Raw genomic sequence first — 57,671 nt, 5'->3', positions numbered from 1 at the left:
CGACGAATGCGCCACCAGGAGCGGCCGCCGCTCCCGCGACGCCCAAACGGGTGATGTTCATCGTGCTCGACCAGCTGCGCCCGGAGTTCATCGACGCCTTCGACATGCAGAACGTCAAGGCCCTCATGGCTGGTGGAGCAACCTTCGACAACGCCTACCTGGGCCACATGGCCTCGGAGACCGTGGTCAGTCACAACGTGATGACCAGCGGCATGCTGCCCAAGCACATGGGCTGGGCCGACGAGTGGTTCCGAGACACCGACGGCGTATTGGGCACCCCCGACACCATGTATGTCAGCGGCTCGATGAGCCAGCCGCAATTCGACTCGCTCGTGGCCGACAAGGGCTACCCGAAGCTCGCCGACTACCTGCACGCGAAGTACCCCGGCAAGATCGTCGCCTCGTTCGGCCAGAAGAACTACGCGATGTATGCGATGAGCACGGGTGCCGACATCCGCGTGACCTTCGGAGGCCGAAGCTTCGACTGTGACGGCGACGCAGTGGCCGACAACACCTGGCGTGGGCCCGTCGGCGTCAACGTGCCGACGTACATCACGGAGGCCACGGTGGCCCCGACCTGTCCGGCCGACAGCCATTTCTATGTCGACGCGGACTCCAACCTCAACTACGGCACCCTCACCACCTCGCCGGCGTGGAACTACCCGCTGCAGGGCAACCGCGACATCAGCGGACCCGATGCCGACCACCCCGGTGGAGACGTGTGGACGACCGATGCGGCCCTGGCTGTCATGGACCACGAGGACTGGAGCGGCCTGCTGCTGACCATGGGCGGCATCGACAAGTCCGGTCACATGTGGGGCGGCCTCAACGACGTTGCGCCCTACCCCGCAGGGGCAGAGGACCCGACCAGCCACATGGCCAACGCAGCTCACGTCGCCGATGAGCAGGTGGGGCGCATCGTCGACAAACTCGAGGCCGACGGGCTGCTGGACGAGACGCTCGTGGTGCTCACCACCGACCACGCGCAGCTCACCGGCGACAACTTCTACGGTGTCGACGGCGTCAATCGCGGCAACCTCAACTGGTACTACGGCGCCGACGCCGACGAGACCTACCTGTCGCCGTCGCCTGAGATCCAGAAGCTCATCCTCGGGTTGGGTGGCACCGGATTCACGCCGGCCACCGACGGCAACATGCGGGTGAGCATGCAGGACTCGGCCATCCGTACCTGGCTCGACGACACCTCCACGAAGGCCAAGCGACAGGCGGCTGACGTGATGTCGACCCTGGGTGGCGTACGAGCGTCGTACATCCGCAACGCCGGACGCTACGTACTGCGTTGGCAGGCGCCTCGTTCTCAATGGTCGGACTCCGAGTGGGCGTGGTACCGCAAACACGCTCAGGAGATCGTCAACACCGAAGCCGCACCCTACGGCCCCGACGTCATCGGGCTGCTCGCCGACAACACCAGTTATGGCGCCAAGGGCGACCACGGTGGGGCCCAGGAGTCGGTGCAGCGGATTCCGATCGTGTTCTACGGCGCCGGCGTCAAGGCCGGATCGAGACCGTCCGGAGCCATCCGCTCGGTCGACATCCTGCCCACCATCCTGCGCGATCTCCGGATCCCGAAGACGCACTGGATGGACGGCAAGAGCTACTACCTGCCCTGAGCGGCAAGATGGGGGCCATGTCAGATGACGTCACCCGACCTGGCCCCCGTCACCGTCTCTCGATGACCCTCCTCATGACCCCGGACATGGCGAACTTCTCCGGGGACGTGCACGGCGGCAGCATCCTGCGGCTGCTGGACCACGTGGCCTTCACGTGTGCCAGCAGGTACGCCGCGCAGTACGTCGTCACCCTGTCGGTCGACCGAGTGACCTTCCTGGAACCGGTCCACATCGGGGAGCTCGTCACCTTCGACGCCTCGGTCAACTACACCGGTCGCACCAGCATGGAGGTCGGCATCCGGGTCACCACCGAGGACATCCGCCAGCAGCACGTCAGGCACACCAACTCGAGCTACTTCACGATGGTGGCACTCGACGACGACCGCAAGCCCGTCGCGGTCACGCCCCTGGTGCCCGAGACCGAGGACGAGTTGCGTCGCTGGCGCAAGGCGGAGCGGCGCCGTCAGATCCGCAAGCAGGAAACGGCCGCCGGGCACTAGGTTGCGTGCATGACCTTCGAGGTGCACCAGGTCCCAGCAGCAGGCGCAGAAGACGTGGTCGTCGGTGCCGACGGTGCTGTCTACACCGGCACCGAGGACGGCTCCATCTTCCGGATCCGCCACGACGGGCAGCGCATCGACCGGGTCGCCCACACAGGCGGCCGCCCCCTGGGGATCGAGGTGCTCCCCGACGGGCGCCTGCTCGTCTGCGACGCCAAGCGGGGCCTGCTGAAGGTCGATCCCGCCACGGGCGGCCTCGAGAGCACCGTCGACCGGGTCGCGGGCCGGCCGATGATGTTCTGCAACAACGCAGCGGTCCAGGCGGACGGGACCATCTGGTTCTCCGACTCCTCCACGCTCTACTCGGTGGATCAGTGGAAGTGCGACTTCGTCGAGGACACCCGGACCGGGCGCCTCCTGAAGCTCACCGACGACGGCCAGCTCAGTGTCGCCCTCGACGGCCTCGCCTTCGCCAACGGGGTCGCGCTCGCCACGGACGACAGCTTCGTCGCGGTCGCCGAGACCGGCGCCAGGACCGTCGTACGCCTGTGGCTCTCCGGCCCACAGTCCGGCACCCGGGACTACCTGGTGGCTGACCTGCCGGGCTACCCCGACAACATCGCCCGGGGGAGCGACGGACTCATCTGGGTGACGATCGCCAGTCCACGCGATCGCGTCGTCGAGCGCCTCCAGCGCGCACCTCTGCCGCTGCGGCGCGCCGTCACCCGGATCCCCGACCGGCTGCAACCCAGGCCGAAGCGCACCATCCGCGTCCAGGCCTACGACACCGCCGGTCGGCTGGTCCACGACGTCGACATCCAGGACGACAGGTTCCACATGGTCACCGGGGTCAGGGAGCACGACGGCGAGGTCTGGATGGGGAGCCTGCACGAGCCCGCGGTCGCCGTCTTCACGCTGTGACCCGGCGTTAGACTCGGGCCCATGGGACACCTGGAGTCGATCAGCGCGCCTCGAGACCTCCAGGGTCTGACCTCCGAGCAGCTGACCGAGCTGGCTGCGGAGATCCGCGACTTCCTGATCGAGGCCTGCTCCCGCGGCGGTGGTCACCTCGGGCCGAACCTGGGTGTGGTCGAGCTGACCATGGCCATCCACCGGGTGTTCGACAGTCCGACCGACCGCATCGTGTTCGACACCGGCCACCAGGCCTACGTGCACAAACTGCTCACCGGCCGTGCCGACGGCTTCGCGAAGCTGCGGCAGGAGGGTGGCGTCAGCGGCTACCCCAGTCGCGGCGAGTCCGAGCACGACATCGTGGAGAACTCCCACGCCTCCACCGCGCTGAGCTACGCCGACGGCCTGGCGAAGGCCTACGCGATCCGTGGGGAGAAGCGCCACGTGGTCGCGGTCATCGGCGACGGCGCGCTCACCGGTGGCATGGCCTGGGAGGCGCTCAACAACATCGCGATCGCCAACGACAGCCGCCTGGTCATCGTGGTCAACGACAACGGACGCTCCTACACCCCCACGATCGGGGGCCTCTCCCTGGCCCTGACCAACCTGCGCACCAACCCGCGCTACGAGGCCGTCCTGGAGCAGGTCAAGAAGCGCCTCAACGCGGTCAAGGGCATCGGGCCGGTCGCCTACGACGCTCTGCACGCGATGAAGAAGGGCATGAAGGACGCACTCGCCCCGCAGGGGCTCTTCGAGGACCTCGGGCTGAAGTACGTCGGACCGGTCGACGGCCACGACCGGGTGGAGCTGGAGAAAGTGCTGGCGCAGGCCAAACGGTTCAACGGGCCGGTCATCGTGCACGCCATCACGCACAAGGGCTTCGGCTATGACGCCGCTGAGCGGCACGAGGCCGACCAGTTCCACTCCCCGGGCCCCTTCGACGTCGGGACCGGCAAGGAGACCCCGAAGCCGAGGATCTGGACCGACGTGTTCGCCGAGGAGATCGTGCACCTGGGCGAGCAGCGCAGCGACCTCGTGGCGATCACCGCGGCGATGATGCACCCGGTGGGCCTGGACACGTTCGCCGCCCGGTTCCCCGAGCGCACCTTCGACGTCGGCATCGCCGAGCAGCATGCCGCCACATCGGCGGCAGGGCTGGCGATGGGCGGTCTGCACCCGGTGGTGGCGCTCTACGCGACGTTCCTCAACCGAGCCTTCGACCAGGTGTTGATGGATGTCGCCCTGCACAAGTGCGGGGTCACCTTCGTCCTGGACCGGTCCGGGGTCACCGGCGACGACGGTGCCAGCCACAACGGCATGTGGGACCTCTCGATCCTGCAGGTCGTGCCCGGCCTGCGGTTGGCTGCCCCGCGCGACGCGACGCGGTTGCGTGAGCTGCTGGCCGAGGCGATCGCCGTCGACGATGCGCCCACCGTCGTACGTTTCCCGAAGGGGCCGCCCCCTGATGACCTGCCGGCGATCGCCCGGGCCGGGGGAGCCGATGTGCTGGTGCGCACCGGCCGCAAGGACGTGCTGGTCGTGGCGGTCGGGGCCATGGCCACCACCGCCGTCGACGTTGCCGAGCGGTTGGAGGCCCAGGGCATCGGAGTGACGGTCGTGGACCCGCGCTGGGTCAAGCCGGTCGACCCGGCCATCGTCGAGCTGGCCCGCCAGCACCGCCTGGTGGTGTCGCTGGAGGACAACGGTGAGATCGGTGGCTGCGGCGCGGTCCTGCTGCAGACGCTCAACCGGGCCGGGGTGGGCACGCCTTTCCGGCTGCACGGCATCCCGCAGGAGTTCCTGGACCACGCCAAGCGTGCGGTGATCCTGGAGCGGGTCGGGCTGGGCGCCCAGTCGCTGGCTCGCGGAATCGTGGAGGACGTCACCGCACTGGACGAGGGACGCGAGCTGCACACGCCTGCCGGGGTGTCGCTCGACGTGGACTAGTCCAGGGCGTAGGTTCCCGGGACATGAGCGTGTTCCGCACCAAGTCAGTCGAACAGTCCATCGGTGACACCGAGGACCCGGAGTTCAAACTCAAGAAGCGACTCACCGTGCTCGACCTCACGGTCTTCGGCATCGGGGTCGTCATCGGGGCCGGCATCTTCACCCTCACCGGTCGTGCCGCCCAGGCCTACGCCGGACCCGGGGTGGTGTTCTCGTTCATCATCGCCGCGATCTGCTGTGCGCTGGCGGCCCTGTGCTACGCCGAGTTCGCCTCCACAGTCCCGGTGTCGGGGTCGGCGTACACCTTCTCCTACGCGACTCTCGGCGAGATGGTGGCCTGGATCATCGGCTGGGACCTGATCCTCGAGCTGATGCTGGGTGCCAGCGTGGTGGCCCAGGGGTGGAGCACCTACTTCGTGACGTTCCTCGACGAGATCGGGATCACCTGGCCCGAGAGCCTCGGACCCTCGCCGGACGCGAGCTTCGGGCACTTCAACCTCGCGGCCCTGCTCCTGGTCCTCATCCTGACGGCGCTCGTCGCCTACGGCATCAAGGAGAGCCTGCGGGTCAACCTGGTGCTGGTCGGGGTGAAGCTCTTCGTGGTCCTCTTCGTGATCGTGATGGGCATCCAGTTCATCAACACCGACAACTACGACCCCTTCATCCCACCGTCCACGGGCCCGGCGGCCGGAGCAGAGGGGTGGATCCATGCCCCGCTGGTGCAGGTCCTGTTCGGCCTCGAGCCGCAGGTCTACGGCATCCTCGGCATCGTCTCGGCAGCCTCGGTGGTCTTCTTCGCCTACATCGGCTTCGACGTGGTCGCGACCACCGCGGAGGAGGCCAACAACCCGCAGCGCGACCTGCCGCGCGGCATCATCTTCTCGCTGGCGATCTGCACGGTGCTCTACGTCGCCGTCGCCCTGGTGATCACCGGGATGGTCAACTACAAGGACATCGATGCCGAGGCGGCGCTGGCGACCGCGTTCAGCGACCGTGGCCACGATGGCTACGCCACCTTGATCTCGGCCGGTGCGGTCGCCGGTCTGACCACGGTGGTGATGACGCTGATGATCGGCGCCATCCGGGTGCTGTTCGCGATGAGTCGTGACGGCCTGCTGCCTTCGGGCTACGCCCACGTGAACCCCAAGACCGGCACGCCGTTGAAGATCACGCTCACGATTGGGGCCATCGTCGCCGTTGTCGCCTCGTTCACGCCGATCGGCAAGCTGGAGGAGATGGTCAACATCGGGACGCTCTCGGCGTTCGCGCTGGTCTCGATCGCGATCCCGATCCTGCGCAAACGGCGCCCGGACCTCAAGCGCTCGTTCAAGGTGCCGCTGTCCCCGGCGCTGCCGATCCTCTCGGCGCTGATCTGCCTCTACCTGATGCTGAACCTGAGCGTCGAGACCTGGCTTCGGTTCCTGGTCTGGATGGCCCTCGGGTTCGTCATCTACTTCACCTACGGCTACCGCAACTCCCGCGTCGGTCGTGGCCAGGGCGTGCCTGCGCAGGACTACTCTGCGCCGTGACTGGCGGGTGGGTTCATCAAGGTATGCAGGTGAACTGCCACTTTCCTCGGTGAACTCAGCATGGGAAGTGGTGCTTCGTCCAGGGGAGCTGAGGAGGATGGGACGGGCCGGGCGCACTGGCGATCATCAGGTCGGCGTACCCGCCGTTCAGCGGAATGGTGCGCCGCGGCCGAGCGCGAGCACGTCTGCGTCACAGCCACCACAACTTCCCACGACCAACCATCACTTCCCGGCGTGAATTCGCCAAGGGAAGTGTCGGTTCACCTGCATACCTTGATGAACCGACCATCCGCGACCGTCAGCCGCGGATCACGTGCACGCGGGTGCCGACATGGGCGAAGCGCCAGACCTTCGCTGAGAAGGCCTTCGGGGTCCGGATGCAGCCGTGGGAGGTGCGCAGATCGGTGCCGACGAGCCAATCGGCATGTATCTGACGACCGCTGGACATGTAGCGCGGTATGCGGTGGAAGCCGATCCCGCAGGAGGCGAACCGGACGAAGTTGTCGAGCCACAGCCCGTGGCCGTCGGTGTTGCGTTTGATCCGAGCCGCGCGTCCGCAGTAGGAGCCCACGGTCCCCACGCGCGGGCGCAGCACCGAGGTGTTGTCGACCATGCCCGACTGCGCGACGGCGCGTCCGCCGGCTCCCACCAGCCACACCCAGTTCTGTCGCTGGCTGATCACGACACGGCGGCCCTTGCCGCTGCGCGGTGGGATCGGTCGGTCGGTGCACGTGGGCGCGTCCTCGGCGTACAACCGCACCTTGGCGATCTGGATCAGTCGACCTGTCTGCCGCAGGCCCAGCCGGGACTGGAACCGGATCACCGCCGAGCGGGTGTGCTCGCCGACCTTGCCATCGGCCGGACCGGCATCGCAGGAGAGCTGGTTGAGCCGCCGCTGTGCCTTCTCCACCCACGGCTTGCCGGGTGCCGACGCAGCGTGTGCCGGGTCGGGCATCACCAGGGCCAGGACGAGCAGGCAGATCACCGGGACGAGCCGTTTCGACATCGCTGAATCCTTTCCTCGTCTCCATGGTCTCCTCGACGCGTCCGTCAAGGGAATGGTCGCCTCCCCTAGGGTGTTCTTGGAACCCGGCAGGGCTTCAGCGACTGAGGAGTGAGCGTGGCAGACGGTTCGAGATTCGTGCACATCGTGGATGACGTGCCCGAGCTCAGTGGGCAGAAGCCCGTCCTGGTGCTGGTGTTGCACGGATTCCTGGACGCCGGCAACGCCGCGGGGATCGCTGCGGACCACCTCGAGGAGCTCGGCAACGGCGGCAAGGTGGTCGCTACCTTCGACGTCGACGAGTTCTACGACTACCGCGCCCGGCGCCCTGCGATGTCGTTCATGCGTGACCACTACGAGCAGTACGACGCCCCGCGGATGACGGTGCGGCTGATGCGCGATCAGCAGATGTTGCCCTACCTGTTCCTGCGCGGCCCCGAACCTGACTCACGGTGGGAGGGCTTTGCGGCCGCTGTCCGCCAGGTCGTCGAGCGCTTCGATGTCAGCTCGGTGCTCTCGCTCGCTGCGGTGCCGATGGCGGTGCCGCACACCCGCGCCATCGCGATCACCCCGCACGCCACGGACCCTGCCCTGATCCAGGGCGAGAGCCGCTGGCAGGGCGAGCTGCGGATTCCCTCGAGCGCCCATGCCCTGCTGGAGCTGCGGCTGGGGGAGTGGGGTCACTCGGCGCTCGGGTTCGTCGCGCACGTGCCGCACTACCTGTCGCAGATGGGCTACCCGCGCGCTGCTATCGCCCTCCTGGAGCAGACCGAGGCTGCCACGGGCCTCTCGCTGGACGCCGGTGCCCTGGCCGAGTCCGCAGAGCAGACCGACCAGGAGATCGCCGGTTACCTGGCCAACAATGACGAGATCAGCCAGGTCGTCGAGGGGCTCGAGCAGCAGTACGACTCCTTCCAGCTGGCCGAGGACTCCGGGATGTCGTTGCTGGCCGATGACTCCCCGTTGCCCACCGGCGAGGAGATCGGAGCCCAGTTCGAGCGCTTCCTGGCCGGCCTGGACGCCCCTGACAACACCGACGAGACCTGAGGAGTCGTCCGTGCCAGCCACCGCCGACGAGATCGCCGAGCTGCTCGACCTCGAGGACATCGACCTCAACCTGTTTCGCGGACTGCAACCCGACAGCTCCCTGCAGCGCGTCTTCGGGGGGCAGGTGGCCGCGCAGGCCCTGATCGCCGCCTCGCGGTCGACGCCGAGCGCCTATCAGATCCATTCCCTGCACAGCTACTTCCTGCGCCCCGGCGACCCGGCCGTGCCCATCGTCTACGACGTCGAGTCGTTGCGGGAGGGGCGATCGTTCGCGACCCGACGGGTCGTTGCCCGTCAGCACGGGCGCGGGATCTACTACATGACCGCTGACTTCCAGAAGCCCGAAGACGGCTACGACCACCAGGCGCGGATGCCCGACGTTCCCTCCCCGGAGGAGTCGTTGTCCTTGGCCGAGCTGTTCTCGAACCACTCGGTGCGCGATCCTGACGCCTGGCAACGTGAGTGGGCCGCCCTCGACGTTCGCTACGCCGGCAACGGTGATGCCCCGGACGGCGGGCCGTCCGCACAGACCAGGCTGTGGATCCGCATCGGCGGGCGGATGTCGGACGACCCGATCGTGCAGAACGCCGCGTTCACCTACGCCAGCGACCTGACGCTGTTGGGGTCGGCCCTTGCACCTCACGGCCTGCACATCGGTTCACCCAAGGTCCAGCCGGCCTCCCTGGACCACACGATCTGGTTCCACCGACCGTTCCGCGCTGACGAGTGGTGGCTCTACGACCAGTACTCACCCTCGGCCTCCGGCGGGCGGGGCCTGGCCCTGGCCAGCGTCTTCACCCAGGACGGCCGGCTGGTCGCCTCGGTCGCCCAGGAGGGTCTGATCCGCGTCGTTCGCGACGCCTGAGTCAGGCCGGAAGGTCGAAGACGAGCAGGGTGCTGGAGGCGGTGGCCACGACGGCGCCGGTGGAGTCCCGGACGACGCCCTCGGTGAACCCGACACGGGAGCCCGTCTTGACCACCGTCCCGACAGCGGTCAGCAGGCCGCTGCTGGCGCGCACCGCCTTGAGGTAGCTGACCTTGATCTCGATGGAGGTGTAGCCGCGCCCGGCGGGCAGGGCGCTGTGGAGGGCGCAGCCGGCCACCGTGTCAAGCAGCGTGCACACCAAGCCGCCGTGGACCGCCCCGATGGGGTTGTACGCCGACTCGTCCGGCAGGCACGTGAACTCGACGTGGCCCTCGGTGACGCTGGTCATGGTCATCTCCATGAGCCCAGCGATCGGCGGGGGTGGCAGCTCTCCCTCGAGCATGGCGGTGAGGTAGTCCAGGCCCGACAGCGACAGGCCGGCTCGGGTGGAGGGTCCAGGGTCGTGCCAGGTGACGACCTTTGAGCGCTCCTCGCCCCAGTGGCTGGCGAAGGTGGAGGTCTGGCTGGTGGTCATCGAGGCTCCTCGGCTCGTGATGGTGTGACGCGTCGGTGTCTGTCGCGGTCCGGATCGTCGGCCGCGACTGCGTACTGCTTGCCCCAGGTGAGCAGGCTCGACAGGACGGGCAGCAGCGCCAGGCCCGCCTCGGTGAGGTGGTAGTCGTAGCGGGTGGGGGAGTCCTGGTAGGCCACGCGCCGCACCACGCCCTCCTCGAGCAGGCTGCGCAGTCGTGCCGCGACCCGGTCGCGGGGCGCTCCCGTCCCCGCGACGATGTCGGTGAAGCGCGTCGAGCCGAGGGAGATCTCCCGGACGATCAGCAGGGACCAGCGGTCGCCGACGACCTCGAGTGAGGCGGCGATCGGGCAGGGGCGCCCGGGGAGCTCTGCGAGTGCGCGCATCTCCACCTCCGTGCTAGTTTGAAAGTCAAACTCACTGTAGCACTCGTCGCCCACCGATCCGGGAGAGAGCACCCATGGACACCACCCGCACGGCCCGGCCGCTGTTGCTCATCAGCCTGGGTACGGCGCTGGTGCTGATCACCTACGTCACCCCGATGGCCACCGTGCCGGCCACTGCGGCCGACCTGGGTGCGGGCGCAGCGGCCCGGGCGTGGATCCTGAGCTCCATGAGCGTCGGCCTGGCGGCCCTGCTCCTGGCCTCCGGCGTCCTGGGCGACAGCCTCGGGCGGCGCCGGGTCTACGTCGCCGGTCTCGCGCTGATGGGTGTCGGCGCCCTCGGTTGCGCGTTGGCACCCGGCTCCCTCGTCTTCGTCCTGGCCCGCGTGGTGGAGGGTGGGGGAGGCGCCGCCGTACTCGCGTGCGGCTTGGCGATCCTCGCCGACGTGTTTCCGGTCGGGCCGCCGCGAGGTCACGCCACCGCGATCTGGGGAGCCAGTGTCGCCCTCGGCATCTCGGTCGGCTGTGTGCTGGCGGCGGCCCTCGACGTGGGTTCGGGCTGGCGTGAGACCTACGCCTGCGTGGCGGTGGCCGCCTTCGTTCTGGTCCCCGCCACGCTGCACTGGGTGATGGACCCCCAGGACGCCGCGCCGACCTCGCCACGCCGTGTGGACCTGCCCGGTCTGGTCCTGCTCAGCCTGGCGCTGACCCTGCTCGTGACCGCCCTGACGGAGGGACGCTCGGGGCTGAGCGCACTGACCGTGCAACTGGTCGTGGTGGCGCTGCTCTCGCTCGCCGGGTTCGCGTGGGTCGAGAGCAAGGTCGAGGACCCCCTGGTGGACCTGGCCCTGCTGCGTGAGCCCCGCTTCGTCGGCGCGACGGTCGGGGCGCTGGTCCTGGGAGCCGGCATGATCGGCACGACCTCGTTCGTGCCCACGTTGGTCCAAGCCGGCCTCGGCGGCACGTTGTGGACCGGGAGCCTGCTGGTCTTGGCGTGGTCGATGACGAGCGTCGTGGCTTCCGTCGCCCTGCGCCGGTCACCGTGGCCGCTGGTCGGCACGTCGCCGCTGGCAGGTCTGTTCGTCGTGGTCGCCCTCGGGCTGGCCCTGGCGCTGGGCGTCTCCGCGGACTCCAGCACGTGGCGCCTCGTGCCGGCGCTGGTCGTCAGCGGTCTGGCGACCGGCGTCCTCAACGCGCTGCTCGGCCGCGAGGCGGTCGCCAGCGTCCCGGGTGACCGGGCGGCCATGGGCAGTGGCGCCAACCAGACCGCGCGCTACCTCGGCGCCGCCTGCGGGATCACGCTCTTCACGGTGATCGCCACGCGCGCCGGCGGCGGGGAGGACAGCGTCAGCCTGGTGGCCGGCTGGAACACCGCTGTCGCCGTGAGCGCAGCCGTCACGTTGGTCGGCGCACTGGTGCTCGCGATCGTCGCCCGCGCAGAGGTCAGTCGACGTACGTCGCGCGCCCGAGAAGGTGCGGGGCTCCCGAGCTCACGCTCGTGAGCGAGAAGGCGAGCCCGTGGTCGGACTCCTGCACTCCGATCGACACGGTTCCCGGCAGGAAGATCGGCTTGCGGAAACCGACCTCCACCCGCACGCCCGCGGGAAGGCGGTTCTCCACTGCGGCCACGCAGCGGGCCAGGCTCCACATCCCGTGGGCGATCTGACGCCGGAAGCCCAGCGCCCTCGCGGTCAGCGGGTAGAGGTGGATCGGGTTGTGGTCACCGGAGACTGCTGCATATCGACGGCCCAGATCGGCCGGAAGCCGCCACGGGATGCCGCCGGCCGGCACGGTCTCGAACACTGGTTCCGCTCCGACCTCGGGGTGCCCGGAGCCCAGGCGCAGGTAGGTCGACGTGCTCTCCCAGACCGTGTCGCCGGACGCCGTGACGGTGACGTCCACATCGAACAGGCGGCCCTTCGGGTGCTCACGCAGCCGAACCGCCGACGCGGAGACCCCGACCCCCTCGCCGATCGCCACCCGACGATGCTGGGTGATGGAGTTGCCCAGGTGCACCGTGCCGATGGCTGGGAAGGGGAACGCGCGGTCGGTCATGATCTCGAGGTGCAGGGGGAAGGCCAGCACGTGCAGGAACGTCAGAGGTGCGGTGTCGCGCTCCGGGAAGCCGCAGACGTCCGCGTACGACGCCACCTCGGACCGGACCACGGTGGCCTGTCGACGCCGGATCGTGTCGGGCAGTGTGCCGTCGCCGGTCTTGCGTACGCCGGGCAGCCGGTTGACGACCGGCACGGAGGGCAGGGCGGCGCGCACCAGGTCGAGCACGTCAGGCGCCCAGCATCATCTGGCCACAGACCCGGACCACGTTGCCGTTGACCGCGGTGGAGCGTGGATCGGCGTACCAGGCGATCGTCTCGGCGACGTCGACCGGGAGGCCGCCCTGGGACATCGAGTTGAGCCGGCGGCCGATCTCGCGGGTGGCGAACGGGACGGCGGCGGTCATCTTGGTCTCGATGAAGCCCGGGGCGACGGCGTTGACCGTGATGCCGTCGGTGAGCTCGCCGGCCAGCGAGTCCACCAGGCCGATCACGCCAGCCTTGGAGGCCGCGTAGTTGGTCTGGCCCAGGTTGCCCGCGATGCCGGCGATCGAGGCGACCCCGATGATGCGGCCGTTGGGTCGGATCGCACCGCCGTCCAGGAGGGCACGGGTGATGAGCTCGGGTGCGGTCAGGTTCACCGCGATCACCGAGCTCCAGCGCTCCGCGGACATGTTAGCCAGCTTGCGGTCCCGGGTGATGCCAGCGTTGTGCACGACGACATCGACCCCTGCGTGGGTCCGGGTCACGTGTTGGGCGATGCGCTGGGGGGCATCGGAGCGGGTGATGTCGAGCGTGAGGTAGTCGCCGTCCAGCTCCTTCATCAGGGTCTGCAGTTCGCTGGCGGCCTGGGGCACATCGACCCCCACCACGGTCGCTCCGTCGCGGTGCAGAACACGGGCGATCTGCTCGCCGATGCCGCGACTGGCGCCCGTGACCAGGGCGACCCTGCCGGCCAGAGGGTGCTGCTTGTCGGTGGCCTTCCCGGCCTTCTGGCTGCCCGTGACGCCGATCCGGACGACCTGTCCCGACACGTAGGCCGACTTCGGGGACAGTAGGAACGCCAAGGTCGAGTCCAGAGCGGCCTCGGCGCCGGGGGCCACGTACACGAGCTGGACCGTGCCGCCGTGCCCGATCTCCTTGCCGAGCGAGCGCGTGAAACCTTCGAGGGCGCGTTGGGCCACCCGTTCCCGTCCGCTGAGCAGCTCGGGTGCGGTGCCGATCACCACCACTCGGGCACACGACGTCAGCCTGCGCAGCAGCGGCGTGATGAACCCGGTGAGGGTGACGAGCTGCTCCGAGGTGGCGATGCCGGTCGCGTCGAAGACCAGCCCACGCAAGCGCTCGCCCTCGGCTGGCGCGCGCGTCGAGGCGATGGCCAGGCGCTTGAGGGCTGCCGGGAGGCTGCGGTCGAGTCGGCCGGAGCCGCCGACGACGACGGTGCCGTCCACGAGCGGTGAACCAGGGGCCCACCGCTGGAGAACCGGCGGATCGGGGAGGCCGAGATTCTTCGCCAGCAACTGGCCGACGCCCGTGTGGATGAAGGACTGGTAGCGGTCGCTCATGGTCGTGGGGCTCCCTGTGACAGAGTTAGTTACTGGATGGTAATAATGATACGAGTTCTGGCACCGTCCCGCCGAACACCCCCAGGAGAACCCATGCCGGTCACCCCTCGTCGTGTCGCCGTCCTCGGCGGCAACCGCATCCCGTTCGCCCGCTCGAACACGGTCTACGCGACCGCCTCCAACCAGGAGATGCTCACCGCTGCCCTCGACGGACTCGTGGATCGCCACGGCCTGGCCGGGGAGCGACTGGGTGAGTTCGCGGCCGGTGCGGTCATCAAGCACTCCCGGGACTTCAACCTGGCCCGCGAGACCGTGCTCGGCTCCCGACTGTCGCCAGAGACACCCGCCTACGACCTGCAACAGGCGTGCGGCACCGGCCTCCAGGCGGCGATCCAGGTGGCCAACAAGATCGCGCTGGGCCAGATCGAGGTCGGCGTCGCCGGTGGCTCCGACACCACCTCCGATGCCCCGATCGCGGTCAACGAGAACCTGCGCAAGATCCTGCTGGAGCTCAACCGCGCCAAGGACCTCAGGGGCCGGCTCGCGGCCCTCGCCAGGGTCCGCCCCGGCGACATCGTGCCCTCGACCCCGCAGAACGGGGAACCACGCACGGGGCTCTCCATGGGGGAGCACGCGGCGCTGACCGCGCTGGAGTGGGACATCTCGCGCGCGGCGCAGGACGAGCTGGCGGCGGCTTCGCACCACAAGCTCGCTGCTGCCTACGACGGCGGATTCCTCGAAGACATGCTGACGCCGTTCCGTGGCCAGCAGCGCGACCAGAACCTGCGACCGGACTCGACGGTGGAGAAGCTCGCCACGCTCCGGCCCGTCTTCGGCAAGGGTGCCGCGGCCACCATGACCGCGGGCAACTCGACGCCCTTGACCGATGGCGCCTCCACGGTGCTGTTGGCCTCCGAGGAATGGGCCGCAGCCCACGACCTCGACGTACTGGCCTTCCTGACCTGGCACGAGAGTGCCGCCGTCGACTACGTGACCGGCCACGAGGGCCTGTTGATGGCTCCCGCCTACGCCATGGCACGGATGCTGCAACGCTCCGGCCACGACTTCGCCGACTTCGACTTCTACGAGATCCACGAGGCCTTCGCCTCCCAGGTCCTCGCCACGCTCAAGGCGTGGGAGGACCCGGTGTTCTGCAAGGAGCGACTCGGGCTCGACGCGCCCCTGGGCCCGGTGGATCCGGCGAAGCTCAACGTCAACGGGTCGTCCCTGGCCGCCGGGCACCCCTTCGCCGCCACCGGAGCGCGCATCGTGCACGTGCTGGCCAAGCTGCTGGCCGAGAAGGGCTCCGGGAAGGGCGTCATCTCGATCTGCGCCGCCGGGGGTCAGGGTGTGACCGCGATCCTCGAGCGCCCCTGATCAGAGCCAGCTGGCGAGGCGGCGCACCGAGTCGATCGTGTCCGCCTCGTCCGCGGTCTTGTCGTCGCGGTAGCGGATCACGCGTGCGAACCGCAGGGCGAGACCACCCGGATAGCGGGTGGAGCGCTGGACGCCGTCGAAGGCGATCTCCACGACCTGCTCGGGTCGCACTCGCACGACCCAGTCGTCGCGCTCGGTCATGAGCTCGGTGAATCGCTCCGTCTGCCAGCGCAGGATCTCGTCGGTCATGCCCTTGAAGGTCTTGCCGAGCATCACGAACCCACCCTCGGGATCACGTGCACCCAGGTGGATGTTGGACAGCCAACCGCGTCGTCGTCCGCTGCCCTCCTCGACGGCCAGCACGACGAGGTCCAGCGTGTGCACGGGCTTCACCTTGACCCACGCCGCTCCACGTCGCCCGGCGTCGTACGGCGCATCGAGGCTCTTGACCACGACGCCTTCGTGTCCGGCTGCGAGCGCCTCGTCCAAGGCCAGGCGCGCCTCGTCCGCGGTGGTCACGACTCGGCGGGGAACCAGGTGCTCGGGCGGTACGAGGGCCGTCAACCGGGCCAGACGCTCGGTTCCGGACAGGGCGAGCAGGTCCTGGCCGTCGACGTACAGCAGGTCGAAGAAGTACGGCGTGATGGCCACGTCGCTCGCCCCGGTGGTCGCCGTGCGTGACGCCGTCTCCTGGAACGGCCGGGGGCGGCCGTCGACCCCGATGGCCAGGGCCTCGCCGTCGAGCACCGCGGTCTCCACGGGCAACGAGGCGACGACCGCCACGACTTCGGGCAACCGGGCCGTGATGTCCTCCAGTGTCCGGGTCGCCAGGAGGACCCGGTCTCCCATCTTGTGCGCCTGGATCCTGATGCCGTCGAGCTTGGCATCGATCGCCGCGGGGGTCCCGCTCCGGGCGAGAGCCGCATCGAGGTCGGGTTCGCTGGAGGCCAGCATCGGCTGCACCGGGCGCCCCACCTCGAGGTGGTACGCCGCGAGGGCCTCGACGCCGCCGGCGACGGCCGCGGCGCTGATGGCGACCGTTGACCCCGCCAGCATCGCGGCTCGGCGAACGGCGGCGACCGGGACGCCCGTCGAGGATGCCAGTCCCTCCTGCACCAGGGCGTCGAGGGCGCCTTGGCGGACCTCTCCGGTGACGACTCCGCGCAGCCAGGACTGCTCCGGCGCCGTGGCGCGGGCGAAGAGCTCGCGGGTGGCACCGGTTCGGGTGGCCTGAGACCCTGCGCCGCTCAGCGCGGCGATCTGGCCGAAGGCGGCGTCCACCTCCAGCACGGTCAGGGTCGCCTGCTCGGCGGGCGCAGGCAGGTCGGCGAGCGAACGCCAGCCGAGACCCGTGCGCCGCTGGCGCAGCGAACCCGACAGGAACGAGGTGACCACTTCGATCTCGCCCGCGTCCGCCTCGTCGAGCACGGCCGCCAGCATCTCCACCTTGGCTTTGCGCGAGCGCGTGCTCGCCAGTCGGAGCGACGCGTCGACGATCGTGCTGATCAGCATGCCCCCATTCATACCGGGCTGTCGGTCGGCCCGGATAGCGTGGCGCAATGCAGGAACAGGTCCGGGTCTGGCGCCCCGACTGGCCGTGCCCGGCCGCGCGGATCCTCTCGGTCGTGCGGCGCGGCGGCGGCGACCCGACCTATCAGGTCATCGGCGATAGCCACTGGCGTGGGCTGCGCACCCCGGAGGGCCTCGCGACCCTGATGGTGCTGCCTCGCAGCGCCGACGGCGAGATCGTCGCGACCGCCTGGGGCGACGGAGCCACGTGGGCGCTGGACCGGGTGCCCGCCATGCTGGGCGTCTTCGACGACGTTGGCGACTTCCGGCCTCGTCATCCGGTCGTGGAAGCGGCGCTGCAGGCCCATCCGCACTGGCGCATCGGGCGCACCGGACTGGTGATGGACTCCCTCGTGCCCGCGGTGATCGAGCAGAAGGTCACCGGCAAGGAGGCCTTCCTCGGGTTCCGGCGGCTGGTCCAGCGCTTCGGTGACGTCGCGCCGGGGGCGGGGGCCGACAAGGGGCTCCTCGTCCAGCCCGGCGCCGACCGGCTGCGGTCGATCCCGTCGTGGGAGTGGCTCAAGCTGCACATCGACCCGGCCCGATCCCGCACCATCGTCGAGGCTGCCCGGGTGGCGCCGGCGCTGGAACGCACGGTCGACCTCGACATGGAGCAGGCCGATCGGCGGCTGCGCTCGGTGCCGGGGATCGGTGTGTGGACCAGCGCCGAGATCCGAGTGCGAGCGTTCGGCGACCCCGACGCGGTGAGCTTCGGCGACTACCACGTCGCGAAGGACATCGGCTGGGCCCTCACCGGCAAGCCGGTCGACGACGATCAGCTGGCGACCCTGCTCGAACCGTGGCGGCCACAGCGCTACCGGGTGCAGGCCCTCCTGGCCCTGCAGGGTCTGCATCGCCCGCGGCGGGGTCCGCGGATGACGCTGCCTACCCACTTTCCGCGCAGTTAACTCCTGTTACTGGGGTGGGCTACTGGGGTTGACGTGACTCAGGGCCGGTGTTTCTCTCGTGTGGCTGGTTTCACACACTTTGTCCGGGGGCTCACGTGAAGTCGTATTCGTCCGTCGTCGCTTCGGGAGCGCTCCTGCTGGCCGGTCTCGCCTTCGCCGTCCCCGCCCAGGCGGCGGCTCCGGGCGATGGCCAGGTCGTGGTGATCCAGGCGGTCCCAGGGTCGTCGGTCGATGTGATGGTGGACGGGGAGACCAGGGAGGAGTCCGTCGAGGTGGGGGCCGTGCTCGGGCCCTATGAGCTCAGCGCCGGTGAGCACGAGATCACCTTCCGTGGCTCCGGTGACATGGACGTCACCACCAGTGTGGAGGTAAAGGCTGGATCCAGCAGCGACATCGTCCTGCACCGTCCAGCGGAGCTCAACGGTCCGGCGGTGGTCAACACCTATGCCACCCCGCGTGGACCGATCGGCCCGGACAAGGCGCGCGTGCTGATCGCCCACACGGCAACGGTCGCGCCGGCCGACGTCCAGGTCGACGGGCAGACCGTGTTCACCAACATCGCCAACGGCGAGTACGCCGAGGCCGACGTGCCCTCCGGCTCGCACAGGGTCGAGCTGCTGCCGACCGGTCAGACCTCGGACCCCATCCTCGGTCCGTTGGACGTCGAACTCGCACCTCGCACGGTCACGATGGTCTACGCGGTGGGCAGCCCGACCAACAACTCGATGAACGTCATCGTGCACACCGCCGCCTTGAGCAGCGACGGCACCGTGGTGCCCGACACGATCGACACCGGCTCCGCCGGCCTGGCCGCCGACATCAACGTCACGACGTTCGGCGCCCCGTCGACCGGTGGCCACGGAGCACAGGCGGGTTCGCCGTGGTGGAGCGCCGCTCTCGCGAGCGCCCTGCTGGGTGTGGCCGTCATCGCCATCTGGGCCAGGCACGAGGGGCGACGGGGCCAGAGACGTGCAGGACGCAGCCCGGGCACGCAGTGACATGGGCGCTCCTCAGGCGCACCGCCGAACCCGCACGCACTCGTTGACCCGACTCACAGCCAACGTTGCCGGCGCAGCCCTGCTCGTGGCGATCGTCGGGGCCGTCGTCTGGAAAGCCACGGACGGTGGCGACTCAGGAGCCAGCACGCCGGCGCAGTCGCCGCCACCGAGCCCGGGCCGAACGGTTCCGGCGCAGCCAGCCACCCGGGCGGAGTCCGTGGTCGTCCCCCAACGACCGACCTCAGCGGTGCTGCCGAGCGGCACAGTGGTGCCGGTCACCGCCGTCTCCACGACTGCCTCGGGACGCCTCGACGTGCCTGACGACATCGAGACGGCGGGCTGGTGGCGCGGCGGTTCCCGGATCGGTGACCCCTTCGGCTCCACCCTGATTGCTGCCCACGTCGACTCCACCACCCAGGGGCTGGGTCCCTATGCCGAACTGCTGACCGTCAGCACCGGGGAGCGGATCACCGTGGCGACACGGTCGCTGACCCAGGACTTCCGGGTCCGGTCCCTCACCCTGCTCCCGCAGGGAACGCTGGCCGACCAGGACTGGGTCTTCGCGGCGAGCGGACCGCGACGACTCATTCTCGTCACCTGTGCGCCGCCGTACGATGCTGCTGCGGGCGGCTATCAGAATCTCGCGATCGTGAAGGCCCTGCCCGTCTCCGCGCCGACGAGGAAGGCGAGCTGATGGAGGATCAGGACGAGGGGTCGCGCCACGGGACCGGTGCTCCTGCTCAGCAGAACGGGTCTCGCCCCCATGTCCCGATGCCCCGGGCCGGCGACGACCCGGACCGCTCGAGCGACCAGGCAACCAAGAAGTCCGGTGAGCTCCCCACGACCTCCTGGTTCGACGAGCTCCAGACCGGTTTCGCCGAGCTGGAGTCCGAGATCGCCGAACTGGAGTCCGGAGTGGCCGACCTCGAGTCGGGCTTCGCGCGCATCGCGCCGGCCGCCGTACGCCCGTCCCGGATGCCGGAACCGGAGCCCGAGTGGACGTTGCCGGCCTTCGACCCCTTCCCGGACGCTCCCGTGCGGCGACCTGCTGAGCGCTCTGAGGCGGGCCTGCCCGGCGGCTTCCTGAGGTGGTTGCTGGTGCTGCTGGTGGTGCTGGCGCTCATCCTGGGTGGCTGGGCCATGCTGCGCGCTCGGGACGACGCCCCGGCGCAGCCGGCAGAGACCCCCAAGGCGGCGACGCCGCAGGCCCCGGTGACCCTTCCTACGAACGGTTCCTTCGTGCAGAGCACGGTGCTTGCTGACGGCGACATCATGGTCCAGCACTGGATCCGCACCCCTGGCGTCTCCAAACTCACCCTGAGCGTCCCCGACGTCGGCGCGAACTCGGCGCTCAAGGCCACGAAGGTCGTGATCGTGGCCGACGACCGACGACTCTTCGGACGCTCGACGATCGACGCGGCGTCGCGCACCCACTACATCGACGGTGCCACCTCCATCTACGTGAGCTACCTGCTCGAGGGCGCGGTCGAACGCAACGGCACCACGCCGGGCCGGGCTCTGGCCAGGGTCACCAGCCTGGACGTCGAGTACGACGCCACGGGTGGCGTGAGCACGCACCGGATCGAGGGTGCCGACGTGCTCACCCTGGCCTGCTACCCGACCTCGAGCGCGGGCGCCGACGTGCGACCGTGCGGGGACGCCGACGACGGTCCGTGGGAGGTCAGTCTGTCCGGCCCCCAGCGCAACGACCGGGTGATGGCCCAGTTCGACCAGCAGTAGCGCTCAGAGCAGAGGACGCAGTGGACCGAGCACGGCCTCGGTGAAGCGTCGGTAGACGTCTCGGCTCTCCCACTCGTCGATCGTCATCTCCCGACTGTGCTCCAGATCGGTGAGGAAGATCCTCTCCATCTGGGCGGCCAGGGCGGGATCGATGATCTCGACGTTGATCTCGTAGTTGCCGGTGAGGCTCAGGCGGTCGATGTTGGCGGTGCCGATCGTGGACCAGTTGCCATCGATGGTGGCGGTCTTGGCATGCACCATGGCATCGCCGAAGCGGAAGATCCGGATCTTCGCGTCGAGCAGCTGTGAGTAGTAGCCCCGCGAGATCCAGTCCGCCACGATGTGGTTCGACTTGCCCGGCACCAGGATCCGGACGTCCACGCCACGACGCGCTGCGGCGCGCAGTGCATCGACGAAGTCCTGGTCGGGCAGGAAGTAGGCGTGGGTGAGCCAGATGTTGTGCTGGGCCCGGCTGATGGCCTCGAGGTACATCGAGCGGATCGGGAACATCCACAGCCGGGGCAGGTTGCGGTGCAGCCGGATCTTCGGCTCCCAGGTGTTCGCCGTGTCGAGCAGCAGCGGGCGCTCGCTGCGGCCGAGCCGCTTGCGGCGGTTGAGGTTCCAGAAGTCGGCGAAGGCGCGCTTCAGGTCCCACACCCCGGCTCCGGTGATCCGGCAGTGGGTGTCGCGCCACTCGGTCGCGAACGGCGTACCGATGTTGTAGCCGCCCACGAACCCGACCTCGTCGTCGACCACGAGGATCTTGCGGTGGTCACGTCCGTAGCGGCTCAGGTCGAAAAACCTCCAGCCGGCGGCGTACACGGGGTAGCGGAGCACCCGCATCGAGGGGGGGAACTGCTTGAACCGCGGGCTCACCACCAGGTTCGCGAACGCGTCGTAGATGACGTAGACGTCCACCCCTCGACCGGCAGCGTCGATCAGGGCCTGCTTGAACTGCTCCCCGACCTCGTCGCCCTTCCAGATGTAGGTCTCGAAGAGGATCTGCTTCTTCGCACCGCGGATCGCGGCCAGCATGTCGGCATAGAGGTCCTTGCCGAACGTGTAGGGGGTGAGCTCACCGGTGCCGACCGGCACAGCCAGGGGAGGGGTGGTCGGGAACGGCTTCGGTTTGCGCCCGCGGCGACGGTAGGAGTCCACCAGCGACAGGCCGATGGCGAGGGCGAACTGGACCCCCAGCACGGTGAGCAGCGTCCGACGCAGGATGACGAGCATCCGGTCGCTGGTCGAACGCCGCGAGATCACCGCCCCAATGTAACCAGCGGCTGCGCGGAGCCGGAGAGGCCCTCACTGCTGGCGGTAGACCAGCCCCTTACGGGTGTCGTTGCCCAGGGTGAGGACGTCGCCGCTGACGGTCGCGGTGAAGGTGCCGTCGAGGACTCCGAGGACCTGGGCCTCCTGTCGGGCCGCCGGTCCCGTGGAGCCGATCAGGGTCATGCCGAGATCGGTGATGGTGATCGACTCGCCGTCCTGCGTCCAGGAGCCGTTGAACGTGTTCACCCCCGTGGACCCGGTCACCGTCCCGTCGTCTGCGAAGGTCAGGGTCGCCGGGTCACCGGTGACCGATGAGGCTGAGGCGTTGTTCCCGTTGCCCTCGGTCAGGCTCTCCAGCAGCCAGTCGGTGCCGATCAGTTCGGCATCGACGACCGGGGCGGTGCTGAGGAAGGTGAGGGTGGACTCCGGTCCGGTGACGGTCAGGGTGTTGCCGTCCACCTCCGCGCTCGTCGCCGCCTGGAGCGCGGCCAGGTAGTCCTGCTCGAGCTGCATCACCGACGCCGGGCTGCAGGCCATCTCGGTTCCGCCCAGGGGCCCGAAGGTGACCTGGGTGCCGGAGGTCGTGAGCGAGCCCATGTAGCGATTGCAGGCCGAACTGCCCGAGACGCGGTCTCCGTCGATGGTCAGGGTGACCGGGTTGCCGTCGTCCAGGGTCAGGCCGGTGGCCGCGTTGAGGGTCCAGTCACCGTCGAGGCTCTGTGCGACCGGATCCTGGGCAGCGTCCGGGCTGTCGTCGTCGCCGCTGCAGGCGGTGGCGACCAGCAGGACCAGGGTCGCCAGTACGGCGTAGGGCGCGATCCGCGCTCGCATGCTCAGTCCACTCATGTGACCTCCTCGGGTGATGACAGTGTGACGCAGCCGGCGGCCGGGTGGTTCCGTTTCAGCGCTGGGAACGGGTTGTCGGAGGTCGCGTCTACGCTGGAGGGCATGAGACCTGTGACCGACCTCGAGCGCCGGGTGGCGCCGTTCAAGGTGGTGTCGGACTACCAGCCCTCGGGCGACCAACCGGCCGCGATCGAGGAGATCACGACGCGGGTGAACGACGGCGTCAAGGACGTCGTTCTGCTCGGCGCGACGGGCACCGGCAAGACGGCCACCGTGGCCTGGGTGGCCGAGCAGGTGCAGCGACCACTGCTGGTGCTGCAGCCCAACAAGACGCTGGCTGCACAGTTCGCCAACGAGTTGCGCAGCCTGTTCCCGGACAATGCGGTCGAATACTTCGTCAGTTACTACGACTACTACCAGCCCGAGGCCTACGTCCCCCAGACCGACACCTACATCGAGAAGGACTCCTCGATCAATGAGGAGGTCGAGCGCCTGCGGCACTCGGCCACCAACTCGCTGCTCACCCGGCGTGACGTCATCGTGGTCTCGACGGTGTCGTGCATCTACGGCCTCGGCACCCCCCAGGAGTACGTCGACCGCATGGTCCGGCTCAAGGTGGGTGAGGAGCACGACCGCGACTCGATCCTGCGTCGGCTGGTGGAGATCCAATACACCCGCAACGACATGTCGTTCACCCGCGGCACGTTCCGGGTGCGTGGCGACACCCTGGAGGTCTTCCCGGTCTACGAGGAGCACGCGCTGCGCATAGAGTTCTTCGGCGACGAGATCGAGCGGTTGATGACCCTGCATCCGGTCACCGGTGAGGTGGTCACCGAGGACCAGGAGCTCCACGTGTTCCCCGCCACCCACTACGTCGCCGGTCCCGAGCGGATGGAGCGCGCCATCAAGGGCATCGAGCTCGAGCTCGAGGACCAGTTGGCCACCTTCGAACGCCAAGGCAAGCTGCTGGAGGCCCAGCGACTGCGCATGCGGACCACCTACGACGTGGAGATGATGCGTCAGGTGGGTTCCTGCTCGGGCATCGAGAACTACTCGATGCACATGGACGGGCGCACCCATGGCTCCGCCCCCAACTGTCTGCTCGACTACTTCCCCGAGGACTTCCTGGTCGTTGTGGACGAGTCGCACGTGGCGGTGCCGCAGATCGGCGGGATGTACGAGGGGGACATGTCCCGCAAGCGCAACCTCGTCGACCACGGCTTCCGGCTGCCCAGCGCGATGGACAACCGCCCGCTGCGCTGGGAGGAGTTCCTCGAACGCATCGGGCAGACCATCTACCTGTCCGCGACGCCGGGCAACTACGAGCTCGACAAGGTCGGGGGCGACGTGGTCGAGCAGATCATCCGGCCCACCGGACTGGTCGACCCCGAGGTCATCGTCAAGCAGACCAAGGGCCAGATCGACGACCTGATCCACGAGATCCGGCTGCGCACCGAGCGCAACGAGCGAGTCCTGGTGACCACGCTGACGAAGAAGATGTCGGAGGATCTCACCGACTACCTGCTCGACGCCGGGATCCGCACCCAATACCTGCACTCCGAGGTCGACACGTTGCGACGCATCGAGTTGCTCCGCGAGCTGAGGCTGGGTGAGTTCGACGTGCTCGTCGGGATCAACCTGTTGCGTGAGGGCCTGGACCTGCCCGAGGTGTCGCTGGTGGCGATCCTCGACGCCGACAAGGAGGGCTTCCTGCGCTCGGACAAGTCGCTCATCCAGACGATCGGTCGGGCCGCGCGCAACGTGTCAGGTCAGGTCTTCATGTACGCCGACAAGATCACCCCGTCGATGGAGCGCGCGATCGAGGAGACCAACCGACGACGCGAGAAGCAGGTGGCCTACAACGTCGCCCACGGTGTGGATCCCCAGCCGCTGCGCAAGAAGATCGCCGACATCACCGAGATGCTGGCCCGGGAGGACGCATCCACCGAGGAGTTGCTCAAGTCGTGGCAGAAGGGCGACGCGAAGTCCAAGAAGGCACCGGTGCCCGGCCTGTCCCGCATGGACACCGGCCGCCACGCCGCCGAGATTGCGGGCATGCCATCGGCCGACCTGGCTGACCTGGTGCAGCAGTTGACCGACCAGATGCACAATGCCGCCGCCGAGCTGCAGTTCGAGCTTGCGGGACGACTGCGCGACGAGATCTCGGAGCTCAAGAAGGAGCTGCGCCAGATGGTCGAGGCAGGCGCGCGGTAGGAGGGAGATGCGAGTGGATGTCGCCGAGATGCAGGAGCACTGCCTGGGCAAGCCGGGCGCCTGGGCCGACAACCCCTGGGATCACGATCACCCGGTGATCAAGGTCCATACGAAGATCTTCGCCTTCCTCGGCGCCGGGGGAGTGGGGGTCAAGGCAGGCGCGGACCGCGATGTCGCGGACGAGTGGCTGGCGCGCTACCCCGAGGATGCGGCCGTGATGGCCTACATCGGACGGTCGGGCTGGAACGACCTGGCCTTCGGCGGCGCGATCCCCGACGACGAACTGTGTGACGCCGTCGACGAGTCCTATCGGCTGGTCGTCTCGAAGCTGCCGAAGAAGCACCGACCCCTGGGATGGGAGACATGAGCGCACGCCACCTCCAGATCACCTTCGACTGTGCCGACCCCGCCGGACTGGCCGGCTTCTGGGCCGTGGCCCTGGGCTACGAGCTCGAGGCGCCTCCGCCCGGCTTCGCAACCTGGGACGAGGCGTTGGCCGCTTGGGGGGTGCCGCCCGAGCTTCACAACTCGCGTTCAGCGCTCGTGGACCCGGACGGTGCCGGGCCTCGGGTCTTCTTCCAACAGGTCCCCGAAGGCAAGACGGCCAAGAACCGGGTCCACCTCGACCTGCGCGCGGCCCCCGGACTCGAAGGCCCCCAGCGGATGGACGCGCTGGAGAAGGCGGCCGAGGAACTCCTCGCCCTCGGCGCGAGCCGGGTCCGTCGTGTCGAACCGGGTCAGGAGATGAGCGCCGGATTCCTGGTCATGGCCGACCCGGAAGGCAACGAGTTCTGCCTGGACTGAGTGGTTGACCCCGCTAGTGTGCAGACATGTCAGCAGAGGTGGAGACCGACCTGCTCATCATCGGCGCCGGGCCCACGGGTCTCTACGCCGCCTACTACGCCGGTTTCCGGGGCCTCAGCGTTGCGGTGGTCGACTCGTTGCCGGAGCTGGGCGGCCAGATCACGGCCATGTACCCGGAGAAGCAGATCCTCGACGTGGCCGGCTTCCCGAGCATCAAGGGCCGTGACCTCGTCGAAGGACTCGTCGCCCAGGCCGCGTCCGCCGACCCGACGTACCTGCTCGGGCGCACCGCGGCCACGTTGACCGAGCTCGACGACGCGGTTCTCGTCGGTCTGGACGACGACACGGTCGTCCGCGCGGGTGCCGTGCTGATCACCGCAGGCATCGGCAAGTTCACCCCACGCGCACTGCCCGCCGGCGACGAGTTCCTCGGCCGAGGACTGGAGTACTTCGTCCCCAGCTTCGCGCCCTACGCCGGCAAGGACGTCGTGATCGTCGGTGGCGGTGACAGCGCCTTCGACTGGGCGCTGCACCTCGAGCCGGTGGCCAGGTCCGTGGCCCTCGTGCACCGACGCGACGCCTTCCGGGCCCACGAGCGAACCGTCACGGCAGTGCGCGACTCCGGAGTCGAGGTCGTCACGAAGGCCCAGGTCTCGGCCCTGAGGGGAGACGGCCTGCTCGCCGAGGTGGACATCACCGTCGACGGGGTCACCACCACTCGCCCGGCCCAGGCCGTTGTCGCCGCACTGGGCTTCATCGCCGACCTGGGCGCCATGCAGCACTGGGGGCTGGAGATCGACAAGCGCCACGTCATCGTCGACTCCGGCATGCACACCAACCTGGCGCGGGTGCTGGCTGCCGGTGACATCACCGAGTATCCCGGCAAGGTGCGCCTCATCGCTGTCGGCTTCGGTGAGGCGGCCACTGCCATCAACAACGCCGCGGTCATCATCGACCCGACGGCACACGTGTTCCCCGGACACTCCAGCGAGGGCACCTAGTCCGGGGTCCCGCCACCCCCCTGCACGCGTGGCGAGGGGCCATCTGAGCCCTGTTCAGCGGCGTGAGACAGGATGTACCCGGTAGTAACCCCAGGGTCGGCAACGCAACGAGAGGTGAGGCGCATGCGCGTGGCACTGCTGTCGTACCGCAGCAAGCCGCACTGCGGTGGTCAGGGTGTCTACATCCGCCACCTGAGTCGTGAGCTCGTGGCCCTCGGGCACCAGGTCGAGGTGTTCTCCGGTCAGCCCTACCCCGATCTCGACCCCGGTGTGCTCCTGACGAAGGTCCCCAGCCTTGATCTCTACCGCGAGCCGGACCCCTTCCGGACGCCGAGACCGAGCGAGTTTCGCGACCTGATCGACGTCGAGGAGGTGCTGACCATGTGGACCGCGGGTTTCCCGGAGCCCAAGACGTTCAGCAAGCGGGTCGCCCGGCTGCTCGCCACCCGGGTGGGGGACTTCGACGTCGCCCACGACAACCAGGTCCTCGGCTACGGGATGCTCGACATCGAAGCGTCCGGCCTGCCGGTGCTGACCACGATCCATCACCCCATCACGTTCGACCGACGCCTGGATCTGGCCGATGCCACGTCCTGGCGACGCAAGCTGACGTTGCGCCGTTGGTACGGCTTCCTGCGCATGCAGGCCAAGGTCGCGCGCCGGGTCAGCCGGGTCCTGACGCCATCGGAGTCCTCGGCGCGCGACATCGTCACCGACTTCGGCGTCGACCCGTCGATCGTCAGCGTGGTTCCGCTCGGAGTGGACGACGTCTTCCAGCCGCCGACCGTGCCCAGGACCCCGGGCCGTATCGTTGCCACGGCCAGCGCGGACGCGCCGATCAAGGGTGTCGCGACCCTGCTCGAGGCCTTCGCCAAGCTGCGCACCGAGCGTGACGTCGAGCTCGTCATCGTCAGCAAGCCGTCGCCTGGCGGACGCACCGAGACGCTGATCGACCAGCTGGGCATCAAGGACGCGGTCTCATTCGTGCACGGCATCAGCGACGCGGAACTCGTCGCTGTCATGGGCTCGGCTGAGGTGGCGTGCATTCCCTCGCTCTACGAGGGGTTCTCGCTGCCCACCGCTGAGCTGATGGCGTGCGAGACCCCGTTGGTGGTCTCCCGGGCGGGGGCGATCCCCGAGGTGGTCGGGCCTGACGGGTTGTGTGCCGACCTGGTCACCCCCGGCGACGTCAGCGAGCTCGAGCTCGCGCTCGCCGCACTTCTCGACGACCCGGTACGCCGCGCCGCCATGGGCCGGGCCGGGCGGGTGCGCGCCCTCGAACGTTTCAGCTGGCGAGCTGTCGCCGTTGCCACCGCTGCCGCCTACCAGGAGGTCATCGACCGTGCTGACCGTTGACTTCGACCGACTCGGGCTGCGCCCCGGGGAGCGAGTTCTCGACATGGGCTGCGGTGCCGGCCGTCACGCCTTCGAGATGTATCGACGCGGCGCCGACGTGGTGGCGTTCGACCAGGACGCCGACGAGCTGGCCGGAGTGCTGGAGCTGTTCGGTGCCATGAAGGAGGCCGGTGAGGTCCCGTCGGGCGCCGAGGCCGACGTCAAGGAGGGCGACGCCCTGGCGATGCCGTTCGGGGACGGCGAGTTCGACCGGGTGGTGGCCGCCGAGATCCTCGAACATGTCCCGGCAGACCTTCAGGCCATCGACGAGCTGGTCAGGGTGTTGCGGCCCGGTGGCACCTTGGCGGTGACGGTGCCGCGCTGGCTGCCGGAGATGATCTGCTGGAAGCTGTCCGACGACTACCACAACACTCCGGGTGGACACATCCGGATCTACTCCGACACCGAGCTGATCGGCAAGCTGACGAACGCCGGGCTCGTCTACGACGGCCGCGACTACGCCCACGGTCTGCACTCGCCGTACTGGTGGATCAAGTGCGCCGTGGGGGTGAAGAACGACGACCACCCCGTGGCGAAGGCCTATCACCGCCTCCTGGTGTGGGACATCATGAAGAGGCCGAGGACGACCCGCTACGCCGAGAAGGTGCTCAACCCGCTGATCGGCAAGAGTCTGGTCGTCTACTTCCACAAGCCCGATGCCTGAGCCCCACGAGCTGCCGGCCGTGCCCGACGTGCTCAGTGCGGGGCAGGTCGCGGCGACCGCGGCCAGCATCGCCGCGATGCAGGAGGCCGACGGGGCGATCCCGTGGACGGCCGGTCAGCACACCGACGTGTGGAACCACGTCGAGTGCGCGATGGCGCTTCTGGTCGGCGGTGAGGTGGTCGCCGCGGAACGCGGCCTGCGCTGGTGCGCGACCACGCAGCGTGCGGACGGGTCGTGGCCGATGAAGACGGTGGGCGGCGCCGTCGAGGACGCGAGCGGCGAGACGAACATGTCGGCGTACCTCGCCGTCGGCCTGTGGCACCACTGGCTGGTGCGCCGCGACCAGGACATCGTCGTCGAGCTGTGGCCGACCGTACGCCGAGCGCTCGACTGGGTGGTGGGCATGCAGCTGCCCTTCGGTGGGATTGCCTGGTCCCAGGAAGCTGGTGGCACGGTCAACGAACAGGCCCTGCTTGCCGGCTCCGCCTCGATCCACCAGTCGCTGCGCGCGGGTGTGGCACTGGCCGAGCTGCTCGGTGAGACCCAACCGGAGTGGGAGATGGCTGGTGGTCGACTCGGGCACGCTGTCCGCGAGCACCCCGACCTCTTCCTCGACAAGTCGACATTCTCGATGGACTGGTACTACCCGGTGCTCGGGGGTGCCGTGCGGGACACGGCGGCCCGTGACCTGCTGCGCTCACGGTGGGACGACTTCGTGGTGCCCGGCCTGGGGGTGCGGTGTGTGGACACCAACCCCTGGGTCACCGGAGCCGAGACCTGTGAGCTGGTCCTCGCCCTCGAGGCGAGCGGAGATCCCGATCGAGCACTACGGCTCTTCGCCGACATGCAGCACCTGCGCCACCCCGGCGGTGGCTACTGGACGGGCTTCGTCTATCCCGACGACGCCTTCTGGCCGGTCGAGCACACGACCTACACTGCCGCAGCCGTGCTGCTCGCCGCCGATGCCCTGAGCGACACGACTCCCGGCGCCGACATCATGCGTGGCACCTCGCTGCCGGACTTCTTCGACGAGCCCGGTGCGGGCTGTGGCTGCGTCTCAGGCGAGTCGGTCGCCCGCGTCTCCTGAGGTCCGACGCAGGACCCTCATCGAACCGAGCGCCTCGACCTCGGTGAAGCAACCACCGGCGATGGCGCGTTGGAAGACGTGGAAGGGTGCCTGACCTCCCTGCATCGGATCGGCGAAGACGTCGTGGATGAGCAGCAGCCCGTCACGTTGCACCCAGGGCGCCCAGCCGGTGTAGTCGTTCTGCGCGTGTTCCTCGGCGTGCCCGCCGTCGATGAAGAGCAGGGACAGCGGCGTGCGCCAGTACGCCGACACCGTGGTCGATCGCCCGACGATCGTGACGACCTGCTCCTCGAGCCGGGCTCGCTCCAGGGTGCGGCGCAGGAAGGGCAGGGTGTCCATCAGGCCGGACTCCTTGTCGACCAGGGTGGGGTCGTGGTGCTCCCAGCCCGCCTGGTTCTCCTCCGAGCCGCGGTGGTGGTCGACGGTGAAGACGGCCCCGCCCACCTCCTGTGCAGCGGCGCCGAGGTAGACGGCCGACTTGCCGCAGTACGAACCGACCTCGAGCACCGGACCGTGGGGGAGCCGCTCACGTGCCCGACGATGCAACAGCAGCCCCTCGTCGTCCGGCATGAAGCCACGCGCGGCCAGGGCTTGGGCGTGCAGATCTTCCGGCATCACGGGCCCAGCGTAGGCACGTGTGGTCACGACCGAAGTGCCGGTACAGTGATGGGACCCTGGCCGCTGATTCGAAGGCAGTTGAACACTCGTCGATGGACTCTCAAAGTCCCAGGCTCTCTGACGGAGAGCGCTCATGACCGAATGGATCCTGCTGGGGGTCTCCCTCCTTCTCATCGTCGCGTGTGGGTTGTTCGTCGCGGCGGAGTTCGCCTTCGTGACCGTCGACCGCAAGGTGGTCGACCGGGCCGCGGCCGACGGCGACCGGTCCGCGATCGGCGTACAGAAGGCGTTGCGCAGCCTGTCGACGCAGTTGTCCGGCGCGCAGGTCGGCATCACCATCACCAACCTCGCCATCGGGTTCCTCGCCGAGCCGGCGATCGCCCATCTCATCGACGGTCCCCTCGAGTCGGCCGGGGTGCGCACCGACTGGGTGACGCCGATCGCCGTCGGCATCGGACTGGCCCTGAGCACGTTCCTGACCATGATCTACGGCGAACTGGTGCCCAAGAACATGGCCATCGCGCGGTCCCTGCCCACAGCCAGGGCGACCCAGGGCTTCATGCGCGGCTTCACGTCCGTGATGGCTTGGCCGATCCGGGTGCTCAACGGCTCAGCCAACGCGCTCGTACGCCGGCTGGGGATCGAGCCACAGGAGGAACTGCGATCGGCGCGCAGTTCGACCGAGCTGGCCAGCCTCATCCAGCGTTCGGCCAGCGAGGGCACCCTCGACCCGGAGACCGCCGAGCTGATGGAGCGCTCGGTGGAGTTCGGCAGCCGGACCGCCGGCGAGATCATGACCCCCCGGGTGCGCACCGCGAGCCTGGAGGAGACCGACCGCACCAGCGCCGTCATCGAGCTGGCCCGCCAGACCGGCCACAGCAGGTTCCCGGTGCTCGACGCCGAGGACGCCGTGGTCGGAACCGTGCATGTCAAGCACGCGGTGGCGGTGCCGGTGCACGAGCGCAGCACCGCCCGGGTGCGCCACATCATGGTGCGCCCGATCGTCGTTCCGGATTCCCTGCGACTCGACCCGTTGCTGGCGCTGCTGCGCGACGACGGGTTCCAGATGGCCATCGTGCTCGACGAGTACGGCGGGCAGGCCGGCATCGTGACGCTGGAGGACGTGGTCGAGGAGATCGTCGGCGACATCTCCGACGAGCACGACCGACTCGGCGCGCGCGGCCGTCAGCGTCGTGACGGCTCATGGGTCCTCTCCGGACTGCTGCGACCCGACGAGGTCGAGGACATCAGCGGCGTCCCGCTGCCCGATCACGAGGACTACGACACGCTCGCTGGGCTCGTCGTGCGCGAGCTCGGACGGATCCCGCGGACCGGCGACAGTGCCGAGCTCATGATCGCCACGCCGGGTCACGACGACCCGACGATGCTCAAGGTGACCCTCGGGGTCGCCCACATGGACGGCCTGCGGGTCGACCGGGTGGTCATGCAGGTGGAGCCCGTGTCCACCGAGGAGGACGCTGATGAGTGACTTCTCCGGAGTGTTGCTGGCGGTCTTCCTGCTCGCGGCCAACGCCTTCTTCGTCGGTGCCGAGTTCGCACTGCTCTCGGCCCGGCGCAGCCAGATCGAGCCCCGTGCCGACGCGGGTTCGCGGGTGGCTCGCACCACCCTGGCGGCCATGGAGAACGTCTCCTTGATGATGGCCGGCGCCCAGCTGGGCATCACGATCTGCTCGCTCGGCCTCGGTGCGGTCGGTGAGCCGGCGGTGGCCCACCTGCTCGAGCCGGTGTTCGAGGCCCTCTCGGTGCCGGAGGCCTTCCTGCACCCGGTCTCGTTCGCCGTGGCGCTGACGATCGTCGTCTACCTCCATGTCGTGCTGGGCGAGATGGTTCCCAAGAACATCGCCCTGGCCGGTCCCGACCGGGCCGCGCTGGTCCTCGGGCCACCCATGGTCGCCGTCGTCACAGTGCTCAAGCCGGTGATCGTGGGGCTGAACGCCGTCGCCAACGCCACCCTGCGGCTGATCAACGTCGAGCCCCGCGACGAGATCAGCTCCACCTTCACCCGGGAGGAGGTGGCCGCGCTGGTCGAGGAGTCGCGCGGCGAGGGGTTGCTCGCCAAGGGTGAGTACGACCGGTTGTCGGCCTCGCTCGGCTTCACCGAGAACACCGTCGCCTCGGTGTTGATGCCCCTCGACACGCTGGCCACGATCGCCATCGGTGCCACGGCGGCCGATGTCGAGGAGATCTGCGCGGAGACCGGGTACAGCCGCTTCCCGGTCGTCGGCGAGGACGGATCCCTGATCGGCTACCTGCACATCAAGGACGTGCTGGAGGTGGATGAGGAACGCCGGCAACGTGTCATCGAGGAGAAGTGGATCCGCCCGTTCGCCAGCGTGCGGGTCGACGACGTGCTCCACGACGTACTGGAGAGCCTGCAGCGGCGCGGTGCACACATGGCACGGGTGATCGACGCCGAGGGCAACGTGCTGGGGCTGGCCACGCTCGAGGACGTCCTGGAGGAGCTCGTCGGAGAGATTCGTGACGCGGCCCATCACGGCGAGTAGTTCGTGAGGATCCGGCGGCTAGGGTGAGGGCTGACATCGGCCCGGACGACGGCCGCTCCCAACCAGGCAAGGGCAGGACTGTGGCGCAGGTTCCTTCACGCACCACGCGCGTGTGGACCATCCCCAACCTGCTGAGCATGGCGCGACTCGCCGGTGTCCCGTTGTTCCTGTGGCTGGTCCTGGGGCCGGAGGCAGATGCCTGGGCCCTGGCCCTGCTCATGCTGTCCGGCATCACCGACTACCTCGACGGCTATCTGGCCCGCAAGCTCGATCAGCGCTCCACGCTGGGGGAGATCCTGGACCCGGTCGCCGACCGGCTCTACATCCTTGCGGTGGTGGTCGGGCTGGCCCTGCGCGACATCATCCCGTGGTGGTTCGCCGTGATCCTGCCGGCACGTGACGCCCTGCTCTGGTGCCTGGTGCCGTTCCTGCGCCGCAAGGGCTACAGCTCGCTGCCGGTGCACTTCCTGGGCAAGGCGGCCACTTTCAACCTGCTCTACGCCTTCCCGCTGATCCTGCTCGGGGACGGTGAGGGCATCGTGGCCGACCTGGCCCGCACCTTCGGTTGGGCCTTCGCGATCTGGGGGATCGGGCTCTACTGGTGGGCCGGGCTCCTCTACGCCTGGCAGGTCTACCGTCTTCACGGCGACGCCGACCGACAGGGACCACGAGTCGAATGAGCCCTACCGACATCGAGAAGCGCAGGCCCGACGCGGTGACGATGCCCCTGCTGACCCGGATCACGCAGGAGTCGCTCGACGAGGACTACCAGCACGTCGCCGACCGACGGGCCAGGTACCGCGAGCCGGTGGATGCCCCACGACGGTTCAGTGCCCGCACCGCACTGGTCGTGGCCCTCTTCGGCGTCATCGTGACCACTGCGGCCATCCAGACCTCGCGCAACTCCTCCGATGCTGCTAACGGTCGAGCCGGCCTGATCGCCGAGGTCAACCGACGCAACGCCCAGGTGGCAGCGTTGGAGAGCGAGTTGCGCAACCTGCGTGAGCAGACCACCGACCTCCAGGCCTCCCTGGAGGACCTCACCGACGAACAACAGGCGGCCACCAGTCAGAACGAGCGACTCATGGCGCGCACCGGCTTCCTGCCGGTCTCGGGGCCGGGGGTGCGGATCACCGCCGATGATGCCTCCGGTGGGGACGACGCGGGCCGGATCCGCGACGAGGACCTCGCGATGCTGGTCGACGGACTGTGGAACGGTGGCGCCGAGGCCATCTCGATCAACGGCTGGCGGCTCACGGCTCTGGCCCCGATCCGGAGTTCCGGCATCACCATCCACGTCAACAACAGGCCGGTGAGCCCGCCGTACGTCGTTCTGGCGATCGGTGACCCGGCATCGCTCCAGTCGCGCTTCGCCGACAGCACCCACGGGCTCGAGTGGCAGAGCCTTGTCAATACCTTCGATTTCGGATTCACGATGCAGAATGAAGACCTGTTGGAGCTTCCTGGCGCGAGGCTTCCGCAACTGCGGGCGGCTGGGCTCGTGGACGACAAGAAGCAAACGGGGAAGCCGGAGGTCCTGCCGTGATCGCAGCACTCGGGCTGCTCGGGGGCATCGTGCTCGGCCTCTTCCTGCAGCCGGACGTCCCGCTGTGGCTGGAGCCCTACCTGCCGATCGCGGTCGTCGCCGCCCTGGACGCGGTGTTCGGTGCCCTGCGCGCCTACCTCGACGGAATCTTTGACGACAAGGTCTTCGTGGTCTCGTTCGTCAGCAACGTGGTGATCGCGGCCGCCATCGTCTTCATGGGCGACAAGCTGGGCGTCGGTGGGCAGCTCTCCACCGGGGTCATCGTGGTGCTCGGGATCCGGATCTTCTCCAACGTCGCCGCGATTCGAAGGCACCTGTTCCATGCCTGAGCCCGAACCGGCCGACCAGGAGACCACCGGTGGCGACGCCACCTCGGAGGCCGAGGCGCGTGCGGAGGTGCAGCCGGCGAGTCCTGGGCGGCTCTGGAGCGCGCTGACCAAGCCGTCGCGTGCACAGTTCGTCGTCGCCGTGCTGCTCGCCGCCCTGGGTTTCGCCGCCGTCACCCAGGTGCGCACCAACGGCCAGGACGACACCTATGCGGGCCGCCGCGAGCAGGACCTCATCGATCTGCTGAACGGCCTGGCCGGAGCCTCGGAGCGCTCGCAGTCGGAGATCACCCGGCTGGAGCGCGCGCGCAGCGACCTGCTCTCCACGACGCGGCGCCGCGAGGCAGCCCTGGAGCAGGCCCGCACCGAGGCCGACACCCTCAACATCCTGGCCGGCCTCGTTCCGGTGACCGGTCCAGGGATCCGGATCACGATCGAGGATCCGGACGACAACGTCGGCATCGACATCCTGCTCGACACGGTGCAGGAACTGCGGACCGCCGGGGCCGAGGCGATGTCCTTCAACGGCACCGTGCGCGTGGTCGCTGACACCGCCTTCGAGAACGGCGTCGGTGGAGTGATCGTCGACGGCCAGCAGCTGTCCCCGCCCTACGTCATCGACGTCATCGGCGAACCCAACGCCCTGTCGGGTGCCATCACGTTCCGTCAGGGCCCGGAGGCCGACGTCGAGGAGGGCGGGGGGACTGTGACCATCAAGACCTTCGACAGCCTCGACATCAAGGCCGTCACCGAACCGGTCCGTTCCGAATTCGCCCAGCCGTCCACCTCCTGAGCCCACCCGGTAGCCTGCCGTCAGTCCATCGATCCAGCTGGAGGAGAACCCGTGTATCCCGACGACCTGAAGTACACCAGCGAGCACGAGTGGGTGCGTAGCCCGGGTGAGAGCGATGGGTCGGTGCGCATCGGCATCACGCACTTCGCCCAGGAGGCGCTGGGCGACATCGTCTACGTCTCGCTGCCTGAGGTGGGGGAGACCGTGGAAGCGGGTGCGGCCTGTGGCGAGCTGGAGTCCACCAAGTCCGTCAGTGATGTCTACGCACCCCTCACCGGCGAGGTGGTGGCTCGCAACGAGGCTCTCGACCCCACCCCGGAACTCGTCAACTCCGACCCGTACGCCGGTGGTTGGCTGTTCGAGCTGGTGCCGGCCGATCCCGCTGCCGTGGACGCCCTGATGGACAGCGCCACCTACGTGGCCACTCTCGACACCTGAGTTGGCCCACTTCCCCTTGCCGGGTTAGTCGCGGCTGATAAGTTCGGACAACCATCAACCTCGACCACAAGGTCAGGGTCTCCCAGGAGGGTCGACATGCCGTTCTGCACCAACTGCGGGAGACAGAACCCGGACGACGCGAAGTTCTGCTCCCAGTGCGGGACCCGTCTGGTCACCGACGCGCCGGAGCCGACGGCTGCGGCCGCTCCCGCTCCCGACGCCACCGCAACCATCACGTTCGGGGGACCCGACAAGGCCCCTGAGGCTGACGAGCGCCAGCTGAACCCGGCGGACTCGGCAGCAGTCGATGCCCTGCCGACCGGTCATGCCCTTCTGATCGTGCAGCGCGGGCCGGGTGCCGGCAGCAGGTTCCTGCTCGACACCGACCTGGTCACCTCCGGACGCCATCCGGAGAGCGACATCTTCCTCGACGACGTGACGGTCTCTCGACGTCACGCGGAGTTCCGCCGCACGCCGGGCGGCTACACCGTCTCCGACGTCGGCTCCCTCAACGGGACCTACGTCAATCGCGATCGCATCGACGAGGTCGCCCTCCAGGATGCCGACGAGGTACAGATCGGGAAGTACCGCCTCGTGTTCTTCACCAGTCACGCGAGCCAGAACCTCTGATCGTGCCGCAGTCCCCATCGCCATCAGCGTCCCGGGCGCGGATGAACATCGGGCAGGTGCTCGATCTGCTCCGTTCCGACTTCCCGGGGATCTCGATCCCCAAGATCAGGTTCCTCGAGGACAAGGGCCTCATCGCGCCCGAGCGCACGGCGTCGGGCTATCGCAAGTTCTCGCACGAGGACGTGGAGCGACTGCGCTACGTGTTGCGCATGCAGCGCGACCACTACCTGCCCCTGAAGGTGATCGGTGAGCACCTCGACGCGATGGACCGCGGCCTGGAGCCACCGCCGATCGACGCGGTGGTGCCGACCGTCCCCAAAGTCGCTCTGGCCGACGACGGTCTGCCGAGTGCGGAGTCCTTCGCCCGGCGCAGCGATCTGCGCCTCTCGCGCAAGGAGCTGATCAAGACCGCTGAGGTCGACGAGGAGCTGCTGGCAGCCCTGGAGACCTACGGACTCATCAAGCCGCGTCCGGGCACCCAGCACTACGACACCGATGCGTTGGTGGTGGCCAAGACCGCTGCCGAGCTGGCCGAGTTCGGCTTCGAGCCTCGGCACCTTCGGGCCTTCAAGTCGGCCGCCGACCGGGAGGTGGGCCTGGTGGAACAGGTCGTCGCCCCCGTACGGCGCAGCCGCGACGCCGGTGCCAGCGCCCGCGCCGACGACGCCGTCAACCAGATCGCAGCACTCTCGGTGAAACTGCACGCCACGTTGGTGAAGTCCGGGCTACGCACGTCCTGACCCCCGACCGGAGCCGGAGTAGGGTTGACTCGTGCGCGAAGTCGATGTCATCGGAGTCCGGGTCGAAACCCCCTCGAACCAGCCCATCGTGCTGTTGCGGGAGGTGTCCGGCGATCGCTACCTGCCGATCTGGATCGGTGCCGTGGAGGCGACGGCGATCGCGTTCGCCCAGCAGGGAGTGGTCCCGCCGCGTCCGCTGACCCATGACCTGATGAAGGATCTGCTCACCGCGACCGGCAACGAGCTCACCGAGGTCCAGATCACGGAGATGAAGGACGGTGTGTTCTTCGCCAACCTGGTCTTCGACTCGGGCGTGGAGGTGAGCGCCCGGCCATCGGACTCGATCGCGCTCGCGTTGCGCACGGGCACCAGGATCGTTTGCGCCGACGCGGTGCTGGACGAGGCGGGGCTCGACGGCCCGGCTGAGCAGGAGGACGAGGTGGAGAAGTTCCGCGAGTTCCTCGATCAGGTCACCCCGGAGGATTTCGAGAGTTCTGACGAAGGACCCCAGGTCTAACCCTCAACCTGAGGGTGAGGGTTGCGACACGCCGCCGGCGCTCGTTGACCACCCCAGGGTCTGGGCCTACCTTGGGAGTGTCTTCGTTGTAACTCCACCGTTGTGGTCTCGCCCCAACGGCTTCCCCCCCGGGAGTCACGCAGAACGAAGCAACACAACGGAGGCTCGACGTGAACGTGAATGACAAGGGACAGCCGGTGGCCGATCCTGACCAGACGGTGGCCGCTGAGCTCGCCGACGAACAGGGCCTGCTCTTCACCGACGACGTCTCGCCGCTGCCCAGCGACACCGGCTACCGCGGCCCCACGGCCTGCAACGCAGCCGGGATCACCTACCGCCAGCTGGACTACTGGGCCCGCACCGGCCTGGTCGAGCCCACGGTGCGCGGCGCCACCGGCTCGGGCACGCAGCGGCTCTACTCCTTCCGCGACATCCTGATCCTCAAGGTCATCAAGCGCCTGCTCGATGCCGGGATCTCCCTGCAGCAGATCCGCACCGCGGTCCAGCACCTGCGCACGCGGGGGACCGACGACCTGACCAGGGTCACGCTCATGAGTGACGGAGCCTCGGTCTACGAGTGCACCACCAACGACGAGGTCATCGACCTGCTACAGGGCGGGCAGGGTGTCTTCGGTATCGCGATCGGCGGCGTCTGGCGCGAGATCGAGGGCAGCCTGTCGGAGTTGCCCAGCGAGCGCACCGCCGAGGATGACGCCCCCTCGGCCGCCGACGAGCTGGCCGCCCGCCGCGCCGCGCGCAAGATCGGCTGAGCGACACCACCCCGAACGACCCGATCTACCCCACGCCGGTCACCCGGCGTGGGGTAGATTTCATTTGTCGACGATCCCGCTCGGGAGAGTCTTCGCCCGGCGCAGCACCCTGATCGGTGGGGAGTCGGGAACGAAGCGCCGAAGGGGCAATTCCTCCCCGGAACCTCTCAGGCGCCCGGACCGAGCGGACCAGGCAACTCTGGAGCAGCCAACGACGGCGGCGACAGAGGGGGAGGCAACCGTTCGATCTTCTCGTCCTTGGGAGCCTCACGTGTCCGACCATCAGAGCCTTGCCGATCTCGACGACGTACTGCCGTTCGTCGAACGTCACATCGGGCTGGATCAGTCAGCGATCGACTCGATGCTCGAGCGACTGGGGTTCACCTCGCTCGAGGAGCTGATGGACGCGGCCGTGCCTGGAGCGATCCGCGCAGCGGCCGAGCTCGACCTCCCCGCGGCACTCACCGAGGCGGCCGCGGCGCTGGAGCTGCGCTCGTTGGCCGCGGCCAACCAGCCCGCCGAGGCGATGATCGGTCTGGGCTACCACGGCACCATCACGCCGCCGGTGATCCGGCGCAACGTCCTCGAGGACCCCAGCTGGTACACCGCCTACACGCCCTACCAGCCAGAGATCTCCCAGGGACGCCTGGAGGCCCTGCTCAACTTCCAGACCGTGATCGGTGACCTGACCGGGTTGCCCACCGCCAATGCGTCGTTGTTGGACGAGGGCACGGCGGCGGCTGAGGCGATGACCCTGGTACGCCGGGCCAACCGCAAGGCCTCCGGCCCCTTCGTCGTCGACGCCGACGCCCTGCCCCAGACCATCGACCTGATCCGCACCCGGGCTGCCGCGATGGGGATCGACGTGGTCGTGGCCGACCTGGTCGGGGGACTCCCCGAGGGTGAGCTCAGCGGCGTGCTCGTGCAGTACCCGGGTGCCTCTGGGACCGTGCGCGACCCACGAGACCTGATCGTCGCTGCCCACGAGCGCAACGCGCTGGCGGTGGTGGCGGCCGACCTCCTTGCGCTCTGCCTGCTCGAGGCGCCTGGAGCATGGGGTGCCGACGTCGTGGTGGGCTCCTCCCAGCGCTTCGGTGTCCCGCTGTTCTACGGCGGGCCCCACGCCGGCTTCATGGCCGTGGCCGCGGGCCTGGAGCGCCATCTGCCCGGTCGACTCGTCGGGGTCTCGGTGGACGCCGAGGGTCGCTCGGCGTACCGCCTGGCCCTGCAGACGCGTGAGCAGCACATCCGCCGCGACAAGGCGACCTCGAACATCTGCACGGCGCAGGTGCTTCTCGCGGTGGTGGCCTCCATGTACGCCGTCTACCACGGTCCGGACGGTCTCCGGGCGATCGCGACGCGCACCCACCGCTACGCCGTGGTGCTGGCGAGCAGCCTGCGGAACGCCGGTGTCGAGGTGGAGACCGTCGAGTTCTTCGACACCTTGACGGTGTCGGTGCCTGGGCGGGCTGACGAGATCATCGAGGAGGCCCGATCGCTCGGGATCCACCTGCGCCGCGTCGACGAGGACCGGGTCGGGATCTCGACCTCCGAGACCACGACCCGTGCTTCGATCACCAGCGTGCTGAAGGCCTTCGGCGTGGTGGCCGACCTCGACGAGATCGACCGGGCCGCCGGTGACGGCCTTCCGGACTCCCTGCGCCGCGAGACGGCGTACCTGACGCACGAGGTCTTCTCCGCCCACCACAGCGAGACCGCGATGCTGCGCTACCTGCGGCGGCTCTCCGCGCGCGACTATGCGCTCGATCGCGGCATGATCCCGCTGGGCTCGTGCACCATGAAGCTCAACGCCACCACCGAGATGGAGCCGGTGTCGTTGCCGGGCTTCGCGGACCTGCACCCGTTCGCTCCGGCGCAGGACGCTGTGGGCTACCGACGGCTGGTGGACGACCTGGAGGGATGGCTGGCCGAGGTGACCGGCTACGACCGCGTCTCCATCCAGCCCAACGCCGGCTCCCAGGGTGAACTGGCAGGCCTGCTGGCCATCCGTGGCTTCCACCACGCTCGAGGTGAGGGCCAGCGCAACGTCTGCCTCATCCCGTCGTCCGCCCACGGCACCAACGCAGCCTCGGCCGTCATGGCCGGGATGAAGGTGGTCGTGGTCAAGCCCGCGGCCGACGGGACGGTCGACCTCGAGGACCTGCGAGCCCAGTGCGCGGCCCATGCCGACGACCTGGCAGCGATCATGGTCACCTACCCCTCGACCCACGGCGCCTACGAGGACACGATCGCCGAGCTCTGCGAGATCGTGCACGACCACGGCGGCCAGGTCTACGTGGACGGTGCCAACCTCAACGCGCTGCTCGGGTTCGCCCGGCCCGGGGATTTCGGTGGCGACGTGTCTCACCTCAACCTCCACAAGACCTTCTGCATCCCGCACGGCGGCGGTGGCCCGGGGGTCGGCCCGGTGGGGGTCCGCGCCCACCTCGCGCCCTACCTGCCCTCGCACCCCATGCATCCCGAACCGGCCAAGCGCGAGGGAATCGGTGCGATCAGCGCGGCCCCCTACGGCTCCGCAGGCATCCTCCCGATCTCCTGGGCCTACATCCGCATGATGGGTGGCCCCGGGCTCTCCAGGGCCACCGCCGCAGCCGTGCTGTCGGCGAACTACGTCGCGGCTCGGCTCGGCGAGCACTTCCCGGTGCTCTTCACAGGTCACGGTGGACTCGTCGCCCACGAGTGCATCCTGGATCTGCGCGGACTGACCAAGCAGACCGGGGTCACCGTCGACGACGTGGCCAAGCGACTGGTCGACTACGGGTTCCACGCGCCGACCATGTCCTTCCCGGTTCCCGGCACCTTCATGGTCGAGCCGACCGAGTCCGAGGACCTGGCAGAGATCGACCGGTTCTGTGACGCCATGATCGCGATCCGCGCTGAGATCGACCGGGTGGCAGCGGGGGAGTGGACGCCGGAGTCGTCGCCGCTGCGCGGCGCCCCGCACACCTCCCGTGCCCTGGTCGGTGACTGGGACCGGGACTACTCCCGAGAGCTGGCGGTGTTCCCGGCCGGCCCCGACCCGGACAAGTACTGGCCTCCCGTGGCGAGGATCGACCAGGCCTACGGCGACCGGCACCTCGTGTGCGCCTGCCCACCTCCTGAGGCCTTCGCCGAATGAGCCCGGTGGCCACCACCACCACCGCCCACCGCCTGCTCCGCCACGTGGCGCTCGCCCAGTCTGCCGGTCGCCTGCCGTCGGTGGTGGCCGGAGTGGTGCGCGACAGCACCTTGGTGTGGTCCGGCGGGTACGGCGAGGTCCCCGGCCCCGTCGTGGACGCGCAGTACCGGATCGGGTCCATCACCAAGACCCTCACCGCCGTCCTGGTCCTGCAACTGGTCCGCGACGGTCGGATCGCCCTGGACGACTCGTGCGGTGACGTGCTCGGCGACGTGGGATACGCGGACCGGACCGTGCGGTCCCTGCTCGCCCACAGCACCGGCATGCAGTCGGAACCGACAGGGTCGTGGTGGGAGCGATCGGCGGGGCTGTCGTTCGACGAGCTCGCCACGTCCAACCCGGGTGCTGGCAGCGTCTTCGACGACCGGCAGCAGTTCCACTACTCCAACCTGGGCTACGCGCTCCTCGGTGAGCTCGCTGCCCGCCTGGTGGGGTCGAGCTGGTGGGACGCCGTCCAGGCACGGATCCTCCAGCCGCTGGCGCTGACGCGAACCACCTACCTGCCGCTCGCCCCTGCGGCGACCGGCTTCAGCGTGCACCCGTACGCAGGCGCACTGCTGGCCGAGCCCAGCACTGACACCGGTGCGATGGCCCCGGCCGGACAGCTCTGGTCGACGGTGACCGATCTGGCGGCGTACGCCGGGTTCCTGTTGAACGGGCACGACGACGTGTTGTCGGCAGCCGAGCTCAGGCTGGCCTTCACGCCGGCCTCGGGGGAGCCGGACACGGGTCTGGGCTATGCGCACGGCCTCGGTTTCCAGCTGCTGCCCGGCGGCTCCGGCACGCTGGTGGGCCACACCGGCTCGATGCCGGGCTTCCTCGCGGCCTGTCTGGTCGATCCTCGTCGAGGCAGCGCCGCTGTCTGCCTGGCCAACGGCACCTCAGGCCTGGCACCGTCGGAGCTGGCGACCACCCTGATCGAGGAGCTGGAGCGCAGCGAGCCGGCCCTCCCTGCGCCGTGGGTGCCCTCGAGTCCGGTGCCCAGGGCCGTCGCTGACGTGCTCGGCGTCTGGCACTGGGGCAACACGCCCCTGGTTTTCAGCTGGGAGGGATCGGAGCTCGTGGTTCGCGGTGCGGACCGCGAGAAGCATCGGTTCACGGTGACCGCGGACAGGATCGTCGGGCTGAGCGGCTACCACGCCGGCGAGGAGCTGAAGGTCGTCCGCAACGCGGACGGCTCGGTGAACCATCTCGACATCGCCACCTTCATCCACACCCGCACCCCGTATGACCCGGCGGCGCCCATCCCGGGTGGATAGGGTGCCGGACATGGACGAGATCGACCCGGTGCTGCTGGCTGATCCGCCGACGTTCACCGGTGCCGAGGCCGCCGCGCTCGCCGGGTCTCACTTCGCCCTGGAGGCCGACTCAGGCCTCAGCCTGGGCAGCGAGCGCGACCAGACCTTCCTGCTCTCACGCGCGGACGCCGGACCGGTCGGCGTCCTCAAGGTGTCCAACGCGGCCGAGAGCACGGCGACCTTGGACATGGAAGCGCTTGTGGTGCGCCACATCGCCCGGGTGGACCCGGAGCTGGCCGTGGCCCGGCCGCTGGCGCACCGGGACGCCGGCGACCTGGACGATCCGGCGTCCTACCGCGCTGAGGTCGCCGGAGCCCGCGCGACGCACTGGGCCCGCCTCTACCCCGTGATGCCGGGTCGGATGCGGTCCGCGCCGTCCTCCCTCGACGATCGCGCCGTGATCGCCTGGGGTGCCACCACCGCTCGTCTGGCCCGCGCCATGCGGGGTTTCAGCCACCCCAGCGCGCACCGAGCGCTGCCGTGGGACCTCAAGTCGGTGCCGATGGTGCGCGGCATGGTTCCCGCCATCCGCCGCCCGGAGTGGCGGGTCGCCGTGGAGCAGGCGCTGGACCGGTACGACGCCACGATCGCGCCGCGCTGGGAGTCCCTGCGCGCCCAGGTCGTCCACGGTGACCTCAACATCGACAACGCCCTGGTCGACGACGCCGGCCTGATCACCGGGATCATCGACTTCGGGGACATGAGCCACACCGCACTGATCACCGACCTGGCCTCGGTCATCGACTCGCTCGTGCTGGACCGAGGCGTCGAGGAGGCCTTCCGGGTGGCCCGCCTGGTCCTCGACGGCTACCAGCAGGTGACCCCGCTGGAAAGCGACGAACTGGTCCTGATCAGCGACGCCTGGGCTGCCCGGGCGGCCGCGGGCATCGCCATCGCCTCCTGGCGCAGTGCCGAAGGGCTGGAGGACCCTGAGTTCGCCGAGCGGGACCTGGCTCGCCTCCACCCGATCCTCCAAGGCATCATCGACACCGGGTTCGAGGAGTCGGCCGCACGCGTGAGCGGGCTGCGCCGACCGCCACCTCGAGACGACCTGATCCGGCGACGGGCAGAAGCGCTGGGGCCGGCGATGGAGCCGCTGACCTACGACGAGCCCCTCTACGTGGAGCGAGCCAGCGGCGTGTGGATGTACGACGCCGACGGGACCCGCTACCTCGACGCCTACAACAACGTGCCCTGTGTCGGACATGCACATCCGCGGGTCACCGAGGCGATCGCCCGTCAGGCCCGCACGGTCAACACCCACCTGCGCTACCTGCACGGTGACGCCATCGAGCTTGCTGAGCGGTTGATCGCGAGCTGTCCGCCGGGGCTCGACACAGTGCTGTTCGTGAACTCCGGCTCGGAGGCCAACGACCTGGCCTGGCGGCTGGCCACCCATGTCACCGGGCGTCGCGGCGCCCTGTGCACCCACTTCGCCTACCACGGCATCTCCGAAGCGATCGCTGCGCTGTCGCCGGAGACCCTGTACGCCGGGCAGGTCAGCGAGCACGTCGAGCGTTGGCGTCCCGCAGACGCCTACCGCGGACTGCACCTCGACGCAGGGGAGTTCAGCGCCGCGCTCGCCAGGCTCGAGGCCAAGTCGCTGCCACCGGCCGCGGTGATCCTCGACGGGGTGATGCAGAGTGACGGCGTCCTGACCCTGACCGCCGAGCACGTGGCGGACCTGGCTCGGCGTACCCGGGAGGCCGGCGCCCTGTGGATCGCCGACGAGGTGCAGGGTGGCCACGGCCGGACCGGCGAGTCGATGTGGTCCTTCCAGCGGTTCGGCATCGAGCCCGACTTCGTCACGCTCGGCAAGCCGATGGGCAACGGGCACCCCGTGGCGGCGGTGATCACGAGGCGGGAGTACCTCGAGGGCTTCGCCGACGACAGCGTGATCTTCTCGACGTTCGGTGGCAACCCGGTCTCGGCGGCTGCCGGGCTGGCAGTCCTCGACGTGTTGGCCGACGAGTGCGTGCTGCCTCGGGTCGTGGCTGCCGGCGAGGCCCTGCGAGCCGGCCTGGTCTCGGTGACGGCTGACCTGGAGTGTGTCGGCGACGTGCGTGGGGTCGGGCTGGCCAACGGCATCGAGATCGTGACCGACCGAGCCTCGAAGCAGCCCGATGCGAGGACCGCCTCCCGGATCAAGGAGTCCATGAAGCGGCACGGCGTCCTCGTCGGGACGACCGGGCCAGAGGGCAACGTCCTGAAGGTGCGCCCGCCGCTGGCGTTCACCGAGCGCGAGGTGCCCGTCTTCGTCGGCGCGTTCCTGCGTGCCGTGGCGGAGGTCGGTGATCGACCCGGCGTCACAGAGCCTGGGACACGCTCGACATGTTGAAGTCGGGCACCCGCAGCGCTGGTGTCGCCGTCCGGCTGAAGTAGTCGTCGCCCCACTCCCTGCTGAAGCTCGGGACGGTCGCCGACGCGTGCGAGAACCGGTTGAGGAGGTCGACCGGGCTCTCGTTGAAGCGGAAGTTGTTGACGGCTCCGGTGATCTCGCCCCCCTCGACCAGGTAGACCCCGTCGCGGGTCAGGCCGGTCAGCAGCAGAGTCTGCGGATCGACTTCGCGGATGTACCACAGGCACGTCAACAGCAGACCCCGCTGGGTGCCTGCGACCACGTCCATGGTGTCGCCGCTCGCCCCGTCGACGCTCAGCACCAGGTTGTCGATCGCCGGGGTCACCGGCTGACGGGTCATCGCAGCCGAGTGCCGCGTCTGCAGGAGGGCCGCCAGTCGACCGTCGCGGATCCACTCGGTGGTGCCCAGCGGCAGCCCGTTGTCGAAGACGCTGGAGATGTTGTCCGACGACCCGGCCACGACGAAGGGAGCGCACTCCAGCCCCGGGTAGGCCGGGTCCGAGCTCAGCGTCACGCCTGGTCTGGCCACCTCCTGTCCGATGCGGGTGCCGCCGCCACGCTGGCTGTAGACCGACTGACCTTCGAAAGCCACCCGGGCACCTGCCTCCCAGTAGGCGTAGATCATCAGATCCGCCACCGCGGTCGGCGGGAGAATGGTGTCGTAGCGGCCAGCCGGCAGATCGATGCGGCGGGCCCCCCAGCGCAGGCGCTGGGCCACCTCGGCCTCCATGGCGGTCGCATCGACATCGGTGAAGTCGCGGGTGGCGCCCCCGACCCAGGCGCTGAGTCCGAGGTCGGCGGTCTTGCCCGTGCAGCCGTAGTGCCCGGTGGGCTGCGCATGACGCAGGCGGAGTCCGGTGCTGGAGCCGAGATAGGTGGTGTTCACCTCGTGGTTGACGAACCCGTAGAGGATGCGACCCTCCGACTCGGCCGTGCTGAAAGCCTCCCCGAGAGCTGGCGCGAAGGCGTCGTACACGGTGATCGACGTCTCGTCGGGGGCCTGGCTCCAGTCGCTGGCCGCCTCGGTCGCAGAGGCCAGCTCCTGGGCGTCCTCGGCCACCGAGCTGGCGCGGGCGGCGGCGTCGGCCTGCTCGGCCAGGGCGGCGACCTGCATCGAGGAGGCGGCGCTGCCGGTGACCGAGCCCACCGCGACCCCGTCGGCGCGCCGGTCGAAGGAGATCACCGTCATGCTCAGCGCGTGCATAGCGCCGTTGGTGGTCAACGTGTTGTTGGCCCAGCGCAGGTTGGCACTGGTGGAGAAGCGCGCGATGGCGATGCAGTCGTCGGCCGTCGAGGTGGACAGGGCGTGCTCGACGAGCTCCTGGGGAGTGGTCATGTCAGTGGCCTGCCTCATCGCTGGTGTTGAGGATGCGGACGTCTCGGAAGAGCGAGGTGGGGCAGCCATGGCTGACCGAGGCCACCTGGCCCGGCTGCGCCTTGCCGCAGTTGAAGGCACCTCCCAGCACCCAGGTCTCCGGCCCGCCCACGGCCTCCATGGAGTTCCAGAAGTCCGTGGTCGTCGCCTGGTAGGCCACGTCGCGCAGCTGACCGCGCAGTTCGCCGTTCTCGATGGCGAAGAACCGCTGTCCGGTGAACTGGAAGTTGAATCGCTGCATGTCGATCGACCACGACTTGTCACCGACCACGTAGATGCCGCGTTCGACCCGGCCGATCAGCTCCGCGGTCGAGGGCCCACCGGGAGCCGGTTGCAGGGACACGTTCGCCATGCGCTGGATCGGGATGTGGCCGGGGGAGTCGGCGTAGGCACACCCGTTCGACCGACCGCCGTTGAGCTCCGGCTTCATGTGGCCCATGGGACGGTCCAGCTGGTAGCCCACCAGGACCCCGTCCCGCACGATGTCCCAGGCCTGGGTCTGCACGCCTTCGTCGTCGTAGCCGATCGTGGCCAGGCCGTGGTCGACGGTGCGGTCCCCGGTGACGTGCATGACGGGGGAGCCGTACTGCAGGGTGCCGAGTTTGTCGTAGGTGGCGAACGAGGTGCCGGCATAGTTCGCCTCGTACCCCATGGCACGATCCAGTTCCGTGGCGTGGCCGATGGACTCGTGGATGGTCAACCACAGGTTGGACGGGTGGATGACCAGGTCGTAGGTCCCCGCCTGCACCCCGGGAGCGACGAGCTTCTCGGCCAGGAGGTCCGGGACGGTGGCCAACTCCTGGTCCCAGTCCCAGTGCGCACCGGTGAGGTACTCCCAACCGCGGCCGGCCGGTGGCGCGATGCTGGCCATGGAGTCGAAGGTCCCGCTCTTGTCGTCGGAACCCATGGCCTCGAACTCGGGCATCAGCCGGATGCGCTGCTGCGTCGTGCGGGTCCCGGCCAGGTCGGCGTAGAACTTGTTCTCCATCACCTGTTGCAGCCCGGCGGTCGCATGGGTGACCACGGGGTGCTCGCGCAGCCGGTTGGTCCACCCGATGAGCAGGTCGGCCTTGTCGGCGGTCGGCACGTCGAGAGGGTTGACGTCGTACGCCGAGACCCAGGTGGCGTCGGCATAGACGGGCTCGGGGGCGAGCTCCACCGGCCGGGTGGTCATGGCGGCAGCAACCCTGGCGACCTGCACGGCGGTATCAGCGACCCGCACGGCCTCGTCCGGATCGAGCACCACCCCCGAGGCGAAACCCCAGGCTCCGCCGTGGATCACGCGCACCGCGAAGCCCAGGTCCTCGCTGTCGCTGGCTCCCTGCAGGACCCCGTCGCGGACGCCGAGGTGCTGGTAGCGGATCCGCTCGAACCGGAAGTCCGCGTGCGTCGCGCCCAGCTCCGCGGCACGGTTGAGGGCCACTTCGGCGAGCGCGGCGTAGGGGAGGGCGGTGAAGCCGGGATCGACCTTGGACAGCGTCATGCCCCGAATCTAGCGGGTGGGGACCGCGACCTCAGGGTGCGACGGAGCGTGCGTCGTGTCGCTGCGCGCGCCGGTGCGCTCCGCCCCGATCCCGGCTGCGACCACGAACCCGATGCCCAGCACCGGCCAGAGACCAGGGACCTGGTGGAGCAGCACGAGCCCGACCACCAGGGCGATGGCCGGCTCGAGACTCATCAGCGTCCCGAAGGCTGCGGTGGTCAACCGCCGCAGCGCCAGCAGTTCCAGGGCGAACGGGATGAGCGGCAGCAACACGGCCAGACCGGCTCCGACCAGCACCAGGTGCCAGGTCAGCTCCCCCAGCGCTGACGGCGCCGCGACGAACGTGGCCACGACCGCTGCCACGGGCAGGGAGACCGCCAGGCCCTGGAGGCCGGAGACCTCGTCGCCGACCCGCTGGGTGAGCAGGATGTACGCCGCCCAGCAGGCTGCCGCGCCGAGGGCGCAGGCCACGCCGACCGGATCGACCTCGCCGTGCCACGGCTCGGTCAGCAGCAGGACGCCGACGGCAGCGAGCAGGGGCCAGAGCATCTTGCCTCCGCGGCTGCGGGCGACAGCGACTCCCAGGGGTCCCAGGAACTCGAGCGCGCTGGCCGTGCCGAGCGGCAGCCGTGCCACCGCCGCCATGAACAGCAGGGTGAGGGCGCCGGTGACCACGCCGAGGGCCACGCTGGCCAGGAGGCTCCGCCGGGTGAACGTGCTGGGTCGGGGCCGAACGATCACCAGGATGAGGAGACCGGCCCAGGCCAGTCGCAGCCAGGCCACGCCCGTCGGGCCGAGACTGTCGAACAGCCCCACCGATGCCGCCAGACCGAGCTGGACGGTCGTCATCGAGACGACGGCCATCGCCGTACCGGTCCGGGCGGCGCGACGTGTCACGGTGAGTGGGGGAGCGGTGTTCACCCCAGCAGTACACCGGGTGGGAACTGTTCGTGTCCACGTGAAATTGATGGACAAATAGATCAGGAATCCTGAACGATGGGGAGATGCATCCTCGTCGGCTCGAACTCCTCGTGGAGTTGTCCCGTCTGGGGTCGATGGGCGAGGTGGGGCAGTCGTTGGGCATCAGCACTTCGACGGTCTCGCAGCAGCTCGGCGTGCTGGCCCAGGAGACCGGTGCGACGCTGGTGGAACCCGATGGTCGGCGGGTGCGACTCACGCCGGCCGGGCGACGGCTGGCGGACCACGCCGTTCGGATCCTGGCCGCCATCGAGGCTGCTCGCGCTGACCTGGATCCCACCGCCGAGCCGGCTGGCACGGTGCGGGTGGCGGCCTACGAGACAGCCGTGCGCATCGCCGTGCTGCCCGTGGTGCACCGGCTGGCACACACGCATCCCGACGTGCAGTTGCAGATCCTCGAGCACGAGCCCGATGAGGCCCTCGAGCTCCTGGCGGACGACGATGTCGATCTCGCCCTCGTGTACGACTACAACCTGGCGCCGCGGTCGTTCCCGTCCACTGTGGCGGTGGTCCCACTGGCCGACGCGGCCTGGTCCTTGGGCGTGATGGCCGGCGAGGACCGGCTCTTGGGGCCTGCGGCGGACGTCCTGGGGCGATTCCGCGACCGGGACTGGATCGTGAACTCCCGCAACAACGCGGACGAAGACGTGATCTGCAGCATCGCGTCGATGGCCGGGTTCCACCCCCGGATCCGGCACCGCGCCGACAGCCTCGACCTGGTTCAGCAGATGATCCTGGCTGGTCTGGGGGTGGGGCTCCTGCCGGCGGCGCAGGCGACGGTGGCCGGAGTGGCGCTGGTGCCGCTGGAGGAGCCGGACGTCCTGTTGAGGGCCTACGCCGCGACGCGCCTGGGGCGCGCCGACTGGCCGGCGCTGGCGCTTGTGGTGAGGCTGCTCACGCAGGCAGCGGGGTGAGGCATCCCGGGTGGTAGGTCAGACGTCGGCGTGGACCAGGTGAACTGTGGACCCATCGCGCGACTTGTCGACCCTCAGCTGTGCGGTGATGCGGGTGCGCAGCTCGGGGACGTGACTGACGATCCCCACGACGCGGCCTCCTTCGCGGAGCGCGTCGAGCGTGTCCATCACATCGTCGAGAGTGTCGGCGTCCAGCGACCCGAAGCCCTCATCGACGAACAGCGTGCCGATGTCGGCACCCCCGGCCTCCTGGGTCACGACGTCGGTGAGCCCGAGCGCGAGAGCCAGGGAGACCACGAAGGTCTCGCCACCGGAGAGGGTGACCGGGTCGCGAGACTCTCCCGACCAGTCATCGCGGATCACCAGCGACAGACCGCCCCGAGTCTCGCCGGCGCCCCGGGTCGCGGTGTGCTCGAGCGCATAGCGCTGGTCGGTCATCCGGGCGAGACGCAGGTTGGCGGCGGCCACCACCTGCCCCAGGCGCCAGGACAGGACGTAGGCGGACAGGCGCATCTGTGCGCGATTGTCGGGCGACTTGCCCTCGGCGAAGCTGGCCACGGCGGACACGAGCGCGTGATCCTGGCGGATCGGCTGCCAGGCGGCGAGGGCGTCGACCACCTGGGTGCGGAGCGCCTCGACCCGCCCGGCGACCTCGATGGCACGACGGTGGTGGGCCTCGGCGTCAGCACGGGAGTCCTGGGCCAGTGCGTGGTGCTGGCCGACGGCTGCCAGGTCGGCCACGGGCTGCTTCGACGCGGCAACGATCTCGGGCTCCTCGAGCGCGGCCCGGGCCGAGACCCGAGCTGCTTCGTGCCGGGCGATCGCGGACTCCAACTCCTGGATGCTGCTCTCGTCGAGGAGCGCGGCGACGGCGCTCTCGGGGTCTGCGAAACCGCAGCCGTCGACCTCCCGACCCAGGTCGTCGAGGACGTCGGCGAGCTGGGCAACGGCGGCGCGGTGAGTGTCGGTGGCGGTGATCGCAGCCTTGAGTGCCGTCTCCTGCCGGGCCCTCGACTCCAGGAAGGTGGTCAGGTCGGGGTGCCCGTCGAGCACCTCGGCCAGGGACGTGGTGAGTCGGTCGATGCGTTCCTCGAGCGAGGACAGAGCGGCGTCCGCGGCACCGTGGGCCACGCGCGCCGAGCCGAGAGCCGCCTCGACCCGCAGGAGTTCGTCCTCGGCGCGTCGGTGGACCTCCTCGGCGTCGGTCCGACCTTGGGCCTGTGCCTGCAGCTGGGCGGCGCGCGACTGAGCTGAGGCCAGATCCTTCTCGAGCTGGTCGATGGGGGTGGTGCCGGCTTGCTCCTCGGCGCGGGCCAGGGACTTCTCGAGGCTACGGACGTGATCCGCGTGGGCTTGGCGGACGACGTCAGCGTCGTCGGCGCGCTTGCGCGCCGCCTTCTCGGCGCTGGCCGTGGGTGCATCAGTGCTGGGGACCGCAGGGTGCGGGTGGTCACACGAACCGCACACCGGGCAGGTGCCGCCGACGGCCAGCCCCGACGCCAGTTCGGCCGCCATGCCGCTGATGCGCAGCTCCTGAAGCTGCAGCCACGCCTCGCGAAGGTGCTGATGGCTGTCGACCGACTGACGCAGCACGTCGCGCGCGTGGCCCAGCGCGGCGGTCAGGTCGATGACGCGCGTGCGGGCGTCGCGTCGGCGTTCGAGCTCGTCGACGAGTGCGACCGCCCCGGGGAGGTCATGCCCAGCGGCACGGGCTGCGCTGATCTGCTCCACGCTGGCCGCGACAAGGGCCGGGAGGGTCTGCAGCTGTGACCGGAGCTGATCGATCTCCTGCAGGCATCGCTCGCGGTCGGCGTGCACGACAGCTCGGCGGTCGTGCAACTCGCGGACCTCGGTCTCGACGGCCGTCATCGAGCGGGCCAGCGCCAGGTCGGCCCGCACCTGGTCGAGTCGATCGGTGAGCTCGACGTCGTCGAGCTCATGATCGAGCAGCTCGAAGGCTCGCGTCCGGGTCGCAGCGCGGTCCGCTTCGGCTGCGGCGAGGCGTCCGCGAACCCGCTGCACCTGCTGGTGCAGTGCGTGGATCGGCGCGGCCCGGCGCGCGCCAGCCAACCGCTCGCGCTGTGCCTCGACGCGCGGCTGCTCCTGGTCGAGGCGCAGGAGTGCCTGGATCGCCTCGGTGTGACGCTTCTGGTCGCTCGCCAGCAGCCGGGCGGCCTCCAGCTCAGCATCGGCGGCCACGGCAAGTTCAGTGGTCAGCTCGAGGCGCTGCCGGGCCTCGGTCACGGCATGGGTCGCGGCGTCGGCGGCCGCCTGCACGCCCTCGGTCAGCCAGGGACCCTCGGCTGCAGCAGCCAGCGCGACGTCGTCGATCTCGAAGGCGAACGCGTTGCTCACCTCGTCGAGGCGGTGGAGCAGGCCGACGATGCGCTCGGTGTGGGCCTCGGACTGGCGACGCAGCGCTATGCGCCGGTCGCGGAGCCAGTGCTCCACGTCCTCGAACCGTCGGGTCCGAAAGAGCTTCTGGAGCAGGGTGTGGCGATCCTCCGACTTCGCGCGCAGGAAGTCCTGGAAGCGGCCCTGGGGGAGCAGAGCGACCTGGGTGAACTGGGCCAGGTTCATCCCGAGCAGACCACTGATGAGGTGGCCGGCCTCGTCGAGGCGACTGGTGAGGTGACGGGGCGTGCCGTCGACCAGCTCGAGGACCACGACGGAGGCCTGCTGGGTGGTGGTGCCCGTGCCTCGCTTCTTCGGGCGCTGCCAGGCCGGGGACCGGGTGAGGTGGAACCGGCGATCACCCAGTGTGACGTCGAGGAACACCTCGGGCGCGACCCCCTCCGCAGCCGTGTCGCAGCGCAGATGGCGCGCGGCGCTGCGATCGCCCGGCACCTCGCCGTACAGAGCGAAGCACACCGCGTCGAGGATGCTGGACTTGCCGGCCCCGGTCGCCCCGCACAACAGGAACAGCCCAGCGTCGCTGAGGGTGTCGAAGTCGACCTCGACGGTGTCCGCGAAGGGGCCGAAAGCCGTGGCCGACAGCGTGTGCAGCCGCATCAGCGTGTCACTTCGCTGAGATCGAGTTCGCGGTCCCCACAGCACGCTTCCGTGGCCGACCGCAGCAGCGCCGCCTCCTGTGCGGTGGCCGCGGAGCCGCGGAGCGCGGCCACGAAACCCAGCGTGATCTCGTGATCGCTCATGCCGGTGACCGCTCTGGCCCCGGGCGGGCCCGACAGGTCGCCGTGAGCGGGCTCGAAGGCCAGCACCAAGGTGTGGGGGAATCGCCGGCTCAGGCGCTCCATGGCCTGGGTCGGGCGGACATCGTCGGTGATCGTCGCCTGCACCCAGCTCTGCTCCTCGCCCGTCCACCGGGCGTCGCTGAGCAGGTTGTCCAACGTGCCCCGGATCCGCGCCAGCCGACGGGGCACCGGGGCCTCGATGAACTCTGCGGCCGTGACTCCGTCGGGCCCGAGGTCCACGAGCCAGGAACCCTTGACCTGGGTGGTCTCGGAGAACGAGTAGGCCAGCGGCGAACCGCTGTAACGCACGCTGTCGGTCAGGCGTTGGCGACCGTGCAGATGACCGAGTGCTGTGTAGTCCACACCACCGAACACGCTGGTCGGGACCAGTGAGATGCCGCCGACGCTGATGTCCCGCTCGGAGTCACTGGGCTGGGCCCCCGCGACGAAGGCATGGGCGAGCACCACGGAGCGCGCCGACCGGGTCGCCAGGTCGGTCCGCACCCGACGCATGGCCTCGGTCAGGGCTGCCTCGTGCGATCGCGCAGGCAGCGACCAGGCCGACCGCATGGCATCGGGGTCGAGGTAGGGAAGGCCATAGACGGCCACCGTGCCGTGGTCGTCCTCGAGCAGGACGGGCGTGCCGACCGAGTCGGCCCGGGTGCGGATGAACACGCCGGCCGCGTCGATCAGGTCGGAGCCGAAGCCCAGCCGCTGGGCCGAGTCGTGGTTGCCGCTGGTGATCACCACACGAGCCCGGGACCGCGACAGCCGGGTGAACGTCTCGTTGGCGAGTCGCACCGCGTCGACCGGTGGCAGGGCCCGGTCATAGATGTCGCCGGACACCACGACCAGGTCGACCTTCTCCCTCGCCACGACCTCCAGGAGGTGGTCGACGTAGGCCGCCTGGTGGCCGAGCAGGTCCTCGCGATGCAGGGACCTCCCCAGATGCCAGTCGGAGGTGTGAAGGATGCGCACATGACGAACCTAGGAGACTGCGCCGACAGTACGGCGTCCCCACGCCGCGACCGGTCAGCCGACGTAGACCACGCACCGCTCCGGCCGGGTGAAGCCGACCAAGCCGAGCCCGGCCTCCCGGGCGAGATGGACAGCCAGACTGCTGGGAGCGCCCACGGCGACCAGCGCCCCGACTCCGCTGGCCACAGCTTTCTGGACGAGCTCGAATCCGATCCGCCCGCTCACGCAGAGGTACGGCGCTGCCGGACTCTGCCCGCCGAGCACCCGGACGCCGACGACCTTGTCGACAGCGTTGTGCCGTCCGATGTCCTCCCGGATCACCCAGGGCTCCCCGGCCGCCGAGAAGAGCCCCGCAGCATGGAGTCCTCCAGTGCGTTCGAAGACCTGCTGGCCGCCGCGCAAGGCATCGGGTAGCACGCGTGCGACTCCCGTATCAAGCTCGAACCCCGGACGTTTGCTCGGCTGGATGCGCAGCGCCGCCTCGATGCTGTCGACGCCGCACACCCCGCAGGCCGACGAGCCGGCCGAGAGTCCGGCTGAACGCAGCGCAGGAACCGCTGCCGGGGGCGCCGAAAGGGTCACGGTCACGACGTTGAACTCCTGCTCGGCGCGCAGATCCACGTCGGTGCAGTAGGCGACCGTGTCGATTCCGTGCAGCCCCTCGTGGTGCAGGAACCCGGCGGCGAGCTCGAAGTCGTTCCCGGGCGTGCGCATGGTCACCCACAGCCGTTCGGCACGTCGACCGGGCCAGGCCAGCCTGATCTCGAGCGGCTCCTCGGTCGCGAGCCGGTCCTCGCGCAGGACCTCACCGGCCGCGGTGACCTCGCGAACCCGGGTCCGGACCGTGGGTCCGGGGCGACGGCCCCTCATGACGAACCGAAGGTTTGCCGGATCGCCAACCGTCGCCGCAGGGTGTCGGCCTGATCGGTGACGCGACGGCGCAACGACAGATCCAGGTCATCGCGGGCGATGAGCTCCTCGGCCCGTTCCAGGGTCTCAGCCCGCAGCGAGGTCATCGGGAAGAACCACTCGGCCAGATCGGCGAGCACCCAGCCGGAGAAGACCTCGGCAGTGCCGGGCAGCTCGGCGAAGTAGCGTTCGACGTAGGGGTCGGTGAGGTGTTCCTGCCTCGCCTGCCACATGCCCACCCCGGTGGCCTCCAACTCGTAGTTCGGCACCGTCTCGCGACCCAGGAAACGCTCCCAGGCCCAGGCCTTCGCCTCCTCGTCGGGCAACGAGGCAAGGGCCTTGGCGTGCTCGACGCGAGAGCGCGCCGTGGGCTCGGCGTCGAGATGATCCTGCAGCGAGGCCCGGTCGACCGCGCCGAGGCCGGCCAGGCGCACAAGGATCCGCCAGCGCAGGTCGAGGTCGAGCCCCAGTCCGCGGGGGAGTCCGGTTGCGGAGAGCCATTGCGCCAGGGCTTCTGGATCGGAGGACGAGCTGATGGCGGACTGGAACGCACCGAGCTGCACGGTGGAGCCAGGCTCGGCACTCACGAGGCGCTGCAGGCTCGCGGTGTGCACCCGAGCGAGGGCGGCGTCAGGGTCGTCGGACAGGGCGGCCGGCCAGCTCCGTGCCCAGGGCAGCACATGGAAGAGGCAGTCGTCGTTGTCCTCGTCCGGGATGCCGGCCTGGACCAGGTCGAGGGCGGTCGCGGGGGAGAGGGAGGCATTGCGGAAGGCACTGCGCACACCGTTCCAGATGCCGGCTCGGACCATGGCGTCCTTGGTCCCGGGCAGCAGCGTGGTCAACGCGGCGACCGTGGTGGGGTCGGGCTCGATGACTGCCCACGTCTGTTCGAAGGGGTCGATGACCGCCGCCTCGTCGGCCCCGACCTCCAGCGGCGTCTCGTCGCCCAGGGTCGTGAGGGGCACGAAGCGCCACGGACTGCCTGGCGTGGCGAGGGCCACCTGGGTGCGGTGCTGACGGTCGGCCGGGTGGGCCGTCGGCGCAGTGCGCCGGATCGTCCCCGCGATGCGGTCGAGCCACAGCTCGTCGGGACCTGCCGTGCGCAACCAGTTGTCGGTGAAGCCGGTGAGGTCGCCGGCGCCGGCCCGCTCCCAGCTCTCGAACAGGTCGTGCATCGTCGCGTTGCCGAAGCGGTGCCGGGTGAAGTGGTCGATCGCCCCGGCGAAGAACACCTCGTCGCCCAACGTCGTGTTGAGCTGCTTGAGGATGCTCGAGCCCTTGGCGTAGGAGATGCCGTCGAAGTCCTGCAGTGCCGCCGTGGCGTCCACGGCTCCGTTGCCGGCCACCGGGTGCGTGGTCGGACGCTGGTCGGCGGTGAGCCCCCACTGGCGGCGGGAGTAGGCGTTGTGCACCCAGGCATCGTCGTACTGGGTGACGTCGGCGGTGACCCGGTTGCCCATGTACTCCGCGAAGGACTCGTTGAGCCAGAGGTCGTCCCACCACTTCGGGGTGGTGATGTTGCCGAACCACTGATGGGCCATCTCGTGCGCGACCGTGGTGGCCCGGGCGATCCGCACGCCACGGGTGACCCGGCTTGCGAAGATCAGCGGGTCGCGGAAGGTCACGCAGCCCGGATTCTCCATGGCACCGGCGTTGAACTCGGGCACGAACGCCTGGTGGTAGTTGCCGAAGGGATAGCGGATGCCGAACAGCCGGTGGAACTCGTCGAAGCACTGCCTGGTCAGCGTGAACAGCTCCTCGGCGTCCTGCTCCAGGGGGCCGGCGAGGCTCTGGCGCGCGCTCAGGCCGAGGCCGATTCCGTCGTGCTCGTCGGTGAGCACGTGATAGGGACCCGCGACCAGGGTCACGAAGTACGTCGACAGCGGCTGGGACTCCTCGAACTCCCAGACCCCGGACTCCACCTGGGTCCCGGGGGCGTTGCCGATGACGGTCCAGTCGGCAGGAGCCCGGACGTGGAAGGTGTACGGCGCCTTGAGGTCCGGCTGGTCGAAGCAGGCGAAGATGCTCGGAGCCGCGTCCATGAACGACATGCCGTAGACGTAGTGGCGTTTGTCGGCGGGATCGATGCTGCGGTGCAGGCCCTCGCCGTCATTGCGGAAGCGCATCACGGCGTCGACCACCAGCTCGTTGCTGCCCGCGAGGGTCGCGATCGGCAGCCGGCCGCGCTCGAGGGCGTCGACGTCGAGTGGGGCACCGTTCAGGGTGATGCTCGCGACC

General features: G+C 69.3%; 51 protein-coding genes and 1 riboswitch (2 of these 52 only partly in view). Of the genes, 35 read left to right on the top strand and 16 right to left on the bottom strand.

The features are described from left to right. The 5 genes from AB7I40_RS18230 to AB7I40_RS18210 form a co-directional block, all read left to right on the top strand. Positions 1–1,631, top strand: the 3' portion of a protein-coding gene (locus tag AB7I40_RS18230) for an alkaline phosphatase family protein (protein ID WP_428344558.1). Its footprint begins 94 nt before the window's first position; the window shows 1,631 of its 1,725 coding nt (coding positions 95–1,725); the start codon falls outside the window, past its left edge; its stop codon occupies positions 1,629–1,631. A 62-nt stretch (positions 1,632–1,693) separates the two neighbouring features. Beyond that, entirely contained in the window at positions 1,694–2,131 is a 438-nt protein-coding gene (locus tag AB7I40_RS18225) for an acyl-CoA thioesterase (protein WP_428344557.1), read from the top strand. Between the two features lie 9 nt (positions 2,132–2,140). Further along, positions 2,141–3,052: an SMP-30/gluconolactonase/LRE family protein gene (locus tag AB7I40_RS18220; protein ID WP_428344556.1), complete on the top strand. Its 912-nt coding sequence runs from the start codon at positions 2,141–2,143 to the stop codon at positions 3,050–3,052. Positions 3,053–3,073: 21 nt separating this feature from the next. Next, positions 3,074–4,990 (top strand): 1-deoxy-D-xylulose-5-phosphate synthase, encoded by a 1,917-nt coding sequence (dxs, locus tag AB7I40_RS18215; protein ID WP_428344555.1) that lies wholly within the window; start codon positions 3,074–3,076, stop codon positions 4,988–4,990. A gap of 23 nt (positions 4,991–5,013) precedes the next feature. After that, positions 5,014–6,519 carry an amino acid permease gene (locus AB7I40_RS18210; RefSeq protein ID WP_428344554.1) on the top strand — a complete coding sequence of 502 codons (1,506 nt, stop codon included), beginning with the start codon at positions 5,014–5,016 and terminating at the stop codon, positions 6,517–6,519. A gap of 298 nt (positions 6,520–6,817) precedes the next feature. On the opposite strand, the gene AB7I40_RS18205 is transcribed toward AB7I40_RS18210, so the two are convergent. Continuing rightward, positions 6,818–7,525: a L,D-transpeptidase family protein gene (locus tag AB7I40_RS18205; RefSeq protein ID WP_428344553.1), complete on the bottom strand. Its 708-nt coding sequence runs from the start codon at positions 7,523–7,525 to the stop codon at positions 6,818–6,820. A 114-nt stretch (positions 7,526–7,639) separates the two neighbouring features. On the opposite strand from AB7I40_RS18205, the gene AB7I40_RS18200 reads away from it, so the two are divergent. After that, the gene (locus AB7I40_RS18200) at positions 7,640–8,569 is read left to right on the top strand and encodes a PAC2 family protein (RefSeq protein ID WP_428344552.1); all 930 of its coding nucleotides are present in this window, start codon (positions 7,640–7,642) and stop codon (positions 8,567–8,569) included. Positions 8,570–8,579: 10 nt separating this feature from the next. Further along, positions 8,580–9,434 carry an acyl-CoA thioesterase gene (locus AB7I40_RS18195; RefSeq protein WP_428344551.1) on the top strand — a complete coding sequence of 285 codons (855 nt, stop codon included), beginning with the start codon at positions 8,580–8,582 and terminating at the stop codon, positions 9,432–9,434. Between the two features lies 1 nt (position 9,435). Here AB7I40_RS18195 and AB7I40_RS18190 read toward each other — a convergent pair whose 3' ends face one another. Together AB7I40_RS18190 and AB7I40_RS18185 are read right to left on the bottom strand one after the other, a co-directional pair. Then, complete coding sequence (locus AB7I40_RS18190; protein WP_428344550.1) at positions 9,436–9,969, bottom strand: PaaI family thioesterase; 534 nt, start codon at positions 9,967–9,969, stop codon at positions 9,436–9,438. Continuing rightward, positions 9,966–10,352, bottom strand: a complete 387-nt coding sequence (locus AB7I40_RS18185; RefSeq protein WP_428344549.1) for a winged helix-turn-helix transcriptional regulator — start codon at positions 10,350–10,352, stop codon at positions 9,966–9,968. The genes AB7I40_RS18190 and AB7I40_RS18185 overlap by 4 nt, the downstream gene beginning before the upstream one ends. A gap of 74 nt (positions 10,353–10,426) precedes the next feature. Here AB7I40_RS18185 and AB7I40_RS18180 point away from each other — a divergent pair, with 74 nt between their 5' ends. Then, positions 10,427–11,851, top strand: a complete 1,425-nt coding sequence (locus AB7I40_RS18180; RefSeq protein ID WP_428344548.1) for an MFS transporter — start codon at positions 10,427–10,429, stop codon at positions 11,849–11,851. Here AB7I40_RS18180 and AB7I40_RS18175 read toward each other — a convergent pair. Continuing rightward, positions 11,793–12,632, bottom strand: a complete 840-nt coding sequence (locus AB7I40_RS18175) for a MaoC family dehydratase (RefSeq protein WP_428344547.1) — start codon at positions 12,630–12,632, stop codon at positions 11,793–11,795. The genes AB7I40_RS18180 and AB7I40_RS18175 overlap by 59 nt on opposite strands. 1 nt (position 12,633) lies before the next feature. Then, positions 12,634–13,968 carry a 3-oxoacyl-ACP reductase gene (locus tag AB7I40_RS18170; RefSeq protein WP_428344546.1) on the bottom strand — a complete coding sequence of 445 codons (1,335 nt, stop codon included), beginning with the start codon at positions 13,966–13,968 and terminating at the stop codon, positions 12,634–12,636. Between the two features lie 93 nt (positions 13,969–14,061). Between AB7I40_RS18170 and AB7I40_RS18165 the strand changes: the two genes are divergently transcribed. Beyond that, a complete protein-coding gene (locus tag AB7I40_RS18165) occupies positions 14,062–15,345 on the top strand; it encodes an acetyl-CoA C-acetyltransferase (RefSeq protein WP_428344545.1) in 1,284 nt (427 codons plus the stop codon). On the opposite strand, the gene AB7I40_RS18160 is transcribed toward AB7I40_RS18165, so the two are convergent. Then, positions 15,346–16,857, bottom strand: coding sequence for an ATP-dependent DNA ligase (locus AB7I40_RS18160; RefSeq protein WP_428344544.1), 1,512 nt, complete (start codon positions 16,855–16,857; stop codon positions 15,346–15,348). It lies immediately after the preceding gene. Positions 16,858–16,904: 47 nt separating this feature from the next. Here AB7I40_RS18160 and AB7I40_RS18155 point away from each other — a divergent pair, with 47 nt between their 5' ends. The 4 genes from AB7I40_RS18155 (at position 16,905) to AB7I40_RS18140 (ending at position 20,560) form a co-directional block, all read left to right on the top strand. Then, complete coding sequence (locus AB7I40_RS18155) at positions 16,905–17,822, top strand: DNA-3-methyladenine glycosylase family protein (protein ID WP_428344543.1); 918 nt, start codon at positions 16,905–16,907, stop codon at positions 17,820–17,822. A 95-nt stretch (positions 17,823–17,917) separates the two neighbouring features. Beyond that, positions 17,918–18,820 carry a DUF4397 domain-containing protein gene (locus AB7I40_RS18150; protein WP_428344542.1) on the top strand — a complete coding sequence of 301 codons (903 nt, stop codon included), beginning with the start codon at positions 17,918–17,920 and terminating at the stop codon, positions 18,818–18,820. Between the two features lies 1 nt (position 18,821). Further along, complete coding sequence (locus tag AB7I40_RS18145; protein ID WP_428348114.1) at positions 18,822–19,514, top strand: class F sortase; 693 nt, start codon at positions 18,822–18,824, stop codon at positions 19,512–19,514. Further along, entirely contained in the window at positions 19,514–20,560 is a 1,047-nt protein-coding gene (locus AB7I40_RS18140; RefSeq protein WP_428344540.1) for a hypothetical protein, read from the top strand. The genes AB7I40_RS18145 and AB7I40_RS18140 overlap by 1 nt, the downstream gene beginning before the upstream one ends. A gap of 3 nt (positions 20,561–20,563) precedes the next feature. On the opposite strand, the gene AB7I40_RS18135 is transcribed toward AB7I40_RS18140, so the two are convergent. Beyond that, entirely contained in the window at positions 20,564–21,823 is a 1,260-nt protein-coding gene (locus AB7I40_RS18135; protein WP_428344539.1) for a phospholipase D-like domain-containing protein, read from the bottom strand. Between the two features lie 42 nt (positions 21,824–21,865). Continuing rightward, entirely contained in the window at positions 21,866–22,678 is an 813-nt protein-coding gene (locus AB7I40_RS18130) for an META domain-containing protein (protein ID WP_428344538.1), read from the bottom strand. Positions 22,679–22,780: 102 nt separating this feature from the next. Here AB7I40_RS18130 and uvrB point away from each other — a divergent pair, with 102 nt between their 5' ends. The 7 genes from uvrB (at position 22,781) to AB7I40_RS18095 (ending at position 29,843) form a co-directional block, all read left to right on the top strand. After that, positions 22,781–24,892 (top strand): excinuclease ABC subunit UvrB, encoded by a 2,112-nt coding sequence (gene uvrB, locus AB7I40_RS18125; protein WP_428344537.1) that lies wholly within the window; start codon positions 22,781–22,783, stop codon positions 24,890–24,892. A gap of 7 nt (positions 24,893–24,899) precedes the next feature. After that, positions 24,900–25,259 (top strand): MmcQ/YjbR family DNA-binding protein, encoded by a 360-nt coding sequence (locus AB7I40_RS18120; protein ID WP_428344536.1) that lies wholly within the window; start codon positions 24,900–24,902, stop codon positions 25,257–25,259. Continuing rightward, on the top strand, positions 25,256–25,696 hold the full coding sequence (locus tag AB7I40_RS18115; RefSeq protein WP_428344535.1) for a VOC family protein: 441 nt from the start codon (positions 25,256–25,258) through the stop codon (positions 25,694–25,696). Before AB7I40_RS18120 ends, AB7I40_RS18115 begins: the two co-directional genes overlap by 4 nt. Before the next feature lie 26 nt (positions 25,697–25,722). Further along, on the top strand, positions 25,723–26,697 hold the full coding sequence (locus AB7I40_RS18110; RefSeq protein WP_428344534.1) for an NAD(P)/FAD-dependent oxidoreductase: 975 nt from the start codon (positions 25,723–25,725) through the stop codon (positions 26,695–26,697). 123 nt (positions 26,698–26,820) lie between these two features. Beyond that, positions 26,821–28,053, top strand: coding sequence for a glycosyltransferase family 4 protein (locus AB7I40_RS18105; RefSeq protein WP_428344533.1), 1,233 nt, complete (start codon positions 26,821–26,823; stop codon positions 28,051–28,053). Then, the gene (locus AB7I40_RS18100; protein WP_428344532.1) at positions 28,040–28,756 is read left to right on the top strand and encodes a class I SAM-dependent methyltransferase; all 717 of its coding nucleotides are present in this window, start codon (positions 28,040–28,042) and stop codon (positions 28,754–28,756) included. Before AB7I40_RS18105 ends, AB7I40_RS18100 begins: the two co-directional genes overlap by 14 nt. Continuing rightward, a complete protein-coding gene (locus AB7I40_RS18095; protein ID WP_428344531.1) occupies positions 28,749–29,843 on the top strand; it encodes a prenyltransferase in 1,095 nt (364 codons plus the stop codon). Before AB7I40_RS18100 ends, AB7I40_RS18095 begins: the two co-directional genes overlap by 8 nt. Here the strand turns inward: AB7I40_RS18095 and AB7I40_RS18090 are convergent. Further along, positions 29,814–30,458, bottom strand: a complete 645-nt coding sequence (locus AB7I40_RS18090; RefSeq protein ID WP_428344667.1) for a class I SAM-dependent methyltransferase — start codon at positions 30,456–30,458, stop codon at positions 29,814–29,816. The two genes, AB7I40_RS18095 and AB7I40_RS18090, sit on opposite strands and share 30 nt — an antisense overlap. 136 nt (positions 30,459–30,594) lie before the next feature. On the opposite strand from AB7I40_RS18090, the gene AB7I40_RS18085 reads away from it, so the two are divergent. The 14 genes from AB7I40_RS18085 (at position 30,595) to AB7I40_RS18020 (ending at position 45,581) form a co-directional block, all read left to right on the top strand. Next, positions 30,595–31,950, top strand: coding sequence for a hemolysin family protein (locus AB7I40_RS18085; RefSeq protein WP_428344530.1), 1,356 nt, complete (start codon positions 30,595–30,597; stop codon positions 31,948–31,950). Beyond that, the gene (locus tag AB7I40_RS18080) at positions 31,943–32,986 is read left to right on the top strand and encodes a hemolysin family protein (RefSeq protein WP_428344529.1); all 1,044 of its coding nucleotides are present in this window, start codon (positions 31,943–31,945) and stop codon (positions 32,984–32,986) included. Before AB7I40_RS18085 ends, AB7I40_RS18080 begins: the two co-directional genes overlap by 8 nt. Before the next feature lie 80 nt (positions 32,987–33,066). Continuing rightward, complete coding sequence (locus AB7I40_RS18075) at positions 33,067–33,666, top strand: CDP-alcohol phosphatidyltransferase family protein (RefSeq protein WP_428344528.1); 600 nt, start codon at positions 33,067–33,069, stop codon at positions 33,664–33,666. Continuing rightward, the gene (locus tag AB7I40_RS18070) at positions 33,663–34,532 is read left to right on the top strand and encodes a DUF881 domain-containing protein (RefSeq protein WP_428344527.1); all 870 of its coding nucleotides are present in this window, start codon (positions 33,663–33,665) and stop codon (positions 34,530–34,532) included. Before AB7I40_RS18075 ends, AB7I40_RS18070 begins: the two co-directional genes overlap by 4 nt. Further along, on the top strand, positions 34,529–34,861 hold the full coding sequence (locus tag AB7I40_RS18065) for a small basic family protein (RefSeq protein ID WP_428344526.1): 333 nt from the start codon (positions 34,529–34,531) through the stop codon (positions 34,859–34,861). The genes AB7I40_RS18070 and AB7I40_RS18065 overlap by 4 nt, the downstream gene beginning before the upstream one ends. After that, positions 34,854–35,651, top strand: coding sequence for a DUF881 domain-containing protein (locus AB7I40_RS18060; RefSeq protein ID WP_428344525.1), 798 nt, complete (start codon positions 34,854–34,856; stop codon positions 35,649–35,651). The genes AB7I40_RS18065 and AB7I40_RS18060 overlap by 8 nt, the downstream gene beginning before the upstream one ends. Positions 35,652–35,702: 51 nt before the next feature. Next, on the top strand, positions 35,703–36,089 hold the full coding sequence (gcvH, locus tag AB7I40_RS18055) for a glycine cleavage system protein GcvH (protein ID WP_428344524.1): 387 nt from the start codon (positions 35,703–35,705) through the stop codon (positions 36,087–36,089). A 96-nt stretch (positions 36,090–36,185) separates the two neighbouring features. Then, a complete protein-coding gene (locus AB7I40_RS18050) occupies positions 36,186–36,719 on the top strand; it encodes an FHA domain-containing protein (protein WP_428344523.1) in 534 nt (177 codons plus the stop codon). A gap of 41 nt (positions 36,720–36,760) precedes the next feature. Next, on the top strand, positions 36,761–37,459 hold the full coding sequence (locus AB7I40_RS18045) for a MerR family transcriptional regulator (protein ID WP_428344522.1): 699 nt from the start codon (positions 36,761–36,763) through the stop codon (positions 37,457–37,459). 31 nt (positions 37,460–37,490) lie between these two features. Further along, positions 37,491–37,976, top strand: a complete 486-nt coding sequence (locus AB7I40_RS18040; protein WP_428344521.1) for a bifunctional nuclease family protein — start codon at positions 37,491–37,493, stop codon at positions 37,974–37,976. A 176-nt stretch (positions 37,977–38,152) separates the two neighbouring features. Beyond that, positions 38,153–38,746 carry a MerR family transcriptional regulator gene (locus tag AB7I40_RS18035; protein ID WP_428344666.1) on the top strand — a complete coding sequence of 198 codons (594 nt, stop codon included), beginning with the start codon at positions 38,153–38,155 and terminating at the stop codon, positions 38,744–38,746. Between the two features lie 71 nt (positions 38,747–38,817). Beyond that, a riboswitch (glycine riboswitch) is annotated at positions 38,818–38,939 on the top strand. Between the two features lie 78 nt (positions 38,940–39,017). Further along, on the top strand, positions 39,018–41,885 hold the full coding sequence (gcvP, locus tag AB7I40_RS18030; protein WP_428344520.1) for an aminomethyl-transferring glycine dehydrogenase: 2,868 nt from the start codon (positions 39,018–39,020) through the stop codon (positions 41,883–41,885). Then, positions 41,882–43,204, top strand: coding sequence for a serine hydrolase domain-containing protein (locus tag AB7I40_RS18025; protein ID WP_428344519.1), 1,323 nt, complete (start codon positions 41,882–41,884; stop codon positions 43,202–43,204). Before gcvP ends, AB7I40_RS18025 begins: the two co-directional genes overlap by 4 nt. Before the next feature lie 10 nt (positions 43,205–43,214). After that, entirely contained in the window at positions 43,215–45,581 is a 2,367-nt protein-coding gene (locus tag AB7I40_RS18020; RefSeq protein ID WP_428344518.1) for an aminotransferase class III-fold pyridoxal phosphate-dependent enzyme, read from the top strand. Here AB7I40_RS18020 and AB7I40_RS18015 read toward each other — a convergent pair. Genes AB7I40_RS18015 through AB7I40_RS18005 form a run of 3 tightly spaced genes read right to left on the bottom strand, consistent with a single transcriptional unit; the run spans position 45,550 to position 49,381 of the window. Continuing rightward, entirely contained in the window at positions 45,550–46,938 is a 1,389-nt protein-coding gene (locus AB7I40_RS18015; protein WP_428344517.1) for a metallopeptidase TldD-related protein, read from the bottom strand. The genes AB7I40_RS18020 and AB7I40_RS18015 overlap by 32 nt on opposite strands. Position 46,939: 1 nt before the next feature. Continuing rightward, positions 46,940–48,460, bottom strand: a complete 1,521-nt coding sequence (locus AB7I40_RS18010; protein ID WP_428344516.1) for a TldD/PmbA family protein — start codon at positions 48,458–48,460, stop codon at positions 46,940–46,942. A 9-nt stretch (positions 48,461–48,469) separates the two neighbouring features. Next, complete coding sequence (locus AB7I40_RS18005) at positions 48,470–49,381, bottom strand: EamA family transporter (protein ID WP_428344515.1); 912 nt, start codon at positions 49,379–49,381, stop codon at positions 48,470–48,472. 83 nt (positions 49,382–49,464) lie between these two features. Between AB7I40_RS18005 and AB7I40_RS18000 the strand changes: the two genes are divergently transcribed. Further along, positions 49,465–50,352: a LysR family transcriptional regulator gene (locus AB7I40_RS18000; protein WP_428344514.1), complete on the top strand. Its 888-nt coding sequence runs from the start codon at positions 49,465–49,467 to the stop codon at positions 50,350–50,352. A gap of 18 nt (positions 50,353–50,370) precedes the next feature. Here the strand turns inward: AB7I40_RS18000 and AB7I40_RS17995 are convergent, their stop codons facing one another. The 4 genes in view from AB7I40_RS17995 to pepN are tightly spaced (at most 54 nt apart) and all read right to left on the bottom strand, a layout consistent with a single transcriptional unit that may run on beyond the window. Beyond that, positions 50,371–53,364: an AAA family ATPase gene (locus AB7I40_RS17995; RefSeq protein WP_428344513.1), complete on the bottom strand. Its 2,994-nt coding sequence runs from the start codon at positions 53,362–53,364 to the stop codon at positions 50,371–50,373. Then, the gene (locus tag AB7I40_RS17990; protein WP_428344512.1) at positions 53,364–54,524 is read right to left on the bottom strand and encodes an exonuclease SbcCD subunit D; all 1,161 of its coding nucleotides are present in this window, start codon (positions 54,522–54,524) and stop codon (positions 53,364–53,366) included. The genes AB7I40_RS17995 and AB7I40_RS17990 overlap by 1 nt, the downstream gene beginning before the upstream one ends. 54 nt (positions 54,525–54,578) lie before the next feature. After that, a complete protein-coding gene (locus tag AB7I40_RS17985; protein ID WP_428344511.1) occupies positions 54,579–55,394 on the bottom strand; it encodes a formate dehydrogenase accessory sulfurtransferase FdhD in 816 nt (271 codons plus the stop codon). Continuing rightward, positions 55,391–57,671: the 3' portion of an aminopeptidase N gene (pepN, locus tag AB7I40_RS17980; protein WP_428344510.1), read on the bottom strand. It continues 191 nt past the right edge of the window; the window shows 2,281 of its 2,472 coding nt (coding positions 192–2,472); its start codon lies beyond the right edge, outside the window; its stop codon occupies positions 55,391–55,393. The genes AB7I40_RS17985 and pepN overlap by 4 nt, the downstream gene beginning before the upstream one ends.

It is taken from the genome of Nocardioides sp. (assembly GCF_050246775.1).
Classification (GTDB): domain Bacteria; phylum Actinomycetota; class Actinomycetes; order Propionibacteriales; family Nocardioidaceae; genus Nocardioides.
Note: the sequence above shows the minus strand (reverse complement) of the source record. Positions and strands in the feature narration are given on the sequence as shown.

Coding starts and splice junctions, on each gene's coding strand:
- AB7I40_RS18225 (WP_428344557.1), top strand. CDS start 1,694: ATGACCCTCCTCATGACCCCGGACATGGCGAACTTCTCCGGGGACGTG.
- AB7I40_RS18220 (WP_428344556.1), top strand. CDS start 2,141: ATGACCTTCGAGGTGCACCAGGTCCCAGCAGCAGGCGCAGAAGACGTG.
- dxs (WP_428344555.1), top strand. CDS start 3,074: ATGGGACACCTGGAGTCGATCAGCGCGCCTCGAGACCTCCAGGGTCTG.
- AB7I40_RS18210 (WP_428344554.1), top strand. CDS start 5,014: ATGAGCGTGTTCCGCACCAAGTCAGTCGAACAGTCCATCGGTGACACC.
- AB7I40_RS18205 (WP_428344553.1), bottom strand. CDS start 7,525: ATGTCGAAACGGCTCGTCCCGGTGATCTGCCTGCTCGTCCTGGCCCTG.
- AB7I40_RS18190 (WP_428344550.1), bottom strand. CDS start 9,969: ATGACCACCAGCCAGACCTCCACCTTCGCCAGCCACTGGGGCGAGGAG.
- AB7I40_RS18185 (WP_428344549.1), bottom strand. CDS start 10,352: ATGCGCGCACTCGCAGAGCTCCCCGGGCGCCCCTGCCCGATCGCCGCC.
- AB7I40_RS18180 (WP_428344548.1), top strand. CDS start 10,427: ATGGACACCACCCGCACGGCCCGGCCGCTGTTGCTCATCAGCCTGGGT.
- AB7I40_RS18170 (WP_428344546.1), bottom strand. CDS start 13,968: ATGAGCGACCGCTACCAGTCCTTCATCCACACGGGCGTCGGCCAGTTG.
- AB7I40_RS18165 (WP_428344545.1), top strand. CDS start 14,062: ATGCCGGTCACCCCTCGTCGTGTCGCCGTCCTCGGCGGCAACCGCATC.
- AB7I40_RS18160 (WP_428344544.1), bottom strand. CDS start 16,857: ATGCTGATCAGCACGATCGTCGACGCGTCGCTCCGACTGGCGAGCACG.
- AB7I40_RS18155 (WP_428344543.1), top strand. CDS start 16,905: ATGCAGGAACAGGTCCGGGTCTGGCGCCCCGACTGGCCGTGCCCGGCC.
- AB7I40_RS18145 (WP_428348114.1), top strand. CDS start 18,822: ATGGGCGCTCCTCAGGCGCACCGCCGAACCCGCACGCACTCGTTGACC.
- AB7I40_RS18140 (WP_428344540.1), top strand. CDS start 19,514: ATGGAGGATCAGGACGAGGGGTCGCGCCACGGGACCGGTGCTCCTGCT.
- AB7I40_RS18130 (WP_428344538.1), bottom strand. CDS start 22,678: ATGAGTGGACTGAGCATGCGAGCGCGGATCGCGCCCTACGCCGTACTG.
- uvrB (WP_428344537.1), top strand. CDS start 22,781: ATGAGACCTGTGACCGACCTCGAGCGCCGGGTGGCGCCGTTCAAGGTG.
- AB7I40_RS18120 (WP_428344536.1), top strand. CDS start 24,900: ATGCGAGTGGATGTCGCCGAGATGCAGGAGCACTGCCTGGGCAAGCCG.
- AB7I40_RS18115 (WP_428344535.1), top strand. CDS start 25,256: ATGAGCGCACGCCACCTCCAGATCACCTTCGACTGTGCCGACCCCGCC.
- AB7I40_RS18110 (WP_428344534.1), top strand. CDS start 25,723: ATGTCAGCAGAGGTGGAGACCGACCTGCTCATCATCGGCGCCGGGCCC.
- AB7I40_RS18105 (WP_428344533.1), top strand. CDS start 26,821: ATGCGCGTGGCACTGCTGTCGTACCGCAGCAAGCCGCACTGCGGTGGT.
- AB7I40_RS18095 (WP_428344531.1), top strand. CDS start 28,749: ATGCCTGAGCCCCACGAGCTGCCGGCCGTGCCCGACGTGCTCAGTGCG.
- AB7I40_RS18090 (WP_428344667.1), bottom strand. CDS start 30,458: ATGCCGGAAGATCTGCACGCCCAAGCCCTGGCCGCGCGTGGCTTCATG.
- AB7I40_RS18085 (WP_428344530.1), top strand. CDS start 30,595: ATGACCGAATGGATCCTGCTGGGGGTCTCCCTCCTTCTCATCGTCGCG.
- AB7I40_RS18080 (WP_428344529.1), top strand. CDS start 31,943: ATGAGTGACTTCTCCGGAGTGTTGCTGGCGGTCTTCCTGCTCGCGGCC.
- AB7I40_RS18070 (WP_428344527.1), top strand. CDS start 33,663: ATGAGCCCTACCGACATCGAGAAGCGCAGGCCCGACGCGGTGACGATG.
- AB7I40_RS18060 (WP_428344525.1), top strand. CDS start 34,854: ATGCCTGAGCCCGAACCGGCCGACCAGGAGACCACCGGTGGCGACGCC.
- AB7I40_RS18050 (WP_428344523.1), top strand. CDS start 36,186: ATGCCGTTCTGCACCAACTGCGGGAGACAGAACCCGGACGACGCGAAG.
- AB7I40_RS18045 (WP_428344522.1), top strand. CDS start 36,761: ATGAACATCGGGCAGGTGCTCGATCTGCTCCGTTCCGACTTCCCGGGG.
- AB7I40_RS18025 (WP_428344519.1), top strand. CDS start 41,882: ATGAGCCCGGTGGCCACCACCACCACCGCCCACCGCCTGCTCCGCCAC.
- AB7I40_RS18020 (WP_428344518.1), top strand. CDS start 43,215: ATGGACGAGATCGACCCGGTGCTGCTGGCTGATCCGCCGACGTTCACC.
- AB7I40_RS18015 (WP_428344517.1), bottom strand. CDS start 46,938: ATGACCACTCCCCAGGAGCTCGTCGAGCACGCCCTGTCCACCTCGACG.
- AB7I40_RS18010 (WP_428344516.1), bottom strand. CDS start 48,460: ATGACGCTGTCCAAGGTCGATCCCGGCTTCACCGCCCTCCCCTACGCC.
- AB7I40_RS18000 (WP_428344514.1), top strand. CDS start 49,465: ATGCATCCTCGTCGGCTCGAACTCCTCGTGGAGTTGTCCCGTCTGGGG.
- AB7I40_RS17995 (WP_428344513.1), bottom strand. CDS start 53,364: ATGCGGCTGCACACGCTGTCGGCCACGGCTTTCGGCCCCTTCGCGGAC.
- AB7I40_RS17985 (WP_428344511.1), bottom strand. CDS start 55,394: ATGAGGGGCCGTCGCCCCGGACCCACGGTCCGGACCCGGGTTCGCGAG.